At 72.6% G+C, this 56225-nt stretch carries 48 protein-coding genes and 3 pseudogenes (1 of these 51 running past the window's edge); 17 read left to right on the top strand and 34 right to left on the bottom strand.

From position 1 onward, the window contains the following. Positions 1-2, top strand: a 2-nt sliver of a protein-coding gene (locus QQM72_RS37015) for a type 1 glutamine amidotransferase domain-containing protein (protein WP_314225180.1). The gene continues 694 nt to the left of window position 1, outside the view; only 2 of the gene's 696 nt are visible here; its start codon lies off the left edge, out of view; the stop codon is cut by the window's left edge — 2 of its three bases fall inside, at positions 1-2. Positions 3-339: 337 nt separating this feature from the next. Here QQM72_RS37015 and QQM72_RS37010 read toward each other — a convergent pair whose 3' ends face one another. Beyond that, on the bottom strand, positions 340-1305 hold the full coding sequence (locus QQM72_RS37010; protein WP_314225179.1) for a MerR family transcriptional regulator: 966 nt from the start codon (positions 1303-1305) through the stop codon (positions 340-342). A 139-nt stretch (positions 1306-1444) separates the two neighbouring features. Between QQM72_RS37010 and QQM72_RS37005 the strand changes: the two genes are divergently transcribed. From QQM72_RS37005 to QQM72_RS36995, 3 genes are all read left to right on the top strand, one after another. Further along, positions 1445-2038, top strand: a complete 594-nt coding sequence (locus QQM72_RS37005) for a sigma-70 family RNA polymerase sigma factor (protein WP_314225178.1) — start codon at positions 1445-1447, stop codon at positions 2036-2038. A 171-nt stretch (positions 2039-2209) separates the two neighbouring features. Further along, positions 2210-2794 (top strand): sigma-70 family RNA polymerase sigma factor, encoded by a 585-nt coding sequence (locus QQM72_RS37000; protein WP_314225177.1) that lies wholly within the window; start codon positions 2210-2212, stop codon positions 2792-2794. Then, positions 2791-3543, top strand: coding sequence for an anti-sigma factor (locus tag QQM72_RS36995; RefSeq protein ID WP_314225176.1), 753 nt, complete (start codon positions 2791-2793; stop codon positions 3541-3543). The genes QQM72_RS37000 and QQM72_RS36995 overlap by 4 nt, the downstream gene beginning before the upstream one ends. 62 nt (positions 3544-3605) lie before the next feature. Here QQM72_RS36995 and QQM72_RS36990 read toward each other — a convergent pair whose 3' ends face one another. Genes QQM72_RS36990 through QQM72_RS36970 form a run of 5 tightly spaced genes read right to left on the bottom strand, consistent with a single transcriptional unit; the run spans position 3606 to position 9004 of the window. Next, positions 3606-4406: a DUF1295 domain-containing protein gene (locus QQM72_RS36990; RefSeq protein WP_314225175.1), complete on the bottom strand. Its 801-nt coding sequence runs from the start codon at positions 4404-4406 to the stop codon at positions 3606-3608. Then, entirely contained in the window at positions 4403-5722 is a 1320-nt protein-coding gene (locus QQM72_RS36985) for a cyclopropane-fatty-acyl-phospholipid synthase family protein (protein ID WP_314225174.1), read from the bottom strand. Before QQM72_RS36985 ends, QQM72_RS36990 begins: the two co-directional genes overlap by 4 nt. Further along, positions 5719-7005, bottom strand: a complete 1287-nt coding sequence (locus tag QQM72_RS36980; protein WP_314225173.1) for a cyclopropane-fatty-acyl-phospholipid synthase family protein — start codon at positions 7003-7005, stop codon at positions 5719-5721. The genes QQM72_RS36985 and QQM72_RS36980 overlap by 4 nt, the downstream gene beginning before the upstream one ends. After that, positions 7002-7769 (bottom strand): DUF1365 domain-containing protein, encoded by a 768-nt coding sequence (locus QQM72_RS36975; protein ID WP_314225172.1) that lies wholly within the window; start codon positions 7767-7769, stop codon positions 7002-7004. The genes QQM72_RS36980 and QQM72_RS36975 overlap by 4 nt, the downstream gene beginning before the upstream one ends. After that, on the bottom strand, positions 7763-9004 hold the full coding sequence (locus tag QQM72_RS36970) for an NAD(P)/FAD-dependent oxidoreductase (RefSeq protein ID WP_314225197.1): 1242 nt from the start codon (positions 9002-9004) through the stop codon (positions 7763-7765). Before QQM72_RS36970 ends, QQM72_RS36975 begins: the two co-directional genes overlap by 7 nt. A 318-nt stretch (positions 9005-9322) precedes the next feature. Here QQM72_RS36970 and QQM72_RS36965 point away from each other — a divergent pair, with 318 nt between their 5' ends. After that, complete coding sequence (locus QQM72_RS36965; RefSeq protein WP_314225171.1) at positions 9323-9769, top strand: SPW repeat protein; 447 nt, start codon at positions 9323-9325, stop codon at positions 9767-9769. A gap of 303 nt (positions 9770-10072) precedes the next feature. On the opposite strand, the gene QQM72_RS36960 is transcribed toward QQM72_RS36965, so the two are convergent. From QQM72_RS36960 to QQM72_RS36950, 3 genes are all read right to left on the bottom strand, one after another. Further along, positions 10073-11515, bottom strand: coding sequence for a hydrolase (locus tag QQM72_RS36960; RefSeq protein ID WP_314225170.1), 1443 nt, complete (start codon positions 11513-11515; stop codon positions 10073-10075). A 386-nt stretch (positions 11516-11901) separates the two neighbouring features. Further along, positions 11902-12693: a GNAT family N-acetyltransferase gene (locus QQM72_RS36955; RefSeq protein ID WP_314225169.1), complete on the bottom strand. Its 792-nt coding sequence runs from the start codon at positions 12691-12693 to the stop codon at positions 11902-11904. Between the two features lie 40 nt (positions 12694-12733). Beyond that, a complete protein-coding gene (locus QQM72_RS36950) occupies positions 12734-13132 on the bottom strand; it encodes a MerR family transcriptional regulator (protein WP_314225168.1) in 399 nt (132 codons plus the stop codon). Between the two features lie 104 nt (positions 13133-13236). Here QQM72_RS36950 and QQM72_RS36945 point away from each other — a divergent pair. Next, positions 13237-14525: pseudogene (locus QQM72_RS36945) on the top strand (MFS transporter). 133 nt (positions 14526-14658) lie between these two features. Here QQM72_RS36945 and QQM72_RS36940 read toward each other — a convergent pair. Continuing rightward, the gene (locus tag QQM72_RS36940; RefSeq protein WP_314225167.1) at positions 14659-15366 is read right to left on the bottom strand and encodes a chaplin; all 708 of its coding nucleotides are present in this window, start codon (positions 15364-15366) and stop codon (positions 14659-14661) included. Between the two features lie 328 nt (positions 15367-15694). Between QQM72_RS36940 and QQM72_RS36935 the strand changes: the two genes are divergently transcribed. Beyond that, complete coding sequence (locus tag QQM72_RS36935) at positions 15695-17314, top strand: alpha/beta hydrolase (protein WP_314225196.1); 1620 nt, start codon at positions 15695-15697, stop codon at positions 17312-17314. Next, positions 17315-18805, top strand: coding sequence for an FMN-binding glutamate synthase family protein (locus QQM72_RS36930; RefSeq protein WP_314225166.1), 1491 nt, complete (start codon positions 17315-17317; stop codon positions 18803-18805). Between the two features lie 45 nt (positions 18806-18850). Here QQM72_RS36930 and QQM72_RS36925 read toward each other — a convergent pair whose 3' ends face one another. Then, positions 18851-19633 carry an alpha/beta fold hydrolase gene (locus QQM72_RS36925; protein ID WP_314225165.1) on the bottom strand — a complete coding sequence of 261 codons (783 nt, stop codon included), beginning with the start codon at positions 19631-19633 and terminating at the stop codon, positions 18851-18853. A 361-nt stretch (positions 19634-19994) separates the two neighbouring features. On the opposite strand from QQM72_RS36925, the gene QQM72_RS36920 reads away from it, so the two are divergent. Both QQM72_RS36920 and QQM72_RS36915 read left to right on the top strand, forming a co-directional pair. Beyond that, entirely contained in the window at positions 19995-21089 is a 1095-nt protein-coding gene (locus tag QQM72_RS36920) for a baeRF3 domain-containing protein (RefSeq protein WP_314225164.1), read from the top strand. A gap of 118 nt (positions 21090-21207) precedes the next feature. Beyond that, positions 21208-22233, top strand: a complete 1026-nt coding sequence (locus QQM72_RS36915; protein WP_314225163.1) for a Gfo/Idh/MocA family protein — start codon at positions 21208-21210, stop codon at positions 22231-22233. 13 nt (positions 22234-22246) lie between these two features. On the opposite strand, the gene QQM72_RS36910 is transcribed toward QQM72_RS36915, so the two are convergent. Next, positions 22247-22660 carry an SsgA family sporulation/cell division regulator gene (locus QQM72_RS36910; protein WP_314225162.1) on the bottom strand — a complete coding sequence of 138 codons (414 nt, stop codon included), beginning with the start codon at positions 22658-22660 and terminating at the stop codon, positions 22247-22249. A 348-nt stretch (positions 22661-23008) separates the two neighbouring features. On the opposite strand from QQM72_RS36910, the gene QQM72_RS36905 reads away from it, so the two are divergent. Next, entirely contained in the window at positions 23009-24415 is a 1407-nt protein-coding gene (locus QQM72_RS36905; protein WP_314225161.1) for a PP2C family protein-serine/threonine phosphatase, read from the top strand. A 24-nt stretch (positions 24416-24439) separates the two neighbouring features. On the opposite strand, the gene QQM72_RS36900 is transcribed toward QQM72_RS36905, so the two are convergent. After that, a complete protein-coding gene (locus QQM72_RS36900; RefSeq protein ID WP_314225160.1) occupies positions 24440-25951 on the bottom strand; it encodes a DNA-binding protein NsdB in 1512 nt (503 codons plus the stop codon). A gap of 232 nt (positions 25952-26183) precedes the next feature. On the opposite strand from QQM72_RS36900, the gene QQM72_RS36895 reads away from it, so the two are divergent. Beyond that, positions 26184-27323 carry an aminoglycoside phosphotransferase family protein gene (locus QQM72_RS36895; RefSeq protein ID WP_314225159.1) on the top strand — a complete coding sequence of 380 codons (1140 nt, stop codon included), beginning with the start codon at positions 26184-26186 and terminating at the stop codon, positions 27321-27323. 245 nt (positions 27324-27568) lie between these two features. Further along, positions 27569-29488 carry an N-acetylmuramoyl-L-alanine amidase gene (locus QQM72_RS36890; RefSeq protein ID WP_314225158.1) on the top strand — a complete coding sequence of 640 codons (1920 nt, stop codon included), beginning with the start codon at positions 27569-27571 and terminating at the stop codon, positions 29486-29488. Positions 29489-29495: 7 nt separating this feature from the next. On the opposite strand, the gene QQM72_RS36885 is transcribed toward QQM72_RS36890, so the two are convergent. From QQM72_RS36885 to QQM72_RS36860, 6 genes are all read right to left on the bottom strand, one after another. Beyond that, entirely contained in the window at positions 29496-29993 is a 498-nt protein-coding gene (locus QQM72_RS36885) for a hypothetical protein (RefSeq protein WP_133913251.1), read from the bottom strand. 177 nt (positions 29994-30170) lie between these two features. After that, complete coding sequence (locus QQM72_RS36880; protein WP_020126126.1) at positions 30171-30413, bottom strand: DUF397 domain-containing protein; 243 nt, start codon at positions 30411-30413, stop codon at positions 30171-30173. A gap of 83 nt (positions 30414-30496) precedes the next feature. Beyond that, positions 30497-31663, bottom strand: coding sequence for a thiolase domain-containing protein (locus QQM72_RS36875; protein ID WP_314225157.1), 1167 nt, complete (start codon positions 31661-31663; stop codon positions 30497-30499). Then, positions 31660-32709 carry a thiolase domain-containing protein gene (locus QQM72_RS36870; RefSeq protein ID WP_314225156.1) on the bottom strand — a complete coding sequence of 350 codons (1050 nt, stop codon included), beginning with the start codon at positions 32707-32709 and terminating at the stop codon, positions 31660-31662. The genes QQM72_RS36875 and QQM72_RS36870 overlap by 4 nt, the downstream gene beginning before the upstream one ends. Beyond that, on the bottom strand, positions 32706-33656 hold the full coding sequence (locus QQM72_RS36865; protein WP_314225155.1) for a Zn-ribbon domain-containing OB-fold protein: 951 nt from the start codon (positions 33654-33656) through the stop codon (positions 32706-32708). Before QQM72_RS36865 ends, QQM72_RS36870 begins: the two co-directional genes overlap by 4 nt. 153 nt (positions 33657-33809) lie before the next feature. Continuing rightward, positions 33810-34610, bottom strand: a complete 801-nt coding sequence (locus tag QQM72_RS36860; RefSeq protein WP_314225154.1) for a crotonase/enoyl-CoA hydratase family protein — start codon at positions 34608-34610, stop codon at positions 33810-33812. 173 nt (positions 34611-34783) lie between these two features. Here QQM72_RS36860 and QQM72_RS36855 point away from each other — a divergent pair, with 173 nt between their 5' ends. After that, positions 34784-36388 carry an acyl-CoA synthetase gene (locus QQM72_RS36855; protein WP_314225153.1) on the top strand — a complete coding sequence of 535 codons (1605 nt, stop codon included), beginning with the start codon at positions 34784-34786 and terminating at the stop codon, positions 36386-36388. 27 nt (positions 36389-36415) lie between these two features. On the opposite strand, the gene QQM72_RS36850 is transcribed toward QQM72_RS36855, so the two are convergent. Both QQM72_RS36850 and QQM72_RS36845 read right to left on the bottom strand, forming a co-directional pair. Continuing rightward, positions 36416-37933 (bottom strand): esterase/lipase family protein, encoded by a 1518-nt coding sequence (locus QQM72_RS36850; RefSeq protein ID WP_314225152.1) that lies wholly within the window; start codon positions 37931-37933, stop codon positions 36416-36418. 45 nt (positions 37934-37978) lie between these two features. Next, positions 37979-38848 (bottom strand): alpha/beta fold hydrolase, encoded by an 870-nt coding sequence (locus tag QQM72_RS36845; protein WP_314225151.1) that lies wholly within the window; start codon positions 38846-38848, stop codon positions 37979-37981. A gap of 209 nt (positions 38849-39057) precedes the next feature. Between QQM72_RS36845 and paaK the strand changes: the two genes are divergently transcribed. Then, positions 39058-40353 carry a phenylacetate--CoA ligase PaaK gene (paaK, locus tag QQM72_RS36840; protein ID WP_314225150.1) on the top strand — a complete coding sequence of 432 codons (1296 nt, stop codon included), beginning with the start codon at positions 39058-39060 and terminating at the stop codon, positions 40351-40353. Here paaK and QQM72_RS36835 read toward each other — a convergent pair. The 4 genes and pseudogenes from QQM72_RS36835 to QQM72_RS36820 all read right to left on the bottom strand — a co-directional run. Further along, positions 40348-41844: an acyl-CoA synthetase gene (locus QQM72_RS36835; protein WP_314225149.1), complete on the bottom strand. Its 1497-nt coding sequence runs from the start codon at positions 41842-41844 to the stop codon at positions 40348-40350. The two genes, paaK and QQM72_RS36835, sit on opposite strands and share 6 nt — an antisense overlap. A gap of 132 nt (positions 41845-41976) precedes the next feature. Further along, positions 41977-43533, bottom strand: a complete 1557-nt coding sequence (locus tag QQM72_RS36830; protein ID WP_314225148.1) for an acyl-CoA synthetase — start codon at positions 43531-43533, stop codon at positions 41977-41979. Further along, complete coding sequence (locus tag QQM72_RS36825; RefSeq protein WP_314225147.1) at positions 43530-44639, bottom strand: NAD(P)H-dependent flavin oxidoreductase; 1110 nt, start codon at positions 44637-44639, stop codon at positions 43530-43532. Before QQM72_RS36825 ends, QQM72_RS36830 begins: the two co-directional genes overlap by 4 nt. 69 nt (positions 44640-44708) lie before the next feature. Continuing rightward, positions 44709-44959: pseudogene (locus tag QQM72_RS36820) on the bottom strand (MmyB family transcriptional regulator); the annotation flags it as partial. On the opposite strand from QQM72_RS36820, the pseudogene QQM72_RS36815 reads away from it, so the two are divergent. Further along, positions 44953-45303: pseudogene (locus QQM72_RS36815) on the top strand (SDR family oxidoreductase); the annotation flags it as partial. The pseudogenes QQM72_RS36820 and QQM72_RS36815 sit on opposite strands and share 7 nt — an antisense overlap. Here the strand turns inward: QQM72_RS36815 and QQM72_RS36810 are convergent. The 9 genes from QQM72_RS36810 to QQM72_RS36770 all read right to left on the bottom strand — a co-directional run bounded on the left by QQM72_RS36810 (position 45217) and on the right by QQM72_RS36770 (position 55564). Then, complete coding sequence (locus tag QQM72_RS36810) at positions 45217-46821, bottom strand: phytoene desaturase family protein (RefSeq protein WP_314225146.1); 1605 nt, start codon at positions 46819-46821, stop codon at positions 45217-45219. The pseudogene QQM72_RS36815 and the gene QQM72_RS36810 overlap by 87 nt on opposite strands. A gap of 151 nt (positions 46822-46972) precedes the next feature. Continuing rightward, entirely contained in the window at positions 46973-49204 is a 2232-nt protein-coding gene (locus QQM72_RS36805) for a serine/threonine-protein kinase (protein WP_314225145.1), read from the bottom strand. A 58-nt stretch (positions 49205-49262) separates the two neighbouring features. Next, positions 49263-50108, bottom strand: coding sequence for an oxygenase MpaB family protein (locus QQM72_RS36800; protein WP_314225144.1), 846 nt, complete (start codon positions 50106-50108; stop codon positions 49263-49265). Between the two features lie 146 nt (positions 50109-50254). Next, complete coding sequence (locus tag QQM72_RS36795; RefSeq protein WP_314225143.1) at positions 50255-50518, bottom strand: SHOCT domain-containing protein; 264 nt, start codon at positions 50516-50518, stop codon at positions 50255-50257. A 234-nt stretch (positions 50519-50752) separates the two neighbouring features. Next, positions 50753-52345, bottom strand: coding sequence for a hypothetical protein (locus tag QQM72_RS36790; RefSeq protein WP_314225142.1), 1593 nt, complete (start codon positions 52343-52345; stop codon positions 50753-50755). A 604-nt stretch (positions 52346-52949) separates the two neighbouring features. Then, positions 52950-53507 carry a DUF4396 domain-containing protein gene (locus QQM72_RS36785; protein ID WP_314225141.1) on the bottom strand — a complete coding sequence of 186 codons (558 nt, stop codon included), beginning with the start codon at positions 53505-53507 and terminating at the stop codon, positions 52950-52952. 221 nt (positions 53508-53728) lie between these two features. Beyond that, a complete protein-coding gene (locus tag QQM72_RS36780; protein ID WP_314225140.1) occupies positions 53729-53860 on the bottom strand; it encodes a hypothetical protein in 132 nt (43 codons plus the stop codon). Positions 53861-53866: 6 nt separating this feature from the next. Further along, a complete protein-coding gene (locus tag QQM72_RS36775; protein WP_314225139.1) occupies positions 53867-55045 on the bottom strand; it encodes an acyl-CoA dehydrogenase family protein in 1179 nt (392 codons plus the stop codon). Between the two features lie 126 nt (positions 55046-55171). Then, on the bottom strand, positions 55172-55564 hold the full coding sequence (locus QQM72_RS36770; RefSeq protein ID WP_314225138.1) for a ferredoxin: 393 nt from the start codon (positions 55562-55564) through the stop codon (positions 55172-55174). 197 nt (positions 55565-55761) lie between these two features. Here QQM72_RS36770 and QQM72_RS36765 point away from each other — a divergent pair, with 197 nt between their 5' ends. Continuing rightward, positions 55762-56127: a DUF6479 family protein gene (locus tag QQM72_RS36765; protein WP_314225137.1), complete on the top strand. Its 366-nt coding sequence runs from the start codon at positions 55762-55764 to the stop codon at positions 56125-56127. Positions 56128-56225 lie beyond the last annotated feature (98 nt).

Below are 56225 nucleotides of genomic sequence, written 5' to 3'. Positions count from 1 at the left end.
GAGTCACCGAACCGCCCTGCCGAGCCCGCCCGCCCCGCCGGGCCCACGCGGACCGGCGCCGGCGGGCGCAGCGGGTGCGTCCCGGTGCGGCACCGGGCCCGCGGGTCCGCCCGGGGGCGGGCGGGACCAGGTCCGTCGGCAGGTCCGGCGCGGCCCGGTGGGGGCGCGACCTGGCGCCGGTCGGCGGATCGGGACCCATGCGGATGGGCGCGGGTCGGCAGGCTCGGTGCGGGCGCGCTTCGGCCCGGTGCCGCCCGGGACGCACGCGAAGGACGCGTCGTCCGCTGCGGCCGGCGACTCCGGGTCACCGCACGCCCGCCGCGCGGCGGGCGTTGCCCGTCACGGGGCGCGGGTGCCGGCCAGTATGGTCAGGGCGTCGCTCAGGCCGGTGGGGCGGGGCAGGCCCGGTGCGGAGCGGCCTGCCCAGCCGGGGCCGGCGAGCACCACGGTCGGGGCGCGGCGGGCTCCGGTGACGCCCCAGCGGCTCTCGGCGATGTGCCGGGCGAGAGGCAGACTCGCGGTGGAGCGGGCCTGGGCCCACAGGACCACGGCGACCGGGCCCAGCCGCTGCACCGCCGCGGTCAGCGCCTCGACCGGTACGGCCGCCCCGAACATCCGAGTGGGGACGCCGAGTTGACCGAGCCCCGCGTTCAACGCCTCCAGCGGCAGGCTGTGTTGCTCGCCCGGCACACAGGCCAGCACCACCGGCCCCGGTCCGCCCGCCGCGTCCCCCGGCACGACGGGGCGGGTGGCGCGACGCAGGGCGGTGGAGACGTGCCAGGACAGCAGGTGCTCCACCTCGACGTACCGGTCGCCGGACGAGGCCCACTTGCGTCCCACGGCGTGCAGCGTGGGGACCATCACCTCCTGCCAGGCGACGGTGAGCCCGTGCCGTTCGACGGCCGTGGCCAGTTGCTCCGCGACGGCCGGCGCGTCGAGCCGCACGGCGGCGCGGGCCAGCCCCCGGCACTCCTGGCGGACGTCGCCGCCGAACGGCAGGGCGCCCGCCGCGGCCGGCCCTTCCTCGACCGCGCGCGCCGGTTCGGCAGGAGGCGGCAGCACCCCCTCCTTCGCCGCTCGGGCCGCGTCCGCGGGGGGCACACCGGAGGCGGTGAGCCGGCACATCGTCTCCAGCACGGCCACGTCCGCCGCCCGCCAGCGCCGGTGCCGCCCGTCGGCGCGGACGGCGGGCCCGATGCCGTACCGGCGGTCCCAGGATCGCAGGGTGGTGGGCGCCACGCCCAGTCGGCGGGCCAGCGCCCCGGTCGTCAGGGCGGCCTCGTCGGGGCTCGGGAATGCGCTCATGGGGCGACGATACGACGCAGAAACGATGCATGTTGAGGCGCCTGGTGTGCGGCTCGCACGATGTGGTGACCGGGGCCCGCCCCGGAGCACGTCCCGGACCGGCCTGAGCCCAGGCCGCCCGACGCGAGGAGCCGTCGCCATGAGCCCGCAGCCGACCGCCGTAACCTGTCCCGCCCCGACGCAGGAGTCGCTCACCGACGAGGAACTCGCCCGGGGCCTGGCGTCGGGGGACGAGGCGTCCCTGGCCGCCGTGTACCACCGCTGGCGCGCCCTGGTGCACTCGCTCGCCTGGCGGTCCCTGGGCGACGCCAGAGAGGCCGAGGACGTCACGCAGCAGGTGTTCCTGGGGGTGTGGAGCGGTCGCGCGGGCTACCGGCCCGAGCGGGGCGCGCTCGGCGGCTGGATCGTGGGCATCACCCGGCGCAAGATCGCCGATGCGCTGGCCGCCCGGACCCGCCGCCAGGAACTCGTCGCCTCGGCCGGCTCGTGGCTGACCCTGCGCGACCCCGGCCGCGGCCGTCCCGAGGAGGTCCTGGACCGCGTCCTGGTGCGCGGCGAGCTGGCCCGGCTCCCGGCACCCCAGCGGCAGGTGCTGCGGCTGACCTTCTACGAGGACCTGACGCAGACGCAGATCGCCGAGCGCACCGGCTGGCCGCTGGGCACGGTGAAGAGCCACGCCCGGCGCGGCATGCTGCGGCTGCGCGGCCGTCTGGAGTCCGGGCCCCAGGGCTGAGCCCCCGTACGGCCGAGGCCACCCTTGCGCACGCGCGTTCCCCGGTCGAACCGAAAATCGACGCACAAACGCTGCGTCGAAGTTCACCGAAGAACAGCGGGCGCGGACCAATCCCCCGCCCCTCGTGCACCGGATTACGTCCGGACCTGCCGCACTCCCGAAGGATCCCCAGTGAAAGAAGCCGTCCACATCGGCCGGAACCCGGCCTCCCAACCGGATGCCCAGGAACTGCTGGGCGCGGTGGCCCTGGGCGACCAGGAGGCCTTCGCCGGTCTCTACGACGTCGTCGCGGGGCCGGTGCTGGGTGTGGTGCGCGCGGTGCTGCGCGACCGGGCGCAGTCCGAGGAGGTGGCCCAGGAGGTGCTCGTGGAGGTGTGGCGCTCGGCTCCCCGGTACCGCCCCGAGCGCGGCTCGGCCGTCAACTGGGTGCTGACCATGGCGCACCAGCGGGCCGTCGACCGGGTCCGGTCGGTGCAGGCCGCGGCGGCGCGCGAGCACCGGGCCGCCCTGCTCGACCACGCGCCCGAGTACGACGAGGTCATCGAGCAGGTGGAGGCCCGGCTCGAGCGGGAGCAGGTCCGGCGCTGTCTGCGCACGCTGACCGAGCTCCAGCGGCAGGCGGTGGAGCTCGCCTACTACCGGGGGCTGACCTACCGGCAGGTCTCCGAGGCGCTGGCGGTGCCGCTCGGCACCGTGAAGACCCGCCTGCGCGACGGGCTGATCCGGTTGCGCGACTGCCTGGGGGTGAGCGTGTGATCACGTCGGATCTGCACACGTTGTCGGGCGCGTACGCCCTGCATGCCCTGGAGGACGACGAGCGCGCCGCCTTCGAACGCCATCTCGCCGGCTGCGAGGCCTGTGCCCGTGAGGTCGCGGAGTTCACCGCGACGGCCGCCCGGCTGGGGCTGGCGGTGTCGGTGCGGCCCGCGCCCGGCGACCGGGACCAGGTGCTGCGGCGGATCGCCGAGGTCCGGCAGGCCGCCCCGGCCCGGACTCCCTGGGACCGCTCCGGACGCAGGGCCCGAAGGACGTGGTGGGCGTCCCGCTGGATGCTGGCCGCCTGTCTGGCGGCGACGGCCGCGCTCGGCGGCACGACGGTGTGGCAGTACCAGCGCGCCGAGGACGCCCGGGCCGAGGCCGGCCGCTCCCAGCGCGCGTCCGCGGAACTGTCCGCGGTGCTCGCCGCGCCCGACGCCCGCTCGCGCACGGTCCGGCTGGCGGACGGGGCCGAGGGGACGGTGGTGGTGTCCGCGAGTCGCGACCGTGCGGTGTTCCTCGCCGCCGGGATGGCCGAGCCGCCCGGCGGCAAGGTCTATCAGCTGTGGTTCGACGAGCACGGCGCCATGCGCGACGCGGGCCTGATGGACCCGCGTCGCACGAGCCAGGCGGTGCTGCTGCGGGGGACGGTGGACGACGCCTCCGCGATGGGCATCACGGTCGAGCCGGCGGGCGGCTCGAAGGAGCCCACCTCGCAGCCCGTCGCGCTGCTGCCGTTCCCCACCTGACCGGGGCGGCCGCCCGGGGCGACGCCTGGTCGACGCCTGATCGCCGCCCGGTCAGCGCACGGTCAGCGCCCGGGCGGCCACGGGAAGAAGCCGCTCGTCCGCGAGACGTACTCGGCGTAACCGGGCCGCTCGGCCATGTGCCGTTCCAGAAGCGGTTTTCCGCTGCCCCTGATCAGCAGGAAGCTCATGATCAGCGGCGACACGAGGCCGACCAGGGCCGAGGCGGCGGAGTCGCACGCGATGAGGAACAGACCCCACCAGACACAGAAGTCCCCGAAGTAGTTGGGGTGCCGGGTGTAGCGCCACAGGCCGCGGTCCATGACCCGGCCGCGGTTGGCCGGATCCGCCTTGAACCGGGCCAGCTGGGCGTCGCCCACCGCCTCGAAGAACATCCCCACCGCCCACAGCGCGCCGCCGGCCCAGGCGAACGCGGTCATCTGCGCCGGCACGTAACTCGCGGCCTGGACGGGCAGCGACACCAGCCACACCAGGGCGCCCTGAAGCAGGTACACCATGCGCAGCGCGTACAGGTTCCGGCTGCCGGGCGCCTTCGCGAGCATCGCATCGTAGCGGGGGTCCTCTCCGTGGCCGCGGCCGCGGCGCGCGATGTGCGCGGCCAGCCGCAGCCCCCAGACGGCCGTCAGGACGGTCACCAGGACACGGCGCCCGATGTCGCCGTGCCCGGCGGAGGCCACGCAGGTCACGAGGGCGACGGCGGTGAAGGCGACTCCCCAGGCGACGTCCACGAGACGGTGCACGCCCTTGCGTACGGCCAGGGCGAAGGTGGCGAGCAGGACGACGAGGACGGCCGCGGCGGCCCAGGCGAGGTTGAGCGCGAACGCGCCCCAGGGAAACCCGCTCATGCCCCCTCCAGCCTCGTGTACCAGCGCTCGGGACGGACGGGCGTCCCGCTGTCCCCCAGCGAGGTCGGCCGTACGCAGAGGATCTGGTCGACGCCCATGCGGCCCTCCTCGAAGGCGAGCGCCCCGCCGACCAGATACAGCCGCCAGACCCGGGCCGTCTGCGCACCGACGAGCCGCACCACGTCGGCCCAGCGGTCCTCCAGCGTGCGGTGCCAGGCGGCGACTGTGCGCACGTAGTGCTCGCGCAGCGACTCGGCGGACCGCACCTCGAGACCGGCGCCCTCCAGGAGCGTGACGGTCTCGCCGAGCGGCCGCATGTGCATGTCGGGGGCGATGTAGGCCTCGATGAACGGACCGCCGCCGGGCGCGTTGCGCCCTCGCGACATCTGCTGCACGAGCACCCGGCCGCGCGGGCGGACCAGCCGGCGCAGCGCGGCGGCGAAGGCGGGGTATTCGGCGTCCCCGACGTGTTCGCCCATCTCGATGGTGGCGACGGCGTCGTAGGCCCCGCCGTCGATGTCCCGGTAGTCCTGGCAGACCACCTCGACCCGGTGCTCCAGGCCCCGTTCGCGCACCTTGCGCCGTACGTACGCGGCCTGTTCGTGCGCCAGGGTGACGGCGGTGACCTGGGCCTTGTGCCGCTCGGCGGCGTACAGGGTGAGCGAGCCCCAGCCGCACCCGATGTCGAGCAGCCGGGCGCCGGGGACGACGGCGAGCTTGCGGCAGACCAGTTCCAGCTTGGCGTACTGGGCCTCGGCGGGTGTGCGGTCCGGGTCCTCGTCGGCCCAGTAGCCGCACGAGTAGGCCATCGGCTCGCCGAGGAGGAGGCGGTAGAAGTCGTTGGACAGGTCGTAGTGGTGGCTGATCGCGGCCCGGTCCCGGGCCCGGCTGTGCAGGCCGCCGCGCAGCCGGGCCTGGGCGGCGGGCGGGGCCGGGCGGGGTCCCACGGCGCCGAGCCGCAGCGCCTCGGCCGCGGCGCGGGCGCGGTCGGCGAGGCCGGGCCGCGAGCCGTGCGGGCCGCGTTCCCGGGCGGCCGCCCAGAGGGTGCGCAGCGCGTGCCCGAGGTCGCCCTCGATGTCGAGCTCGCCGGTCACATAGGCCTGGGCGAGGCCGAGTTCGCCGGGTTCCCAGAGCAGGCGGCGCAGGGCGCGGCGCGAGCGTACGACCACGACGGGGCCCTCGGCCGGGCCCGCCTCGCTGCCGTCCCAGGCGCGCAGCCGGACGGGCAGCGCCGTGCCGAGCGTCTCCTCGACGAGAGCGGCGAGCCGGTGGGCGGCGCCGGGCCGCGCGGTGCGGGCGGAGCGCACGTCGGTCATCGGGTCGGGTCCTCCTTGGCGAACAGGTACTGCTGGACGTCGAGGTAGCCGGAGCGGAAGCCGGCCTCGGAGTAGGCGAGGTAGAGGGTCCACATCCGGCGGAAGGTGGCGTCGAAGCCGAGGGCGGCGACCTCGTCGGCGCGTTCGGTGAACCGTTCGCGCCACAGCCGCAGCGTCTCGGCGTAGTGCGCGCCGAAGCCGTCGCGGCGGGCGACGGTCAGCCGGGTGTGGTCGCGGACCGTGTGCTCGACGGCCTCGACGGAGGGCAGCAGGCCGCCGGGGAAGATGTACTTCTGGATCCAGGTGTGGGTGTCCCGGCTGGCCAGCATCCGCTCGTGGGGCATGGTGATGGCCTGCAGGGCGGCCCGTCCGCCGGGGACGAGCCGGTCGTCGAGGGTACGGAAGTAGACCGGCCAGAACTCCTCGCCGACGGCTTCGATCATCTCGACGCTGACGACGGCGTCGTAGCTGCCGCGGGCCTCGCGGTAGTCGCACAGCTCGACCTTGACCCGGTCGGCGAGGCCCGCGTCCCGGATCCGGGCGAGGGCCAGGTCGCGCTGTTCGCGGGAGAGGGTGAGCGAGGTGACGTGGGCACCGCGCGCCGCGGCCCGGAGCGCGAGTTCGCCCCAGCCGGTGCCGATCTCCAGCAGTCGGGTGCCGCGCTGGACGCGCGCGAGGTCGAGCAGCCGGTCGATCTTGCGGTGCTGGGCGGCGGCGAGCAGGTCCCAGCGGGCGGGGAAGCCGCGGAAGAGCGCCGAGGAGTAGGTGAGCGTCTCGTCCAGGAACAGCGTGAAGAGGTCGTTGGACAGGTCGTAGTGGCGGCTGATGTTGGCGCGGGCGTTGTCCGGGGTGTTGCGCCGGTGGTGCGGCTGCCGCTGGGCCCACCAGCCGCGCAGGCGCTGCAGCGGGGCCGGGATCAGGTCGGCCGCGTGGGCGGCGAGCACGGTGAGCGGGGCGACCAGGTCGGGCGCGTCCCACTCGCCGGCCATGTAGGACTCGCCGAAACCGATCAGGCCGTGGGTGCCGATCCGGGCGTGGAAGGCGCGCGGGTCCCTGATCTCCAGCAGCGGCCCGCCCCGGCCCACGGAGGTGCCGTCCGCGTAGCGGGCCTGCAGCGGCAGCCGGTCCAGCGCCCGGCGGACGACGGCGCCGGTCACGGCGGTCCGGACGCGGGCGGCGGACGGCGGGGCGGCCACGCCGGGCCGGTGTACGGCGTCCGAGTGCGGGACGGCGTGGCAGTCACCCCGCCGCACGGTGGCGGGGCGGGGCTCGACGTACGTCATGGGTTGTTCTCTCCGGTGCGGTGGTCGGGACGGGGTCGGACGGGCAGGCCGCGCAGGTAGAGGCGGATGCCGTGGAATCGGATGGCGGCGGAGACGGCGACGGTGGACCAGGGACGGCGCAGCGCCTGACGCAGCAGCCGCCCGTTGGTTGCTTCCCTCCGCGTGCCACGGACGGTTGCGGTGAAGGGGCGCCCGCCCGCGCGGTCGAGGTGCACGGTGAGGTCGAGCCGCTCGTCCGGCCTGGGCAGCCGCATGCGGTAGTGGCCGTCGACGGGGAAGAACGGCGAGACGTAGAACTCCTTGTCGGTCCCCGCCCTGCCGTCGGGGTCCGTGTCGAGCAGATAGCAGTGGCGTTCTCCGTAGGTGTTGTGGACCTCGGCGACCACGCAGCGCGGCTCGCCGTCGGGGCCGTGGCACCAGTAGACGGTGAGCGGGTTGAAGACGTGTCCGAACACGCGGGCCTGGGTGAGCATGAGCACCGGGCCGCCCGCCAGGTCGACGCCGTGCGCCGCCAGGAAGGCGTCCAGTCCCGCCCGGATGCCGGGCTCGTCGCCGGTGAAGTGGTCGCGCGCGTCGAAGCGGGTCAACGCCCGCAGCGGACGAGGGAGTTCGGGCGGGTGGTCGATGTCGACGAGCCACAGGTGGGTGCGGTGGCGCAGCACGTACCGCAGGGGTGCGGTGCGCACATGGGTGATCGTGCAGGGGTACAGGGCGGGCGTCAGGGTGACCATCCGCTCGGCCCGCGCGCTCCGGGGAGTCACCATCGCACCCCCAGTGCGGCCGCCGCCGATACGCCGGACCGGCAGCCGTCCTCGTGGAACCCCCAGCCGTGGTAGGCGCCCGCGAACGCGGTGACGGTGGTGTTCAGAGCGGGCAGGTCCCGCTGGGCGGCGACCGACTCCGGGGTGTAGACGGGGTGTTCGTAGGCCATGCGGGCGAGGATCCGGCCGGGGTCGACACGGTCCTCGCCGCCCAGGGTGACCACGTACGGCTCGGCCGCGTCGAGTCGCTGGAGCCGGTTCATGTCGTAGCTGACCCGGACGTGGTCGGCGCCCGCGGCGCAGGACGGCATCAGGTAGTTCCAGGAGGCCCGGGCGCGAGGGGCGCGCGGGAGGACCGAGGTGTCGGTGTGCAGCAGGGTGACGTTGCGTGAGTAGCGGAAAGCGCCGAGCACCTCCTTCTCCCGCGGGGTGGCGTCGGCGAGCATCCGCAGCGCCTGGTCGGGGTGGACGGCGATCACCACGGCGTCGTAGGCCTCGCTCACGCCGTCGGCGGTGGTGATCTCGGCGCCGTCCGGGGTGCGCCGCACGGCCCGTACGGGGGTCCCGGTGCGGACGGCGTCCAGGCGCTCGGCGACCCGGTCGACGTACTCGCGCGAGCCGCCGGTCACCGTGCGCCACACCGGGGAGCCGCCGATCGCGAGCATCCCGTGGTGCTCGAGGAACCGGAACAGATAGGCGGCCGGGTAGCGCTGGGCGGTGGCGGCGTCGCAGGACCAGACGGCCGCGACGACCGGCGTCATGAAGTGCGCGCGGAAATAGGCGGAGAAGCCCTCGCGGTCGAGGAAGTCCCCCAGCGTGAAGGTGTCCTCGGCCCCGTGCGCCAGCAGTCGGCGGGCCGCCCGGTGGAAGGCGGGGACCTCGGCGAGCATGCGCAGGTAGGGCAGGCGCACGGCGTTGCGCGGCCGGGCCAGGAGGCCGGCCGGGCCACGGGCGCCGGTGTACTCGAGCCCGCAGCCGTCGCATCGTACGGACATGCTCATCTCCGACTCCTGGGTGCGGACGCCGAGATCGTCGAAGAGCCGGAGCAGGTGGGGGTAGGTACGGCGGTTGTGCACGATGAAGCCGGAGTCGACGCGGTGGACCCGGCCGTCGGGTGCGCCGAGTTCGTGCGTGTGGGCGTGTCCGCCGAGCCGGTCGTCGGCCTCGTAGAGGGTGACCCGGCGGTTTCCGCGGCGCAGCACATGCGCCGCGGTCAGTCCGGCCACCCCGCTGCCCACGACCGCCGTCCGCCGTCGCCCGTCGGACCCGCCTCCGGGTCCCCCGCGCGGCTCGCCGCCGGCCGCCGCTGTCGTCCGCACCATCGTCCGCTCCTCCCGCCCGGCCCCGGGGCGGGGCCGTCGCCTGTAATCCGAGGCCACGGCCGGAGCGGATTGGCCCGAGGCCGGATTCTTTTTCGGAAGGATGAATGATCACATAACAGAACAATATTTTCTCGGTCTACACATAAAGAATAAATAAGAGCAGAATGGACAGGCGCGGCACCTACCGCACACCGCTCCGCAGCGGTCGGGCCTGATAGTCGAAGGAGACGCGTCATGGCCAACGTCTCACCCACCAGAGGTGACATGTCGAGGCACCCCGATGTTCCCGAGATGCAGGCGCGGTACGCCCGCATGCTCGGCGGTCGTGACGTGGCGCTCGTGGACGGACCGGTGTTCCTGCTCGGTCTGTACTGCGCCGTGTCCCCGTGGATCCTCCACTACACCGCCGGCCAGCCGGCGCTCATGACCCACAACCTGATCGTCGGGATCGCGATCGGTCTGCTGGCCCTCGGCTTCACCGCGGCTCCCGCGCGGATGTACGGCCTGAGCTGGGCCATGTGCGCGCTGGGCATCTGGATGATCATCGCGCCCTGGGTCGTCGGCGACAGCCCGGACGCCGGTGTCGCGGTCAACAACATCATCATCGGCGCCCTGGCCCTGATCCTGGGGCTGATGTGCACCGCCACGGCCGCGAGGAGCACCAGCACCCCGCAGCCGTAGAGACCCCGTCGCACCCCGGACGACGGCCGGGTCGGCCCGCGCGTGCGGACCGACCCGGCCGTCGTGCCGCGCGTCGCCCGGCGACCTCTCGCGGGCCCTCGGGCACCGGGCACGGTGTGCCGGAGCGGCGTGCGGCCCGGCTCCAGGAGCGACTCGAGGCGGGACGGGACCGCCGGCCGGCCGACGCGTCGGAGTGTTCGCCAGGCCAAGCGCCGCGAAGTCCTGCCGCGCACCCGGCCCCTCCGGCCGGCGGGCACCGACCCGGTCGGGCCGCCCGGGAGGAGCGGCCCGACCGGCCTGACGTCAGGTGACGTCGAGCGCGGTGTCGTCGATGACGAACGAGGTCTGCAGCTTGGAGCCCTCGGTGCTGGTGAACCTGAGCGTGACCGTCTGTCCGGCGTACCCGCTCATGCTGAAGCTGCGCTGGGTGTATCCCGAGGCCGCGTTGAGGTTGGAGTACGAGGCCAGGGTGCCCAGGGCCGTGCCGGAGCTGTTGAGGACCTGGACCTGAAGGGTGTCGTAGGCGGTGCTGGTGGTCGTCTCGGCGGTGTCGATGTGCAGGTGGAGACCGAGCGTGGCGGAGCAGCCGGACGGGATGGTCACCGACTGGGAGAGGGTCTCGGTCCCGGCGGTGCCGTTGCCGCCCAGCCATGCGTAGTAGGAGCCCGTACGGGCGGCCTCGCCGCTGGAGTTGGTGATGACGCCGCTGGTGGCGCTCCAGGTCGTGGCGCCGGACTCGAAGCTGGCGTTGCCGAGCAGCTGGGTGTCGGTGCAGTCGGTGCCGCCGTCGTCGCCGCCCCCGCTGCCGCTCGCGCCGGAGAGCCACTCGGTGGCGTTCAGGGCGAGGGCGGCGTTGGTGGCGCCGGTGTCGTTCCAGCCGTCGTAGAGGGTGTTGCCGGACTGGCCGGTGCCGTCGTCGATGGGTGAGCTGTCGCCCCAGAAGGCGACGCGGCCACTGCCGAAGGTGCTGGTGGCGAAGAAGGCGCCGGTGTTCCCGGAGTAGCCGCTGCGGTAGAGCAGGCCCTTGACGGAGGAGTTGTCGGCCGGTTTGAGCGTGGCGGTGGTGCCCGAGGCGATCAGGCTCTTGGTGACGGTGCCGAAGGAACCGTGCAGGACGGGGTCGGTGCCGTCGCTGATCGCGGCCGGGTAGCCGGAGCTGATGGAGAGGGAGTCGACGGAGAAGCCGAACGGGTCGGTGGAGTCGACACTGTTGGCGGTCATCAGATCGTTGAAGATCTCGACGGCGTCCTCGCCGTCGTTGTTGCGGTCGGCGCCCGTGTGGTCGGAGACCATGAACAGGCCTCCGCCGTTCTTCACGAAGTTCATGATCGCCGTCTTCTCGGCGGTGGTGAACAGCGTGTTGGGCTCCGGCAGGACCAGCGTGTCGAAGTTCGACAGGTCGATGGTGGCCGAGCCGCCGTAGGTGAGGGCGCTCGTGGCGGTCTTGAGGCTGTAGTCGCCGGTCTTCTGGAGGGCGACGCCCCACGACGACAGCGCGCCGGTCCAGTCCGTCTCCGAGGACGGGGAGGAGTCCTGGGAGAGCGGGTCGGGCTTGCTGGTCGAGATGATCCAGTCGGCGTTGCCGGCCTCCTCCGCGTGGCCGTCGTCGAACAGGATGCGGTGGGGGGTGGCCGCGTGGGCGGGTGTGGCGCTGGTGCTGACCTGAAGGGCCGCTCCGGTGACGAGCAGCCCGAGACCGGCCAGGACGGTGGTGACCTTGCGGCGGGATCTCTGTGATCCGAGCATCCGGCGAACCTCCGTGAGATGGGGGGACACGAGGCGGGTGCGGGCGCCAAATCTGCGCGCGTAGACACCGCATTCGAGGGTTCTACCCGCGTGGAACGATTGAAAGGTACATGGCATGACTGAGCGATGAACATCAAACGCGGGCAATATCGCGAGCGAAAACGTCGACACCCGGGCGGGACGGCTGCGGCGGGGCGGCTCGTCGTCCCGGCCCGCCGGCGCATCGCCGTACGCCGACGATCGCCGTCGGCGTCCTGGCCGCACCCGTCGGATCGTCGCTCGCCGCGACGCCCGGCGGGGACGACACCGAGGGCGTCGACCGTGGCGAGTGGCCGCCCGGCCGGATCGGGATCGGCCCGCCGCGAAGGACGCCGGCCCCTGCCGCCCTACCGCGTGCGACCCTGCCCCGTGTACACGTACGGCGTCGTCGTGCTCAGTGGCGCGAAGCCCAGCCGTTCGAGGATGGGGCGGCTCTGGTCGGAGGCGTCGACCTGGAGGTAGCGGTAGCCGCGGTCGGCGGCGATGCGGGCGCGGTGGGCGATCAGAGCGCGGTAGACACCTCGGCCGCGCCAGCCCTCTACGGTGCCGCCGCCCCACAGGCCCGCGAACCTCGTTCCAGGGATGAGCTCCATCCGCGCCGAGCTCACCGGCACGTCCCCGGCCATCGCGAGCAGCGCCACGATCGCGTCCGGGTCGGCGGCGAGCCGGGCGCGCAGAAGATCCCGCAGCCAGGAGCCGTCGTGCCCGAACGCCCGCTCGTTCGCCTCGACCATGAGCTCGATCCCCGCCCGGTCCGTGACGGGGACGATGCGGACCCCCTCGGGCGGTCCGGCGTCGACCAGCTGGTCACCGGTCTCGCCGATCATCAGGGTCTCCTCCGGGTCGGCGGTGAAACCGGCCGCCGTGAGCCGCTGCCCGAGGTCGGCCGGACGGTCGTGACCGTGCAGCTTCCACTCGAACTCGTGCCCGAGCCCGGTGAAGTAGGCGACCTGTTCCGCGATCACCGCGTCGGCGTCGGCGGAGTCCAGGTCGGACCAGAGCACCCCGCTCCAACCGCCCTCGCCGCCGACATGGCGAACCACGGAACCGGTCCGTTCGACGCGCGCGTCGGAGCTCTCGGGGCGCGCGCCCTCGCGCATGTCCCGGTCGTAGAGGGCGAGTACCGCGGCATGATCCATGCGCCCACTCCAGCACCCCCGCCCCGCCTCGACAACGGAATTACCGATGCGGGGACGTGCGGGGCGCCGCCGCGCCGTCCGGCCGCACCGCCGCCAGGTACGCGCTCAGCCGGTCGCGGTTGCGGGCCAGACAGTCGATCCGGGCCTGGATGCGGTCGATGTGCCCCTCGAGGAGGGCGGCGGTCTCCGGGGTGAGGTGCTCGGCGGGCAGGACGATCTCGTCGGGGCCGGACAGATACGGCAGGATCGCGCGGATCATCTCGGTGGTGAGGCCGGAGTCGAGCAGCCCGCGGATCTGCTGCACGTCCCGGACGGCCGCCTCCCCGTAGGAGCGGTAGCCGTTCTCCCCGCGGTCGGGGTGCAGCAGGTCCTGCTCCTCGTAGTAGCGCAGCAGCCGGGTGGGGACACCGGTGCGGGCGGAGAGGTCGCCGATCTTCATACCGCGCTCCGATCTTCGCTCACCGTCGGCCGCTCGGCGCCGCGGCCCCCCGCCGTCGCTCCGCGTGCGGCGCACAGGGCACGCTTGCCTTCACACTGATGTGAATGTTCGACCATGGTGGCATGTCCACCACCTCCATGGTCAAGGGCACCGCCGTGCCCGCGTCCCTGCCCTGGCCGGGGCTGCTCGCCCTGTCCACGGCCGCCTTCACCGCCGTGGTCACCGAGCTGCTGCCCGCCGGGCTGCTGCCGCGCATGGCGCCGGCCCTCGGCGTCCCCGAGGCCCGGGTGGGGTTCCTGGTCACCGGGTACGCGCTGGCGTCGTTCGTGGCGGCGATCCCGGTGACCGCGCTGCTGCGCGGCCTGCCGCGCCGGCCGGTCCTCGTCGGCGCCCTGCTGGGCTTCGCGCTGAGCAACGCGGTGGTCGCGCTGTCGTCGTCGTACGGCCTCACCTTCACCGCGCGCCTGGTCGCCGGTGTCATGGGCGGCACGCTGTGGGCGATGCTCGCCGGCTACGCGGCCCGGATGGTGCCGGCCGGGCGATCGCGGTCGTGCTCGCCGGCATCACGCTCGCGCTGTCGCTGGGGGTGCCCGCCGGGACGGCGCTGGCCGAGGTGGTGGGCTGGCGCGCGGCGTTCGGGCTGCTGTCCGCACTGGCGGTGCTCCTGGTGGGCTGGGTGCGCCGGCGGGTTCCCGACTTCCCGGGCGAGGCACGGGGCGAGCGGGTGCCGTTGGCCCGGGTCGCCCTGCTGCCGGGGCTCCCGGTGATCCTTTCCGTGACGCTGTTCCTGCTGCTGGGCCACCAGGTGCTCTACACGTACATCGCGCCCTTCACCGAGCACGCGGGGTTCGGACGTACGGACGTGGTGCTGCTGGTGTTCGGGGCGTCCACGGTCGCCGGGATCTGGGGGACGGGCCTGTTGGTGGACCGGCGCCCGCGGGCCACGCTGCTCGGCGCGCTCGCCCTGTGCGCGGCGGTCATGCTCGCCCTCGGCCGGTACGCCGACGCGCCCGCGGTGCTGCTGGTCTGCGTCGCCCTGTGGGGAGTGGCCTTCGGCGGGGCGCCGACCCTCATCCAGACGGCACTGGTGAACGCCTCGGGGTCCGCCGCCTCCGACGTGGCGACCTCGCTCCAGACGACGGTGTACAACGCGGGCATCGCGGGCGGCTCGCTGACCGGAGGTGTGATCCTCGGGGCACGGGGCCCTGGGGCCCTGCCGTGGACGGCGCTGCCGCTGATCGCGCTGGCCCTCACCGCGGTCGCGCTGGGCCGCCGGCACGCCTTTCCGGCCGCGCGGAGCCGAGCCGTCTCCCCGGGAGTGACGGTGGCGGGACCGCTTCCCGAGCTGGTCGAGGAGGTACCCGCCCCGCACCGGCGGTTCCACGGCGACTGAGGCGGACCCGTCCGGCCGGGCGCACCCAGCGCTTCGACGGCTCACCGTACGGCGCGCCGTACCGCCGCAGGCCCCCCGCCCCCGCCCGACATGGCCGAGGGGGCCTGCACACTCCCGCTCCGAGGAGGGCGGCTCAGCGCTCCGCGTGCGGGCGGAACCGCCGCTGGAGGGCCAGACCGCCGAGCAGCAGGGCCGCGCTGCCGGCGACGGCGGGCAGGGTGGCGTCGGCCCCCGTGTGGGCGAGCGAGGACATGGCCTCGGGCACCCCGCCCTGGGGCGCGACGGCCGGCGCCTGCGGAACGGCCCGCGGGCCGGGGTGCTGTGGCCGCGAGGGCGGGTCGTGCCGGGTCGGCGGCTGCGGCGCGGGCTCGACGGGCGGCGGGGGCTCCTCGTCGGACACGTTGACGGACGCGTTGCCGAGCGCCGGGTTCGCGATGCCGACGACGTTCACGCTGTTGCCGCTGACGTTCACCGGGAGATGGACCGGCAGCTGGACGCCGTTGCCGGAGACGACGCCCGGGGAGTCCTGCGTGACACCGTGTGCGGTGGCCCCACCGCCGGAGGACGCCCCGTGTGTGGCGCCCCCACCACCGTACGAAGCGCCGTGCTTCCCGGGAGCGGCCGTCGCGCCCTTGTTGGCACAGGTGTTGCCCGCGGCGGGGTTCAGCACGCCCACCACGTTCACCGTGTTCCCGCACAGGTTCACCGGGAGGTGCACCGGCAGCTGGACGCCGTTGCCGGAGATCAGTCCGGGCGAGCCGGCCGCTGAGCCGTCCGCCGCGGAGTCGGCGTGTGCGGGCAGTGTCACAGCCATCGCGCCGGAGACTGCGGCGACGGCCATCACACCGGTTCGGGTAACCCGTTTCATGGGTCCCTGCCTTCCAGACTTCAATCGCGGGCACTCGCCCGCACCCGGTAGAACGTCGGCGCACCGTCCGGGTTATGCCTGAACACCCTTTCACCCCGTCGGGTCACCTTCGCGATCCCTCTTCGGCCCCCTCGTCGAACCGCTGTCAGCCCCGTCGCACGGGCCTCGCGGGCCGTCCGGGGCGCACCCCGCGAAGGGGCGCGGGGTGCTCCCCTCCGCCCGGAGGCGGGTCGTCGGCAGGCCGCCTATCGTGAGCGAGGGCGCCGTTCCCGGACCGCTGCGGGCGTCCCTGGAGGCACTGATGCTGGCCAAGCTGCCGACGCGGCCCGGGCTGCGCCGCTGGGCGCTCGCCGCCACCGCCGCACTGACCCTGGTGGGCGCGGGCCTGCCGACGGCGACCGCGAGCCGGAACGCCGCCGAGGACGACCGTGCCGACCTCTCCCGGTTCTACGGCCAGAAGGTCACGTGGTCGGCGTGCGACGGCGACGGCAAACCCAAGGACCTCCAGTGCGCCGGCCTGACCGTCCCGCTCGACTACGACCGTCCCAAGGCCGGCACGCTCGACCTCGCGCTCGCCCGCTACCGGGCCACCGGCGACAAGCGCGGCTCGGTGGTGCTCAACTTCGGCGGTCCCGGCGGCCCCGGTGTTCCCGAACTCGCCTATGGAGGAAAGGAGTTCATGGAACTCACCGACGGCTACGACGTGGTCACCCTCGATCCCCGGGGAGTCGGCCGCTCCTCCCCCGTCAGCTGCGGGGACGGTACGGACAGCGGACTGGCCTCCCTGGACGACGACTCGGCCCTCGCCGATCCCCAGGCGCTCCTCACCCGGTTGAAGGGGGTCGCCGCCGACTGCGCCGAGCACTCGGGGCCGGTGCTGCCGCACATAGGCACCGTCGACGCGGCACAGGACCTGGACGTGCTGCGCGGGGCACTCGGTGACAAGAAGCTCAACTACCTCGGCTTCTCGTACGGCACCCGGCTCGGCGCGGTGTACGCCGCCCGGTTCCCCGACAAGGTGGGGCGGCTGGTCCTCGACGGCGTCGACACCCTGACCGAGCCGCTGACCGAGCAGGGCCTCGCGGGGGCCCGGGGGCAGCAGGTGGCGCTGGACGACTTCGTCGGCTGGTGCACGAAGGACATCGCCTGCCCGTTCGGGCAGGATCCGCGCGTGGCCCGTGAGGAGGTCGTCCGGCTCGTGCGCTCGCTGGACGAGGACCCGGTGCCGACCGACTTCGGCGACGACTTCTCCGGCCAGGACCTCGTCGGCGCGCTCGGGCAGGGGCTGTACAGCAAGGAGCTGTGGCCCCTGCTGGAACGGGCGCTGGCCCAGCTCATCGAGAGCGGGGACGCCGGCGGGGTCCTGAGCTTCGCGACCGGCGGCTTCGCCCTGCCGCTGCCGTTCCCGCTCCGGACCGCGGGCCGCGGCGAGCCCTCCCCCGGGGCGCTCGTCGACGAGGACGACGTCCCCCTCGACAACCTGCCCGCGGCGCTGATGGCGATCAACTGCGCCGACGATCCCGACCGCCCCACGGCAGCGCAGATCTCCGCGGACCTGAAGCGGCTGCGCGCCGCGTACGACAAGGCCTCTCCGGTCTTCGGGCGGTACCGCCTCACCGAGGTCCTGATGTGCTACGGCCGCCCCAGGGGAACCGACTTCGTCCGCGACGAGGTGAAGGACCTGAGCAGCCCGAAGATGCTGCTGGTCGGCACCCGAGGGGACCCGGCGACGCCGTACCGCTGGACCGTGGAGACGGCAAAGCGTCTCGGCGCCCCGGCCGTGGTGCTCGACAACAAGGGCGACGGCCACACCGGATACGGGTCGTCCACATGCGTGCACCGCAAGGTCGACGACTTCCTGCTCTACGGCTCCCTCCCGCCCAGCGGCAGCTCCTGCGGGCCCGACGAGGACGACGACTGAGTGCGCCGGTTCCTGCCGCTGCTGCTCGTCTGCCTCCTCGCGGCCGGGACGACGGTCGCGTCGTCCGCCCGGTCCGCCTGGTGGTGGCTCGCGGCCGGACCGCTGCTGGCGGCGGCCGGTCTGGGAGGCTGGGACCTGCTCCAGCGCCGCCGCTCCGAACTGCGCAACCACCCGCTGGTCGGACGGCTGCGGTATCCGAAGCAGGAGGTACGGACGCACGCCCGGAGCGCCGACGCGCGGGAGCCGTTCGGCGCCGACCGGGACGCGTACGAGTATCTGGTGCCGTCGCTGCGACCGGTCGAGCCGGCCGAGGAGCCGCCGGTGGTGCGGGTCGGCGGGCCGGACTGCTCCCAGCCCTACGACATGGCGCTGCTGAACGTGTCCGCGATGAGCTTCGGTGCGCTGTCGTCGCGCGCGGTCCTCGCCCTCAACAGGGGGGCGGCGCTGGGGCGTTTCGCACAGGACACCGGGGAGGGCGGGCTGTCGGAGCACCATCTGCGCGGCGGCGGCGACCTGGTGTGGGAGATCGGGACGGGGTACTTCGGCTGCCGCGACGCCGACGGCGGCTTCGACGCACGGGAGTTCGCGGACAAGGCGGCGCTGCCCGAGGTGAGGTGCGTGTCGTTGAAGCTGTCCCAGGGGTCGGCGCCGGGCAGCGGCGGGGTGCTGCCCGGGGTGAAGGTGAGCGCCGAGATCGCGCGGGAGCGGAAGGTCCCGGTGGGCGAGACGGTGGTGTCGCCGCCCTCGCACCGGGTCTTCTCGACGCCGCGTGAACTGGTGCTGTTCCTGGCCCGGCTGCGCGAACTGGCGGGCGGCAAACCGACCGGGTTGAAGCTGTGCGTGGGCTCGCGGCGGGAGTTCCTCGCGGTGTGCCGGGCGATGGTGGCGGAGGGTCTGACGCCCGACTTCGTGGTGGTGGACGGGTCGGAGGGCGGGACCGGCGCCGGGCCCGCGGGATTCGCCGGGCATCTCGGTATGCCGCTCACCCAGGGGCTGATCACCGTGCACAACGCCCTGGTCGGCGTCGGGCTCCGGGACCGGGTCCGGATCGGGGCGAGCGGCCGGGTGGCCACCGGCTCGGACATCGTCACCCGTCTCGCGCAGGGCGCCGACTACACCAACGCGGCCCGGGCGATGATGCGCGCCGTCGGCTGTGTCGGCGCGCTGCGGTGCCACACCGGGACCTGCCCGGCCGGCGTCGCGACCCAGGATCCGCTGCGGGCGCGCTCGTTGCACGTGGCCGACAAGGCCCGGCGGGTCCGGCGCTACCAGCGGGAGACGGTGCGTGACGCCGTCCGGATCATGGCGGCGATGGGCATCCGCGACCCGGCCGGGCTCACCCCCGGCCATCTGGTCCGGCGGACGCGGCCGGGCACGGTCCGCTCGTACGCGGAGCTGTACGAGTGGCTGGCGCCGGGAGAGCTCCTCGCCGGACCACCGCCGTCCTGGGAGACGGACTGGAAGGCCGCGGATCCGGACAGCTTCGGCTAGCACCGCCGCGGCCGACGGCCACGAGGCCTGCGGCGGCTGCCACGGCTACGAGGGCTTGACGGTGACGAAGGCGTCGATCGCCGCCGTCAGCTCGGCCGGCCTCTCGACCGGGAGTTCGTGGCCCGCGTCGAGGATGCGGACGGTGGCGTCCGGATAGGCCTTGGCCATGCGCAGCATCTGCTGCACCGGGAGCTGGATGTCGTGGTACCCGTGGATCATCAGGGTGGGGGCCTGGATCTCCCCGACCCGGTCCAGCACGTCGAAGGCGCGCATGGCGCCGTACAGCGTCATGACCACCTCGCGCGGGGTGTCCGCGGAGGACTTGACGTACGCGCGGATCTCGTCGCGGGGATAGCCGGGGGCGAAGGCCCGCTGGATGTTGGTGGCGACGAACAGCTTGAAGGGGACGAGGGTGGAGACGCCCATCAGCAGGCCCCTGCCCCGGCTGTAGGTCATCCGGCCGATGGAGTTCACCAGCACCATGCGTTCCACCCGTTCGGGGTGGGAGAGGGCGACGGTCTGCGAGATCATCCCGCCCATCGAGTGGCCGACCAGCACGAACCGTCCGACCTCCAGGTGGTCGAGGAGAGCCAGGAGGTCCGTCGCCAGCTCCGCGACCGTCCTCACGCCCGCACCACTGCTCTCGCCGTGCCCGCGCAGGTCGAGCCGGATCACCCGGCGGCGCTCGGCGAAGTGCGCCACCTGGTGGTCCCAGCGGTGCCGGTTCGCCGTCCAGCCGTGCACGAACACCAGGGGCACCCCGTCGCCGTCGCGCGGGCCCTCGTCGTCGTACGTCAGTGCTGCGCCGTCGACTTCGAGCTGCGGCATGGGTGCCTCCTGCGGTGCGGTCCCGGTTACTGACGCGTACGGTAACCGGCCCAGGGGGTCGCCGTCACCGTCGGGCTCCTACGAGATCGCGCTCGGAGCTCCACGGGATCGCGCACCAGGGGGCAGGTCGTGCGGTGACCGCGTCCGCGGCCGAGCTCGGCGCCCACGACGGCGGGATGAGCGAGGGCCGGCCGGGAGGTGCGTTCGCTCGTGTCCATCAGCACGACGCTCGCCCCGGCGGCCGGAAACGTCCGCCGGCCACCGCTGCGACCGTAACCGTGACCGCTGGAACGCAGGCGGCCGGAGATGCACGGCCATTGCCCCAAATGCCTGAACGGCAATTGGGACCTATCGTGCTGATATGGAGCACGCACTCAGCCCATCGACCCTCTCCGAACTGCGCCGCCCGCGCCCCTATCCCGCGGTGTCCGTGCTGACGCCGACGCACCGGCGGGAACCCGAGAACACCCAGGACCCGGTCCGGCTGCGCAATGTCGTGGCCGAGGCGAAGAAACAGCTGGAGACCGACCCGGCGGTCAGCCGCGAGCGCCGTGCCGACGTCGCCGACCAGCTCGACCGGGCCCTGGCCGAGGTCGACCTGGCGCACGCCGAGGACGGCCTGGTCATCTACGCCGCCCCCGGCGAGCACCAGGTGTGGTCGCTGGCCCGTGCCGTCCCCGAACGCGTCGTACTCTCCGACACCTTCCTGACCCGCAACCTCGTCTCGGCCCAGGCCGCCGAACGCCCGTTCTGGGTCCTGTCGGTCTCCGCCGACCGCGTCACGTTGTGGAACGGCGGCGCCGACCGGATCACCGAGGAACACGCCGGCGGCTTCCCGCTGGTCAGGAGCCAGCCGAACTTCGACGCCGAACGCATGGAGCGGATCGGCGACCTGCCCAGCACGTTCCGCGACGAGGACACCCGGCACTTCCTGCGCGAGGCCGACACCACCCTGGGCAGACTGCTGCGCGAGGACCCGCGACCGCTGTACGTCACCGGCGAGCAGGCGGCGCTGTCGCTCCTCGACGAACTGGGCGGAGTCACCCGGGGCGCGGTGCACGTCGCGCACGGCGGGCTCTCCCACGGCACACCCGACGCCGTGTGGCAGGCGGTGCGCCCGCTGCACGACGCGCAGGCCCGCCGCAACACCGCCGCCGTCGCCAGGGAGCTCGACTCGGCCCGTGGGCACAAGACGTTCGCGGCCGGCGTCGACGAGCTCTGGCAGAACGCCCGGGAGGGCCGGATCCGGCTGCTGGCCGTGGAGGAGAACTACCGCGTCACGGTCCGCGACGGCGGCGATCATCTCGTCCCCGCCGTGAGCGGCGATCTCGACGCTCGCGAGGACATCGTGGACGAGATCGTCGAGCAGTGTCTGGAGACGGGCGCCGAGGTGCGCTTCGTACCCGACGGCGCGCTGGGCGACGCGGACGGGATGGCAGGCGTACTGCGCTACTGACCCGCCGCTCGGCGGCGGCCCGGCCGGTTGCGCCGGCGTCGCACCGGCCGGGGCCGGCAGCGGCTCTCACCGGCGGCGTACGCTACGGCGTGATCGTCCGCCGGGAGGGTGAGTACGTGTGAGTGACCTGCTGGGCGTGGCCGTGCTGGGTGCCGGACACATGGGGGCCGACCATATACGCCGCCTCGATCGCGTGGTCAGCGGTGCCAGGGTCGCCGCCGTGGCCGATCCCGATGCCACGCGCGCGAAGGAGGCCGTGGCCGGCATCGCGGGGGTGACGGTCCACACCGAGGTCGAGGCCGCGCTGGACGCGCCCGGCGTCGGGGCCGTGCTGATCGCCTCGCCCGGCCCCGCGCACCAGGAAGCGCTGCTGGCGGCCTTCGCCCGCGGGCTCCCGGTGTTGTGCGAGAAGCCCATGGTGCCGGACCCGGCCGGGGCGCTGCGCGTGCTGGAGGCGGAGGCCCGGCTGGGGCGGCGCCTCACGCAGATCGGGTTCATGCGGCGCTACGACGCCGGGTACCGCGGACTCAAGGCACTGCTGGACGACGGGCGGCTCGGTCGGCCGCTGATGCTGCACTGCGTGCACCGCAACGTCTCCTCGCCGCCGGGCTTCACCAGCGCGATGCTGATCGACAGCTCGGTGTCGCACGAGATCGACGCGGCCCGCTGGCTGCTCGGCCAGGAGCTGACCGCGGTCACCGTGCGGCGCCCGCGTCCCTCCGCCGGCGCCCCGCAGGGCCTGCTCGACCCGCAGTTCGTGCTCTTCGAGACCGACGGGGGCGCCCTGGTCGACGTGGAGGTCTTCGTCAACTGCGGCTTCGGGTACCAGGTGCGCTGCGAGGCCGTGTGCGAGGCGGGCAGCGCGCGTGTCGGCGACGACCAGGGGATGCTCGTCACCACAGGGGGCGCCGCCGCCGCGGACGTGCCCCAGGACTACCTCGTGCGGTTCGTGGACGCCTACGACCGCGAGGTGCAGGCCTGGGTCGACGCCACCCGGCGCGGTCTGGTCACCGGCCCGACCGCCTGGGACGGCTACGCGGCCTCCGTCGTCGCCGAGGCCGGGATCCGGGCCCTGGAGAGCGACACCCGCGTCGCGGTCGAACTCGCCCCGCGCCCCGGCCTGTACACCGCGGGCGGTCACTGACGCCCGACGGGGCTCAGGCACTGCCGAGCAGGGCCTCCAGCCCCTGGTCGACGGCGGCGCCGACATCCTCCCGGCCCGCCGCGACCACGGCGTAGCTGCGCAGCAGGAACCGGCGCAGGGCGCCCGTCTCGAACTGGAGCAGGGCCAGGCCCAGCGGAGAGTGGAACTCCACCACCGTACGGACCGGCCCACAGGGCCAGATGTGCACGTCTCCGCTCCCGGCCGGACCGCCCACGCCCTGCTCCAGCAGGGCCCGGCCGAAGGTCCAGGTGACGGCCTCGCCCGCGAGGGAGACCTCCGCCGGGAAGTCGACGTGCACGGCGAACGGGTCGGTGGAGTCGTAGCGGAGCGTGGCGGGCACGGGCAGCTCCTGGTCCTCCGCGGTGATCAAGCGGGCGCGGACGGGTTGTTCAAGAGTGATGTCCATGCATGTACGACCTCGCGGGAGCCTCTTGCATTACGCGAAAGCGGTGTCCAATTCATGTGACCTACGTCACAACGGCCGTTGCCTGGAACATCAGCCCGACGAACATGCGACCGATGGCCACCTCGACCCCCTCAGGAGTCCCCCAAGTCACGTACGCCACCTACGACTTGCCCTCCCTCCGGCGCTTGCCGACCACCCCCCGCCACCCCTCCCCGAAGACACTGGCATATGCCAGAAGCACCACCGAATCGTGTGTTGCCATATCCCTTACACGCCGTCGCAGGCTGTGCAACAGTCGTAACGGCCCTCGTGTCAGCCTTCGCCGTACCGTCCCGCATCGGAGTCGTCATGCCGCCCCATGTCTCCGCGGACCGCTCAGCCGCCCAGCCGCCGGGCCGCGGCTCGGTCGACGCGCTGATCACGCAGACACGACGGCTCAAGGGCGACATGGACGCCGTGCGGCAGGACACCCGGAGCGACGCGGCGGACCCGCAGGGGCGCTGGCAGCGCGCGCTCTGCGACCTGGCGCTGCATCAACTCGACGACCTCGACACCCACTTGGCTCAGTTGCGGGACGGCCCGCCGCCCGTGCCGGCCGCCGAGCCCACGCCCGCCGCGCCCACCGCACCGGTGGCTTCCCGGCGCGAGTCGCTGCTGAGCCGCGTCGGCAGCGCGGAGTGGAACCTGCTGACGGACGAGGCCGTCTGGTCCGAGGAGCTCTACGGGATCGTCGGCCGCGACCCCGCCGCTCCCCCGCTCACCCTGGACGAACTGCCCGCGCTCGTCCTCGACGAGGACCGGCCGAAGCTGACGGCGATGGTCACGGACTGCCTGATCGACGCCCGTCCCATCGACGGCGAGTTCCGCGTCGTGCGACCGGACGGCGAGCACCGCACGGTGCACATGATGGGCGAGCCCGTGCTCGACGCCGAGGGCGGCACCACCTCGATGTGGGCCGTGCTGCGGGACGTCAGCGAACTGCGCCGCAGCCAGCGGGCGGTACGCGAGAGCCGTGACTCGCTCCAGCGGCAGCGGCACCGCGCCCAGACCGAACACCGGCTCGCGGTGGAGTTCCAGGAGGCCGTGCTGCCGCCGTGGCGCGGCTCCCCGCGCCTGCCGCACCAGGGCCCGCGCTCCCTCGACCTCGCCGCCCACTATCTGCCCGCCGCGGCGATCTCGCGCATCGGCGGCGACTGGTACGACGCGCTCGAACTCTCCGACGGGCAGACGCTGCTGAGCGTCGGTGATCTCACCGGCCACGGCCCTACCGTCACCTCGACCACGGCGATGCTGCTGGGTGCCCTGCGCGGAATGGCCATGGCGGGCACCCGGCCGGCCCAACTGATGTCCTGGCTGAACCAGTTACTGGACGCCACGGTCCAACCGGCCCTGGGCAGCGCGGTCTGCTGCCGCTACCGGCCGGACACCCGCACCCTGCTGTGGGCGCAGGCCGGACACCCCGCCCCCTTGCTGTTCCGCGACGGGACGGGACGCCGGCTGGACGCACCCCAGGGCGTGCTCCTCGGAGCCACCGCACGCGCCGCCTACGGGCAGGCCGAGGAGACCCTCGAAGAAGGCGACCTCCTTCTGCTGCACACCGACGGGCTGGCACCCGCCGACCGCCTCCTCGGCCTGGCCCCCCGTCTGGACAGGGCGCGCACCGCACAGGAGTGCGTGCGGATGGTCGTGGAGGAGTGCGGCGAGAGCGAACGCGCCGACGACGCCTGCGTGCTGGTCGCCCGGGTCACCCGGTGAGCTGAACGACCGACGACAACCCGCTCACACCCGGGTGCCGTCGCCCCCCGTGGCGCCCCTGCCGCCCTTCTGCTTCGGCAGCGCCAGCCTGATCTCCTCCCGCAGTTCACTGATCCTCGGGTAGCCCGCGTACTGCGCGGTGAGCCGGTACATCTGGCTCAGCCGGTCCCAGGTGCGCCGGGACGAGTTCGACCCCATCGACATCAGGGCCAGCCGCGCGAACCGGTCCGCCTGCTCGGGGTCGTCGGCGATGAAGCAGGCGGACGCCATGGACAGATGGTCGAAGATCTTCGACCGTTCCCGCCCGTCGACGCGCAACGCCAGCGCCTGCTCCGCGTAGTACTGGGCATGCGCGGCCGCCTGTGGCTCGAACTCGGCCAGCGTGCGGTAGGCCAGCGCCTGCATGCCGTACAGATCCTCGTCCTTGAAGGTCTGCATCCAGGACGGCGGTGTGATGTCGCCCTTGTCGGAGACGAAGAGGTCCTCCGCCCGGCCGAGGGTACGGCGCATGGCCTGGCCCTTGCCCATCGACGCCTGCGCCCAGGCCTCGATGGTGTGGAACATCGCCCGGGTGCGCGCGGTCACGTTGTCGCCGGATCCGGACTGGGCGAGTTTCATCAGGTCGAGGGCCTCGTCGGGCCGCCCGAGGTGGACCATCTGACGGGCCGCCCGGGAGAGCGCCTCGCCGGCCCGTGGGCGGTCACCGCCCTCTCGTGCGGCATGGGCGGCGATGACGAAGTACTTCTGGGCCGTGGGCTCCAGACCGACGTCGTGCGACATCCAGCCCGCGAGGACGGCGAGGTTGGCCGCGACGCCCCACAGGCGCCGCTGGAGATGGGAGGGGTGGCGGTAGGCGAGGATCCCGCCCACCTCGTTGAGCTGTCCCACCACGGCCTTGCGTTGCAGCCCGCCTCCGCGGGCCGCGTCCCAGGCCCGGAACACCTCCACCGAGCGTTCGAGTTCGTCCACCTCCTCCGTTCCGATGGGGGCGGCCTCGTAGCGGTCGAACCCGGCGGGGTCGGCATGGTGGAGGAGGGGGTGGTCGATGACAGGAGCGTCGGAGGAGAGGGTGGGGTCGGTGTGCAGCCACTCGTACATGGCACTGCTGAGAGCTGATCCCGCGGCGAGCGCGGCACCCGCGCCCACCAAGCCGCGTCGGTTGAGCATGAGGTCCATTCCCGTGAATTCGGTGAGGACCGCAGCAGTCCGTTCGGGCGCCCACGGCACATCGTCGGGATGTTCCACACTCCCGCCGCCGGGCCGATTCCCTGTACGCCCGTGCCGGACCAGACCGAGGTCCTCGATGGTCACGACACGGCCGAGACGCTCGGTGAACAGGGCCGCCAGCACCCGCGGTACCGGATCACGCGGGATCTCTCCCATGTCGATCCACCGCCGCACCCGGGAGGTGTCGGTCGACAGCTGGGGGTGGCCCATGGCCGCCGCCTGCCGGTTGACCAGCCTCGCGAGTTCCCCCTTGGACCAGCCGGCCAGGCCGAACAGGTCCGAGAGGCGGGTGTTGGGTTGTCCGCTCACGTCAAGCCCCCAGGTTCTCGGCTGAGTTGACAGTAGCCCGGTGAAAGTTGCCGGGCGACTATTCGCCAGGGTTCGCCAGGGTTCGCCAGATGGTGTGCCACTGGGCGACGGGTGTCAGGTAGGAAAGCGCCACCCCGACCCGGTCGCCGAGGGACACTCCCCAGGGTGTACCCGAAAGGACCGGTCGGGGCAGCGTTCTGACGTCCGGCACACGAAGGGATCTGTTTCTCCCATGTACGCAGCATCGTCCTCCGTGTCCGCCCCGCCCCGGTCGCTGCACACCCGCCCGGGCGGCGGCGGCCCCTACCTCGACCCCGCCGCGCGGTCCGCGGGTCCCGTACTCGGCGCCGGTCCTGCCCGGCGCCCCGCGGGGCTCGGCACCCAGCCCCTCAGCGGGAGACTCGACCTGTCCGGCCCCCAGGGCGCCCAGCTGCGCACGGCGATCGCGTCCGTGCACCGGATCTGCCCGGAGTTCGCGCCGGTCCAGGTGCTGCGCCGCAGCGGACGCTCGGTGCTGCTGGTCGGCACGACCGGCCGCAGCACGGCGGTCGCCAAGTGTTTACTCGACCACTCCCCCGTATGGGCCGAACAATTCCGGCACGAAATAGCCGCGTACCGCACGTTCGTCCGGCACCGCCCTCCGGTGCGGGCGCCGAGACTGATCGCGGCGGACCCGGACAACTGCACACTGGTGATCGAGCGGATGCCCGGCCGGGTGGCGGCACTCCAGCGGCACCCCACCGAGGCCCCGCCGCGGGCCGACGTCCGGGCGGCACTCGGCGCGGTCTGCCGGCTCAACGCCTGGCGGCCGCCGGCGGGGACGTTCGACGCCCCGCTGGACTACGCCGCCCGGATCTCCCGCTACCACGAGCTGGGTCTGCTCACCGACCGGGACCTCGGCGACCTCCAGAAGCTGCTGCACGGCATCGCGGCCACCGCGGGCCGGCAGGGCATGGGCCAGTTCTGTCACGGCGACGCCCTCCTGTCGAACATCCTTCTCTCACCGGCCGGTCCAGTGCTGGTGGACTGGGAGCACGCGGGTTGGTATCTGCCGGGCTACGACCTGGCGACCCTGTGGTCGGCGCTGGGCGACGCGCCGGTGGCGCGCCGTCAGATCAGCCAGATCGCCCAGTCGGCGGGCCCGGCCTCCCGGGACGCCTTCCTGGTGAACCTGATGCTGGTGCTGACCCGCGAGATCCGTACCTACGAGACGGCCGTGCAGCGTTCGATGCACGACGTCACCCCGCCGGCTCCGGGGGGCCATCCGGGGGGCACGCCGTCCGGCGAGGAACAGCGCCTGCTGCTGCGACGGCTGCACGACGACTGCCAGCTGGCCCGCCGGGCCGTACGCGCGGCGGTCGGCACCCGCTGAGGGGACGGGGGGTCCGAGGTTGCGCCTGAACGGCGGCGCGCCGCGGGCCCCCGGGGTGCGTCAGCGGTGTCTTGGCACGGGAAATCTCGTGTCTGTGGGCATGATTGACGGGTTGTCGGCAAGCCGCTGGCAGATGGCTCATGTCCGGCCCCGCACGCCCCGCCCGCTCGTCCCAGGAGGCCGCATTGCGAAAACCCGTCACTCACCCCGGACCTGGCAGACCCACCCGTAGAGCCGCAGGCGCCATGGCGTCGGCGGCTCTCCTGCTCCCGCTGCTCGGCGCGGCCTCCCCGGCCGAGGCCACCGGTCCCTCGGCCTCCCTGGCTGCCGGGGCGACCAGCCTCCAGCGGGCCTTCGCCGTCGCGGCCGCCGAGTACCACGTGCCGCGGAGCCTGCTGCTGGGCGTCTCCTATCTCCAGTCCCGCTGGGACACGCACGGCGGAGCGCCGAGCGTGACCGGCGGCTACGGACCGATGCACCTCACCGACGCGCGTACCGCGCTCGCCGCGGCACCGCACCACAGCCAGGGCGCGGAGGACGCCCGTGGCGACAGCGCCCGCCCGGCCCGTGTCCCGCAGACGAGTCTCCCGGCGGGCGAGGAGCTCCCGGCCCGGCTGCGCACCCTGCCGAGGGCGGCGGAGCTGACCGGCCTGAGCGCCGAGGAGCTGCGCACGGACCCCGCGGCCAACATCGCGGGCGGCGCCGCGCTCCTGGCCGCCGCGCAGCGCGGCCTGGGCGAGCCGCTGAGCGGTGACCCGGCGGACTGGTACGGCGCGGTGGCGCGCTTCTCTGGCGCGGACGACCGCGCGACGGCCGCCGGTTACGCCGACGACGTCTTCGACGTGCTCCGCACCGGCGCGGAGCGCAACACCGACGCCGGTGGGCCGGTCGCCCTGGCCGCCGTGCCGGACCTGGCCCCGCGGACCGCCCAGCTGCGGAAGACCGGCCTGCGCACGGCCTCCACGGCCGGCACCGAGTGCCCGACGACGGTGTCCTGCGAGTGGATCCCGGCGCCGTACGAGCAGTTCGGCGACAACGACTACGGCAACCACGACCTCGGCGACCGGCCCGCAGCGCCGAGCATCAAGTACATCGTCGTGCACGACACCGAGGGCGGCTGGGAGGGGGTGCTGAACATGGTCCAGGACCCCACCTATGTGTCCTGGAGCTACACCCTGCGCTCCACCGACGGGCATGTCGCCCAGCATGTGAAGGCCAAGGACGTGGCCTGGCACGCGGGCAACTGGTACGTCAACGCCAAGTCGATCGGCCTGGAGCACGAGGGCTTCCTCGCCCAGCCGGACTCCTGGTACACGGAGGCGATGTACCGGTCGTCGGCGCGTCTGGTGAAGTACCTGGCCACGCGGTACGGCATCCCGCTGGACCGGCAGCACATCCTGGGTCACGACAACGTGCCCGGGCCGACCACCGCGGCCGTCTCCGGGATGCACACCGACCCGGGCCCCTACTGGGACTGGCGGCACTACTTCGAGCTGCTGGACCGGCCCTTCGCGGCGACGGCGCGCAGGAGCGGCGCTCTGGTGACGATCCGGCCGGACTACCTCGCCAACCAGCCGGTGTACACGGACTGTGTCACCAAGGGTGAGCCGTGCGCGGCGCACGGTTCGGGCGCGGTGCGGCTGTACTCCGACCACGACGAGAAGTCGGCCCTGATCAAGGACATCGGTCAGGGCTCGGCCCCGACCACCGGCGTGAACGACACCTCCTCGCGGGTGTCCACCGGCCAGCAGTACGCGGTCGCCGACCGGTGGGGTGACTGGACGGCGATCTGGTACCTGGGTCAGAAGGCGTGGTTCCACAACCCGAAGGACCGGCCGACGGCGGTACCCGCGGCGGGCCAGGTGATCACCCCGAAGGACGGCCGCGACAGCGTTCCGGTCTACGGCCGCGCCTACCCCGAGGCGTCGGCCTACCCGGCGGGCGTCCCGGCCCAGGCGGTGTCACCGCTTCCATACGCCCTGCCGAAGGGCCAGAAGTACGTGGTCGGTGACAAGGTGCCGGGCGAGTACTACTACGCGGTCACCTTCGCCACCGGCTCGCACCGGGTGGTGACAGGTGAGGACCAGTACTACGAGATCCAGTACGGCCACCGGGTGGCGTTCGTGCGGGCCGCGGACGTGAAGCTGATGTCCTCCACGTCGTAGCGGCGCCTCAGCCCTGCTGGAACAGCTCCGCCGGGAGCGGTTTCAGCAGGGCGTACAGGTCGTCGGTGATGGGGCGGTCCCAGGCGGCGATGGTCACCAGGACGTTGTCGCTGCGGTCGAACTGCACGCAGGAGATCCGGCCCTCGGAGAGCTTGAGACGGCGTACGATCAAGAGGTTGTCGCCCTGCATCACCGGCATGTCCTCGGTGCCGACGACGGTCACCTCCTCGTCGTTCTCCAGCGCGAGCAGCAGCTGGGCGACCTCGAAGGGGACCTCGCCCTCCGCCACCTCGCGGGCCGGGGATCCCTCGGGCAGATTGCCGATGATCATCGCGGGGCCTCGGCCGCCGAAGAGGTCGTAGCGCAGGAAGACGCCCTGGCAGCTGCCGTCGGGGGCGGGCAGCAGCCCGGCACCCAGATTGCCGGGCCAGTCGCCCGGATCCATGGCCAGGACGTCGAAGTCGGGCCCGGCGGGAGTGGCGCTGCGGCGGCGGAGGAACGACATGCCGCCATGGTACGTGGACAGCGCCGTCCGGCGACCGCCGGGAGGGACGCGGTCCGTCGTCCCGGAGGTGCCGTCACTCCCCGGGTGGTGGCGGCCGACGCCTGTCCGCCCCGTTCCCGCGTCGGGTCGTCCGGTCCGGGCAGGCTCCGTGTGCCGGCCGTGCGGCCGACACACGTCTCAGGTCAGGTCGAACTCCCCCTCCCGCGCCCCCGACACGAACGCGCCCCACTCGGCGGGCGTGAAGATCAGCGAAGGGCTCTGGGGGCTGCCGCTGTTGCGCATCGCGATGAATCCCTCGACGAAGGCGATCTGGACATCCCCCCGCCCCCGGCTGCTGGACTGCCACTCGGCGTTGCTGAGGTCCAGCTCCGGCTTGTCCCAGCCCGTGAGCGGCTGCTGCTGGATGGTGCTCTCGGCCACGTCCGTGCTCCTCCCGGTTCGTCGTCCGCGAGTCAGCCTAGCGATCGGTCCCGGACGCCGACAGAGCACGTGAGGGGGACCTTTCAGGACTGAGGCGGCCGCGCTCCCACGAGCCACATGGAGAAGAACTGCGAGCCGCCGCCGTAGGCGTGCCCCAGGACCTTCCCGGCACGCTCCACCTGGTGTTCCCCGGCCTGACCGCGCACCTGGAGAGCCGCCTCCGCGAAGCGGATCATGCCGGAGGCTCCGATGGGGTTGGTGGACAGGACGCCGCCCGACATGTTGACGGGCAGGTCGCCGTCGAGCTCCGTCACCCCGGCCTCGGTCAGTTTCCAGCCCTCGCCCTCGTCGGCGAAGCCGAGGTTCTCCAGCCACATGGGCTCGTACCAGGAGAACGGCACGTACATCTCGACGGCGTCGATGTCGCGGCGCGGGTCGGTGACGCCGGCCTGCCGGTAGACGTCGGCGGCGCAGTCCCGGCCCGCCTGCGGGGACACGGCGTCCTTGCCCGCGAACAGGGTCGGTTCGCTGCGCATCGCGCCGCCGAGCATCCAGGCGGGCGGCCGGGGCGCGCGGGCGGCGCCGGCCCGGTCGGTGAGGATCATCGCGCAGGCGCCGTCGGAGGAGGGGCAGGTCTCCGAGTAGCGGATCGGGTCCCAGAGCATGGGCGAGGCCTGGACCTTCTCCAGCGTGATGTCGTGCTCGTGCAGGTGGGCGTAGGGGTTCTTCAGCGCGTTGCGCCGGTCCTTGTACGCCACCAGCGAGCCGACGGTGTCCGGGGCGCCGCTGCGCCGCATGTACGCCCGCACGTGCGGCGCGAAGAATCCGCCCGCCCCGGCGAGCAGCGGCTGCTGGAAGGGGATCGGCAGGGACAGTCCCCACATGGCGTTGGACTCGGACTGTTTCTCGAAGGCGAGGGTCAGCACGGTGCCGTGGACGCGGGCCGCGACGAGGCCCGCGGCGACGAGCGCGGTGGACCCGCCGACCGAGCCTGCCGTGTGCACCCGCAGCATCGGCTTGCCGACCGCGCCGAGCGCGTCGGCGAGGTAGAGCTCGGGCATCATGACGCCCTCGAAGAAGTCGGGGGCCTTGCCGATGACGACGGCGTCGATGTCGGCCCACGTCAGCTCGGCGTCGTCGAGGGCGCGGCGGGCGGCCTCGCGGACCAGCCCCGCGATCGACACGTCCCGGCGGGCCGCGACGTGCTTGGTCTGGCCGATCCCGACGACGGCCACGGGCTCCTTGCTCATCGCGGTTCCCCTTCGAGTACGGCGACCAGGTTCTGCTGGAGACACGGTCCTGAGGTGGCGTGGGCGAGGGCGCGGTCGGACTCGCCCCGGTGGACACGGGCGGCGGCCTCGCCGACGCGGATGAGGCCGGCGGCCATCATCGGGTTGGCGGCGAGGGCCCCGCCGGACAGGTTCACCCGCACGCTGTCGTCGAGCCGCAGCGCCTTGCGCAGGACGACTTCCTGGGCGCTGAACGGAGCGTGCAGCTCGGCGGTGTCGACGGGCCGTTCGAAGACGCCGGCCCGTTCCGCGGCCAGGCGGGTGGAGGGCGAGTCGGTCAGGTCGCGCACGCCGAGCGAGTGGGCCTCGATCCGGTGGTCGATGCCCCTGATCCAGGCGGGCCGGGAGCACAGTTCGCGGGCCCGCTCCCCGGCCGCGAGGATCACGGCGGCGGCGCCGTCGCCGACGGGCGGGCAGTCGCCGGTGCGCAGCGGCCGTACGACGTAGTCCCCCTGGGGGACCGCACCACGCAGCTGTGCACGGGAGTTGAGGGTCGCGACCCGGCGGCTGCGGGTACCGATCGCGGCGAGTTCACGCTCGTCGGTGTCGCCGGCGTCGATCAGGGCCTGCGCCTGGAGGGCCGCGAGGGCGACGGAGTCGGGCCACAGCGGGGCGACGTAGTACGGGTCGAGCTGGCGGGTGAGCACGTCGCGCAGGGAGCCGGGTGAGGACTTGCCGTAGGAGTAGACGAGCGCGGTGTCGGCGTCGCCGGTGAGCAGCTTGGTCCATGCCTCGTACAGGGCCCAGGCGCCGTCCATCTCGACATGGGACTCGGAGATGGGCGGCCAGGCGCCGACGCCGTCGAGGGCGAGGGTGAAGGAGAAGGCCCGGCCGGCGAGGTAGTCGCTGGAGCCGGAGCAGGTGAAGCCGATGTCGGCGGTCTTCAGGCCGGTCCGGTCCAGGACGCTGTGCAGGACCGGCATGAGCATCTCGACCTCGGAGAGCTCGTCGGTGGTGCGCAGGACGTCGGTCTGCGCGAAGGCCACCACCGCGATGTCCCGGGTCATAGCAGCTCCTTGTAGGCGTCGTAGTCCGCGTCGGGTTCGCCGGTCGGGCGGTAGTGGTCGGGGTAGCGGGCGCCGTCCGTCCACACGGGCTCTACGCGCAGGCCCATGCGTACCTGGTCGTAGGGGATGCCGCCGATGCGGGCGTGCAGGGCGAGGTCGGCGCCGTCGAGGGCGATGTGGGCGTAGACGTAGGGCACCTCGATGCCGAGATTCGCCGTATGCGCGGCCTTGATGTTGACGATGCAGAAGGTGGTGACGGTCCCGCGCGGTCCGACCTCGACCTGCTCGGCGGTCGGGACGCCGCAGGTGGGACAGGCCCCGCGCGGCGGCACGTACACCTTGCGGCAGGACGGGCAGCGCTCGCCGACGGTCCTGCGGTCGGCGAGGGAGTTGATGTAGGCGCTCTGGGCGCGGCCGGGCGAGTAGGTGTAGTCGAGCCGGGCGGCGGCGACGATGCCGCCGACCGGGTCCGCGAACTCGCCGGTGCTGCCCGTGAGTTCGGCCGGCTCGCCGTCGTAACGCTCGAAGCAGGCGATGTCGGTGATGGCGCCGGTGCGTTCCTCGGCCCAGCGGATCCGGACGCGCATTCCGGTGTGCACGGCGTCGGGGCCGGGGGCGTCGAGGGCGTGCAGGAGGGCGGTGTCGGCGCCGTCGAGCCGGACCAGGACCCAGGCGAAGGGGGTGGTAAGGGGCTGTCCGCGGCGGGGGGCGTGGTTCCAGGCCCAGGTGGTGACCGTGCCGGTGGGGGCGACCTCGACCAGGTCACGCAGTTCGTCGGCGGTGACCGGGTCGTATTCGACGGGCGGGACGAGGGTGCGGCCGTCGGTGGCCGTCACCCCGAGCACGACCCGCTCGCGCAGACCGGTGAGAAAGGCGCTCTGGACGGGGCCGAGGGACCGGGTGAAGGGGAACTCGACGACAAGCGGCGCTTTGAGAACTTCGGGCATCGGGGCTGCCTCCTCGGGAAGCCGACGTCAGCGGGAGCGCCCCGAAAGGGGCGCGGGGCGGTACCGCGTGCGGCTCCGCCGCGTGGGCGCGACCAGCCACGACGGACCCGCAGCAGGGCGAACGGCGCTTGCCACCACTCACCCGGCGGAGCATCACGCACGCCGGTAGACCGCCGGCCTCTTCTCGGCGAAGGCGCGGGCGCCTTCCTTCGCGTCGTCGGTGTCGAACACCGGCCAGCCCCGGGCGAGTTCGGCGGCGAGCCCGTCGGTCTCGGTCAGATCGGCGGCCTCGTACACGGACGCCTTGACGGCCTCCACGGCGAGTGGCGCGCAGGCGTTGACGCGTTCGGCGATCTCCAGGGCCTTGTCCAGGGCGGTGCCGTCGGGCACGACATGCCCGATCAGCCCGATGCCGGCGGCCTCGCGGGCGGTGTAGGGCCGGGCGGTGAGCAGCATCTCCAGGGCGTGGGTGCGCGGGATCTGGCGCGGCAGCCGGACCGTCGAGCCGCCGATCGGGAAGAGGCCGCGTTTCACCTCGAAGAGCCCGAAGGTGGCGGACTCGCCCGCGACGCGGATGTCGGTTCCCTGGAGCATCTCGGTGCCGCCCGCCACGCAGTACCCCTCGACGGCGGCGATCACCGGCTTGCGGGGGCGGTGGTGGCGGAGCATCGCCTTCCAGTGCAGGTCGGGGTCGGCCTTGAGCCGGTCGCGGTGCTGTTCGCCTTCCATGCCGCGGCCGGCCAGGGCCTTGAGGTCCATGCCGGCGCAGAAGGAGCCGCCCGCGCCGGTGAAGACGATCGAACGGACGGAGTCGTCCGCGTCGGCCTCGAGCCAGCCGTCGTACAGACCGACGAGCATGGCGATCGAGAGCGCGTTCCTGGCCTCCGGTCTGTTGAGCGTGAGCACGAGTGTGGCGCCCTCGCGGCGCACGGTGAGGTGTTCGGTGCCGCCCATCGCAGGTCTCCCCTCGGAAAGAACGAAAACAGGTTGCAGGAGGCGTGATGGCAGTTCAAGGGTTTTCTGACAGTCAGTCAGATTTATTGGCGCGAGCCCTTCCCACTTGCCGCCCCCTTTGCTCAGATGACCGACGAACCGTCGGAGAAGCAGGCCCCCGGTCAGGAGGAGCGGTGGAGTACAACCTTGCCGACCTGTTCGAGTCGGTCGTCGACGTGGCGGCGGACCGTGAGGCCCTCGTGTACGTCGACCACCCCGGCACGGGCGCGGAACGCCGTCTGACGTACGCGGAGCTGGACGCCGCGGCCAACCGCGTCGCCCACCACCTCCTCGACAGCGGGATCCGCCCTGGCGAGCACCTCGGCCTGCATCTGTACAACGGCGTCGAGTACCTCCAGACGGTGCTCGGCTGCCTCAAGGCGCGGATCGTGCCGGTCAACGTCAACTACCGTTACGTGGAGGAGGAGCTGGTCTACCTCTACCGGGACGCGGACCTCGTGGCGCTCGTCTTCGACGCGGAGTTCACGGACCGGGTGGCGGCGGCGCTGCCGCAGACTCCGGGGCTGCGGCACCTGATACGGGTGGGGCCGTCGGGTGACGGCATCACCTCCTTCGCGGACGCCGAGGCGGGCGGCTCTCCCGAGCGCGGCTTCCCGGCCCGTTCCGGCGACGACCAGTTCATCATCTACACCGGCGGCACAACGGGGCTGCCCAAGGGGGTGATGTGGCGTCAGGAGGACCTGTTCTTCTCGGGTCTGGGCGGCGGCTCACCCACCGGGGAGCCGGTGAAGAAGCCGGAGGAGATCGCCGAGCGGGTCGCGGCCGGCGGCACGGGGATCACCTTCTTCCCCACCCCGCCGCTGATGCACGGCACCTCCACCCTCACCGCCTTCATCGGCTTCAACTTCGGCCAACGCGTGGTGATCCACCGCAAGTTCGTGCCCGAGGAAGTGCTGAGGACGATCGAGCGGGAGAAGGTCACCAGCATCTCCCTGGTGGGCGACGCGATGCTGCGGCCGTTGATCGACGCGCTCGAAGGCCCCCTGAGGGGCACGGACTGCTCGTCGGTGTTCAGCGTGTCCTCGTCGGGCGCGATCATGTCGGACACGGTCCGCCGCCAGTTCCGGGCGCTGATGCCGAACGCGATGCTGCTGAACAACTTCGGCTCCTCCGAGTCCGGGTTCAACGGCACGGCGACGGAGGACTCGGGGCCCGAGCGCGGCTTCCGGGTGCGCGTCAACTCCCGTACCCGGGTCGTTGATCCGGCCACCCACGAGCCGGTCGCCGCAGGCGAGGTCGGGCGGGTCGCCCAGTGCGGCCACGTGCCGCTCGGCTACTACAACGACCCCGCGAAGACGGCCGAGACCTTCTTCCGCAAGGACGGCGAACGCTGGGTGCTGCTCGGCGACATGGCGACCGTCGACGAGGAGGGCGTGGTCGTGGTCCTCGGGCGCGGCTCGCAGTGCATCAACACCGGGGGCGAGAAGGTGTACCCCGAGGAGGTCGAGCAGGCGCTGAAGTCCCATCCGGACGTGTACGACGCGTTGGTGGCCGGGGTGCCGGACCCGACGTGGGGCAACCATGTGGCGGCTGTCGTGCAGGTGCGCGACGGCGCCGCGCGGCCCTCGCTGGAGGACATCCAGCGTCACTGCCGCTCCCGGCTCGCCGGCTACAAGATCCCGCGTCAGCTGGTGGTCGCGGAGGCCATCCGCCGTTCGCCGAGCGGGAAGGCGGACTACCGGTGGGCGCGCGAGGTGGCGGTCGCCGAGGACCGCTGACCCGGCCGGGCGGTCGGCCGCGTGGTGTCAGCCCCAGGGCGTGACCGTCAGCCGGATGCTCGCCCCCTCCCCCAGGATCGGCGCCGCCGTCGCGGGGAGGGGGACGTGGGCCAGCCAGACGCCACCGCGGGGGTCTTCGTCGCCGCACGGCGTACCGGTGGGCCGGTGTTCCCAGATGGCGCCGGGCAGGTCCGAGTTCCAGACGGCCCAGACACCCGGGCCCGGCTCGGCGGAGCCGACGTCGACCACGAGGATGTCGGCGAAGTCCGCGGTCTGTTCGAGGTGGTCGGTGAAGCGCAGGATCCCGTCCCGCTCCCGCAGCGACAGGATCCGCAGGTGCAGCGCGTAACGCAGCGTGGGGCTCTCCGGGGGCCGGGGCGCCTTGCTGTTGAGGAAGGTCGTCGCCAGGGGGACGGGCTCGGCGGCCGTGCCGTCGCCGTGCGGTTCCGGCAGCTGGATCGGGCACCAGTGGGCGGCCAGCTGTTCGTGCATCACGCTGGGCAGCCCGCGCACGGCCAGCCGCACCTCGGCCTGCCAGCTGGTGCCGCGACTCTCCCGGCTCTCCCGGGGCAGCCGGACGCCGACCAGGTCGGCCTGGACCCGCAGGTCGCCGAAGAGGAAGCGCTGGAGGTTCTGGTAGCCCTCCTCGGAGTTGACGAGTCCGTAGCGTCCGCTGTGACTGCGGTGGACGAACGCCCGGTGCGCGTGGGGCACCTGGGCGTTGTCGATCTGCACCAGCCCGTCGCTGCGCGCGCCGACGGCACGCGCGGACAGGCCGTGGGCGACGTCGTAGTCGGTGGGATCCGTGCCCACCAGGCAGAAGACCCGGTGCGGCGGGAATCCGCCCTCGGGGATCTCCCGCGGGTCCCAGTTCTTCGGCGGACCACCGTCCTCCCGCAGCGAGTCGGGCGTGAGGTACTCGTACATGCGCCGGGGGGCGAAGACGTCGGCGCCGCTGATGCCGGTGGCGGCCATCAGCCGCTCGACGAGACCGAACCCGACGTCGAAGGCGATGCCCCCGTGCGGTGTGCCGTAGGTGAAGAACCTGTCCACGTGGTCCGCCGGATCCTCGCCCAGCTCGGGGAGGATCTTCTGGATCAGACAGCGGCAGACGAGGCCGCCCATGGAGTGGGCCACGAGGTGGACCCGCGGCGCGCCGCTCTTCTCCTTGAGTTTCCTCACGAGGCGGAGCAGGTCCTCGGCCGCGTCCTTGAGGCGGAACTTCCTGGGACTCGTGCCCCAGGTGCTCGCCGAGACGTCGTAGAAGCGGTGGATCCAGATGCTGTCGGAAGGGATCTGGTCGTGCGTGTCCAGGTAGGTCTCCTGGCCGCCCTGCACCAGGATCCGATACCCCTCGTCGAGATGCAGCCGCAGCAACGGGCTCTCGAACTGGTGGAACGCGGGTTTGTCGTCCGGTCCGACGCGCACGTGCGTCGATCCCTCGTTGAAGCCGTAGAAGGGGTCCTGGACGGCACTGTTGATTCCCGAGGTGTCGCCCGCGAGTCCCCTCACGTACACGATGGGGAGCTTCGGCTGGTCGGGCATGGCCCACTCCGCGGCTCGAGTTCGCTGGTGGAGGCACCCTCAAGTCTAGGCGGGCGGGCCCGAACCGGCGACCGGTGCGGCGGCGAGGAAGGCACCGACGCGTCCGGCGAAGCACTGCGGGTCGTCCAGCCACGGATAGTGGCCGGCACCGGGCTGTACGGCGAACTCGGCGTTCGGGAAGGCGTCGGCGAGGAGCCGGGCGAGTGCGGGCCGGGGACCGCCGTCCACCTCGCCGGCGAGCACCAGGACCGGGACGGCCACGGCCGCGAGGGCGGCCCGCAGGGCGGGCGGGTCGAAGGCCTCCGGGTCCAGGAACGCCTTCTCCGCCTCGGAGTTGGTCTGCCCGTCCGCGGCGGCGTCGTGAGCGCGGGCGGCGGCGTCCCACCGGCCGTGGAAGAAGGCTCCGACGACCTCCCAGTCGGGATCGCCCCCGCCCGCGAGCCACGCCTCGAACGCCGGGTACGCCGTGCCGAACCAGGGTTCGTCCGTGCGCAGCCGAGCCGCCGTCAGCCGGTCCTCGGCCGTGGCCGGCCGGCCCAGGGCCCACGGCGTGGCGGTGATCAGCGCGAGCCGCGACACCCGGTGCGGATACCGGGCCGCGTACAGCAGCGCGAGACTGCCGCCCGCCGAGTGGGCGAGCACGTCGATCCGCTCCTGTCCCAGCCGCAGGCGCAGCGCCTCGACGTCGTCGACCTGCCGGTCGCAGCGGTAGGTCGCCGGGTCGGCCGGGACGGCGGAGTCGCCGGTGCCCCGCAGGTCGAGGAGGACGAGGCGGCGGTGGGCGGCGAGACCGCCGAGGTCGCCGAGGTAGGCGGAGGCGCGCATGGGTCCGCCGGGCAGGACGACGAGGGGCTCGCCCTCGCCCCGTACGTGGTAGGCGAGCTCGGTCCCGTCCGGGGCGGTGAAGGTCGGCATGCCCCGATCCTCGACGGGGACCGGACCGGTCCGCAACGGAGTTCACCCGGACGAAAGTCACCGCCGCCCTCTTGCCTGCGGCCGGCCGGCCTGGATTACTGATCCCGAGGAAGATCGACCGAATGATCGGTCGTCCGTATTGGCATGGTTCGATGGCCGTGTCGGCGTGGTCCGACGAGGGTGACCAGGGTGATGAGGGAGAAAGCCCCATGACGGATGCGAGGAACCTGCTGGACGAGGGCGAGCGCCTCGACGAGGACGCCCTGCGCGCCCTGCAGTTGGAGCGGCTGCGGGCCTCACTGCGCCACGCGTACGCCCATGTGCCCTTCTACCGCGAGTCCTTCGACAAGGCGGGCGTCCACCCCGACGACTGCCGCGCCCTCGGCGACCTGTCCCGCTTCCCGTTCACCACCAAGGCCGACCTGCGCGAGCACTACCCGTACGCGATGTTCGCCGTGCCCCGGGACCGCATCCGCCGCATCCACGCCTCCAGCGGCACCACCGGCCGCCCCACGATCGTCGGCTACACGGACGCCGACCTGGCCATGTGGGCCGACATGGTGGCCCGTTCACTCCGCGCGGCCGGCGGCCGGCCCGGCGACACGGTCCATGTGGCCTACGGCTACGGCCTGTTCACCGGCGGCCTCGGCGCCCACTACGGTGCCGAACGCCTCGGCTGTACGGTGATCCCCGCGTCCGGCGGCATGACGTCCCGTCAGGTGCAGTTGATCCTGGATCTCGAGCCCCGGATCATCATGGTGACCCCCTCCTACATGCTCACGTTGCTCGACGAGTTCGAACGCCAGGGCGTCGATCCGCGCTCCACCTCGCTGCGGGTGGGTGTCTTCGGCGCCGAGCCGTGGACGGAACGGATGCGCCAGGAGATCGAGGACCGGTTCGCGATCGACGCCGTCGACATATACGGGCTGTCGGAGGTGATCGGTCCCGGGGTCGCGCAGGAGTGCGTGGAGACGAAGGACGGCCTGCACATCTGGGAGGACCACTTCTATCCCGAGGTCGTCGACCCGATCACCGGCGAGGTGCTCCCGGAGGGCGAGGAGGGCGAACTGGTCTTCACCTCGCTGACCAAGGAGGCGATGCCGGTCGTCCGCTACCGCACCCGTGACCTGACCCGGCTGCTGCCGGGCACGGCCCGGGTCTTCCGGCGGATGCGGAAGGTGACCGGACGCAGCGACGACATGGTCATCCTGCGCGGGGTGAACCTCTTCCCCACCCAGATCGAGGAGATCGTGCTGCGCACGCCGGGCGTGGCGCCCCACTTCCAGCTCCGCCTGACCCGCGAGGGCCGCCTCGACGCCCTCACGGTCCGCGCGGAGGCACGCCCCGACGCGACCCCCGAGGACCGTGACACGGCCGCGCGCACCATCGCGGCGGCCGTGAAGGACGGGATCGGTGTGTCGGTCGGCGTCGAGATCGTCGATCCGGAGTCGCTGGAGCGGTCGGTGGGCAAGCTCAGGCGGATCGCGGACCTGCGGAAGTCATGACGCGAACCGTTCGCGCAGCTCCCGCTTGAGGATCTTGCCGCTGGCGTTGCGTGGCAGCTCCGCCACGAACAGCACCCGCTTCGGTGCCTTGAAGTGAGGAAGGTTCTCGCGGGCGTGGGCGACGAGTTCCTCCTCGGTGACCTCGCCGCGCGCCACGACCACGGCCGTGATCACCTCGATCCACTTCTCGTCGGGCAGGCCGATCACGGCGGCCTCGGCGACGGCGTCGTGGGTGTACAGCGCGTCCTCGACCTGGCGGGAGGCGACCAGCACCCCACCGGAGTTGATGACGTCCTTCACCCGGTCGACGATCGTGAAATAGCCGTGGGCGTCGCGCACGGCGAGGTCGCCGGAGTGGAACCAGCCGTCGCGGAAGGCGGCCTCGGTCTCCTCGGGCTTGTCCCAGTAGCCCTCGCACAGCTGCGGGGACCGGTAGACGATCTCACCGGCCGTGCCGTCGGGCACGTCCTTGCCGTTCTCGTCGACGACACGGGCGTCCACGAACAGGACCTGGCGCCCGCAGGAGTCCAGCCGGCCCTTGTGCTCGTCGGGGGCGAGGACGGTGGCGAGCGGACCGATCTCGCTCTGCCCGAAGCAGTTGTAGAAACCCAGCTTCGGCAGGCGTTCACGCAGCCGCTCCAGTACGGGCACCGGCATGATCGACGCCCCGTAGTACGCCTTGCGCAGCCCGCTCAGGTCACGGGTCGCGAAGTCGGGGCGGTTGGCCAGGCCGATCCACACGGTCGGCGGCGCGAAGAGGCTGTCGACGCGGTCCGCCTCGATCAGGTCGAAGAGACGGTCGCCGTCGGGCCCGTCCAGCACGATGTTCGTCGCGCCCACCGCGAGGTACGGCAGCAGGAACACGTGCAGCTGCGCCGAGTGGTACAGCGGGAGGGAGTGCGCGGGGCGGTCGCCGGCGCTCAGGTCGAGGGCGGTGATCGCGCTCAGGTACTCGTGCACCAGGGCGCGGTGGGTCATCATCGCGCCCTTGGGCAGAGCCGTCGTGCCCGAGGTGTAGAGCAGCTGCACCAGGTCCTCGGAGCGCGGCTCGGGACCGTCGTAGGCGGGAGTCGCGGGCAGCCGGGCGAGGAGCGAGTCGTCCGCGTCGCGCAGCGCGAGCGTCCGGGTGCCGGCCGGGAGCCGGCCGGCCAGGTCCGGGTCGGTGAGGACCAGCGCGCTGCCCGACTGGCGGACGATGTACGCCAGGTCCTCGCCGGTCAGGTTCTGGTTGACGGGGACGTGCACCAGTCCCGCGCGGGCGCAGGCGAGGAAGGCGATGAGGTAGGCGTCGGAGTTGTGCCCGTAGGCGCCGACCCGGTCGCCGGCGGCGAGACCCTCGCCGAGCAGGACGCTCGCCGCGCGCGAGACGGCCTCGTCGAGTTCCTCGTAGGTCCAGGTGCGGTCGCGGTACTCCACCGCGACGCGTGCCGGGGTGCGGCGGGCGCTGCGCCGCAGCACCCCGTCGACCGTGCTGCCATGTCCGGGCGTCATGACTCATGATCCTCGGGTGGCGGCCGGGGCGGGTCAAGTCGTCGGCGGGCCTGGATGCCGGCCGGGCCGTCGCGGTGGCGCCCGCTCCGGGGGGACGGGCGCCCCACGCGTCACACGTCTCCCGGGCCCCGCTCAGACGGGCCGGGTCCGTCCCTCCCAGTACGGCTCCCGCAGCCGCCGCTTGTAGAGCTTGCCGTTGGGGTCGCGGGGCATCTCGGTGATGAAGTCGATGCTCCTGGGCCGCTTGTAGCCGGCCAGCCGTTCGGCGCAGTGGCCGAGGAGCGCGGCGGCGAGGTCGGGTCCGGGCGCGTGGCCGGGGGCCGGTTCGACCACGGCCTTCACCTGCTCGCCCCAGTCGTCGTGCGGGATGCCGAAGGCGGCGGCGTCGGCGACGGCGGGGTGGGCGAGCAGCGCGGACTCGATCTCGGCGGGGTAGATGTTGACGCCGCCCGAGATGATCAGGTCGATCTTGCGGTCGCGCAGGAAGAGGTAGCCCTCCTCGTCGAGCACGCCGAGGTCGCCGACGGTGAAGAAGTCGCCGATGCGGTTCTTCCGCGTCTTGTCGGCGTCCTTGTGGTAGGCGAAGCCGCCGGTGGTCATCTTCATGTAGACCGTGCCGAGTTCGCCGGGCGGCAGGCGGTTGCCGTCGTCGTCGAAGACCGCCAGTTCGCTGATGGGCCAGGCCCTGCCGACCGTGCCGGGCTTCTTGAGCCAGTCCTCGGCCGTGGCGAAGGCACCGCCGCCCTCGCTGGCCGCGTAGTACTCCTCCACGCAGGTGCCCCACCAGTCGATCATCGCCCGCTTCACATGGTCGGGGCAGGGCGCGGCACCGTGGATGGCGTGCCGCATGGACGACACGTCGTAGCGGGCCCGGACGTCCGCCGGGAGGGCCAGCAGACGGTGGAACTGGGTCGGGACCATATGGGTGTGGGTGCACCGGTGGGTGTCGATGAGACGGAGCATCTCCTCGGGCGTCCACTTGTCCATCAGGACCAGGGGGTGGCCGATGTGCAGGGACGCGGCCGCGAACTGGAGCACCGCCGTGTGGTAGAGCGGCGAGCACACGAGATGCACGTTGTCGTCGAACGGCCGGACGCCGAAGATGCCGAGGAATCCGCCGAGGTAGGCCTCCTCGGGCAGCTTGCCGGGCAGCGGGCGCCGGATGCCGCGCGGGCGGCCCGTCGTGCCCGAGGTGTAGTTCATGACCCAGCCGAGGGTGCGGTCGGCGGGCGGCGACTGCGGTTGTCCGTCGAGGAGTTCGGCGTACGGCCGGAAGCCCTCGACCGCGCCGACGGAGTACCGGTGCGTGGCGGGGAGACCGGCCTCGTCGGCGGCCCGGCGTGCCTGGTCGGCGAACCGCTCGTGGGCGAGGAGGACCTTGACTCCGGAGTCGGAGACGATCCAGGCGATCTCGGGGCCCACCAGGTGGTGGTTGACGGGAACGAGGTAGAAGCCGGCCTGGGTGGCGGCGAGGTGGGCGGTGAAGAACTCGGCCGAGTTGGGCAGGACCACGGCGAAGGCGTCGCCGCGCTCCAGACCGGCGGCGCGCAGTCCGTGCACGAGCCGGTTGGCGGCGGCGTGCAGACGTCCGGCGCTCCACTTCTCTCCGTCCGGCGCGATCAGGACCGTGCGGTCGGGGTCCTGGGCCGCCTGGGCCCAGAAGCCCGCGGGGGGTGTGCTGGTGGTCATGTGCCGCTCCTTCCGGCGATGCGGTTGACGCGGTCCACGGCCCGTTCGAAGCCGCGGGTGAGGTCGTCGAAGACGGCCTGGACGCTGCGGACGTCGTTCATCCGGCCGACGATCTGACCGACGGGCGTGCCGAGCAGGGGGTCGACCTCGTACTTCTGGATGCGTGAGACGGCCTCGGCGACGAGCAGGCCCTGGAGCGGCATGGGAAGGGTCCCGGGCCCGTCGTCGGCGTCCCAGGCGTCGGTCCACTCGGTACGCAGCTGGCGGGCGGGTTTCCCGGTGAGGGCGCGGGAGCGGACCGTGTCGCCGGAGCCGGCCGCGAGGAGCTTGCGGGTGAGGGCGGATGAGTGCAGATCGGCCTCGGCGGTGGTCAGCCAGACCGATCCGAGCCAGACGCCCTGGGCGCCCAGCGCGAGGGCGGCGGCGACCTGCTGTCCGCTGCCGATGCCGCCGGCGGCGAGGACCGGCAGCGGGTCGACGGCCTCGACGACCTCGGGGGTGAGCACCATGGAGGCGATCTCGCCGGTGTGGCCGCCCGCCTCGTACCCCTGGGCGACGACGATGTCGATGCCGCCCTCCTGGTGCTTGCGGGCGTGCCGGGCGCTGCCGGCGAGGGCGGCGACCAGCACGCCCCGTTCGTGGGCGCGGGCGACGACGTCGGCGGGCGGGGAGCCGAGGGCGTTGGCCAGCAGCCGGATCGGGTAGTCGAAGGCGACGTCGAGCTGGCCGCGGGCGACCTGTTCCATCCAGCCGGTGATCCGCCATCCGGACGCCTCGCCCTCGGCCAGCTCGGGCACCCCGTACTTGGCGAGGGTCTCCTGCACGAACTGCCGGTGCGCTGCGGGGATCATCGCCTCGACGTCCGCCTCCGTGACGCCTTCGACCTTCTTCGCGGGCATGACGACGTCGAGGCCGTACGGCCTGCCGTCGACATGCGCCTCGATCCAGTCGAGGTCGCGTCTGAGGTCGTCGGGCGCGGTGTAGCGGACCGCGCCGAGCACGCCGAAGCCGCCGGCGCGGCTGATGGCCGCGGCGACGGCGGGGAACGGCGTGAAGCCGAAGACGGCGTGCTCGACTCCCAGTTGCTTGCTCAGCTCCGTCTGCATGGGCGCAGGATGCCGCAGCCGGTGCGACGACGGAAGCCTCTTTCTGATACTCCGTCAGATTTGCTGTCCTCAGCCGGGCACGTGCATCCGCTGGGTGCCCACGACCGACAGCAGCCGCAGCGCCTGCTCGGACGGCGAGCTCCCGGGGCGGCCGTGTAGATGACCACCCGCTGGTCCCGGTCGGTGATGTCCAGGACATCGCAGTTCACGGTGACGAGACCGACGAGGGGGTGGTCGAAGGTCTTGCACAGGGTGGGCCGCGCCGCCACCTCGTGGGCCGCCCACAACTCGGCGAACTCCGCGCTGCCGGTGAGCAGTTCGTCTCAAGGGCGCCTGGCTGGCCATGTCCGCCGAGATCGCCGCGATCCGGGCGACGGCGGGCACCGGCGCGATCGTGAACACGTCCAGCGTCGGCAGTCTCATGGGCAACCCCTGGCTGCCCGCGTACGGCGCGGCCAAGCGGGCGCTGAACAGCCTCACCGCGTCGGCCGCCGTCACCTACGGCCCGGAGGGCATCCGGGTGAACGCCATCGCGCCCGGCACCACCCTCACCGAGACCGGCGGGCGGGGTGAGCCGTCACGCCGTGGGCGCCTCCAGCACCGCCATCGCCGCGTTGTGTCCCGGCACCCCGCTGACCCCTCCCCCGCGCACCGCGCCCGCGCCGCACAGCAGCACGTTGGCGTGCCGGGTCTCCACGCCCCAGCGGCCGGCGCCCTCCTGGGCGTACGGCCAGGCCAGGTCGCGGTGGAAGATGTTGCCGCCGGGCAACCCGAGGTCGCGTTCCAGGTCCAGCGGGGTCCGCGCCTCGACGCAGGGGCGGCCGTCGGCGTCGGTGGCCAGGCAGTCGGCGAGGGGCTCGGCGAGATGGGCGTCGAGCTGGGCGAGGGTCGCCCTCAGGAGTTCCTCGCGCACGGCGTCGTTGTCCCGCTCGAAGAGCCGGGCGGGAGTGTGCAGACCGAACAGGGTCAGCGTCTGGTAGCCCCGCGCCACGAGGTCCGGGCCGAGGATGGTGGGGTCGGTCAGGGAGTGGCAGTAGATCTCCGAGGGCGGGGCGGCGGGCAGTTCACCGGCGGCCGCCTGGGCGTGGGCGGTGGCGAGCTGCTCGTAGCCCTCGGCGATGTGGAACGTGCCGGCGAACGCCTCGCGCGGGTCGACGGAGCCGTCCCGCAGCCTGGGCAGGCGCTTGAGCAGCATGTTCACCTTGAGCTGGGCGCCCTCGGCGGGGGTGGGCGGCGCGTCGCCGGTGAGGGCCGCGAGCGCCTGCGGGGAGGCGTTCACCAGGACGTGCCGGGCGGTGGCGACGCCCTCGCCGTCGGCGGTGCGGTAGGTGACCTCCGCCGAGCGGCCGTCCGTGTCGATGCGTACGGCCTCGTGCCCGGTGGCCAGGACGGCGCCCGCCTCCCGGGCGGCGGCGGCGAGGGCGTCGGTCAGGGCGCCCATCCCGCCCACGGGTACGTCCCAGGCGCCGGTGCCGCCGCCGATCACGTGGTAGAGGAAGCAGCGGTTCTGCTTCAGGGAGGGGTCGTGGGCGTCGGCGAAGGTACCGATGAGGGCGTCGGTCAGGACCACACCCCGCACCAGGTCGTCCGTGAAGCGCTCCTCGACGGCGACGCCGACGGGCTCCTCGAACAGGGTCCGCCAGGCCTCCTCGTCGTCCACGCGGCGGCGCAGTTCGTCCCGGGTGGGCAGCGGTTCGGTGAGGGTGGGGAAGACCCGCCGGGCGAGGCGCCCGGTCATGCCGTAGAAGCGCTCCCAGGCCGCGTACTCGCGCTCGCCGCCGGTCAGCCGTGCGAACGCCTCCCGGGTGCGTTGCGCGCCGCCGCCGACGAGCAGTCCGGTGGGCCGCCCGCCGCGCTCCACGGGGGTGTACGAGGAGATGGTGCGGCCCTGGACGCGGAAGTCCAGCCCGAGGTCGGCCACGATCTTCTGCGGCAGCAGGCTGACCAGGTACGAGTAGCGGGACAGCCGGGCGTCCACGCCGGTGAACGGGCGGGTGGAGACAGCGGCGCCGCCGGTGTGGTCGAGCCGTTCCAGCACCAGCACGGACCGGCCGGCCCGGGCCAGATAGGCGGCGGCGACCAGGCCGTTGTGGCCGCCGCCGACGATCACGGCGTCATAGGCGCGGTGTCCCCGGTGATCCGCGTGTCCGTCGTGTTCCTCGTGTCCCTCGTGTGCAGGCATGGTTCTTCGTAACACGAGCCGATCAAGGTCGGCCAGAGGTGGTCACGGCCGGCGCAGCCGACCGCCAGGGAGGTCGGCAGGAGCCGAGGGCGGGGTACGCGCGGCGATGCGCGCCCGGCGGCGGTACACGGAGCCGGGCTTGGCCCGAGACCTACGCCCCGCCCGCCGCGCGGTGCTGTTGCAGCACCGCCACCCGCCGGTACAGCTCGACCGCCTCCTGGCCCCGGCCGAGCCGTTCCAGGCAGTGGGCCTCGTCGTTGCGGCCGGCGAGGGTGTCGGGGTGGTCGGCGCCCAGCAGGTGCTCACGGGCCGCGGCCACCCGCCGGTACTCGGTCAGGGCGTCGGTCCAGCGGCCCAGCCAGCCCAGGCCGACGGCCACCTCGCGGCGGCTGACCAGCGTGTCGGGGTGGTCGGCGCCGAGCACGCGCTCCCGGATGGCGCACACGTCCCGGGACTCGGCGAGAGCCTCCTCCCAGCGGCCCAGCCGGCCGAGGTTGACGCCGAGACCGTGACGGGCCCGCAGGGTCTCGGGGTGCGCCGGGCCGTGGATGCGGGTGCGGTCGTCCACGAGGTCGCGGTAGAGCTGGAGCGCCTCCGCGCTGCGGCCGAGACGGCCCAGGCTGATGCCGGTCTCGTAGCGGGCGGCGAGGGTGTCGGGGTGGTCGGGGCCGAGGGCCTGCGCGCGGGCCGCGGCGACCTCGCGGTAGGTCTGGAGCGCTTCCGGCCAGCGGCCCAACTGACCGAGGGCGTAGGCGACTTCGTAGCGGGTGACCAGGGTGTCCGGATGGACGGGGCCCAGGACGCGACCGCGGGCGACGGCCACCTCGCTCGCCATCCGGTAGGACTCCTCCAGCCGGCCGAGCCTGCTGAGGTTGAAGGCGAGGTTGTGGCGGCAGCGCAGGGTGTCGGGGTGGTCGGGGCCCGCCGTGCGCACCCGGGCGGCGAGGACCGAGGCGTACACCTGGTGGGCGTCGAAATGGCGGCCCAGCCGGCCGAGCACGTAGGCCATCTCCTGCCGGGTGGCGAGCGTGTCGGCATGGTCGGCGCCGAGCACCCGGGTACGGGCGGCGGCCACGTGCTGGTACTCGCGCAGCGCGTCGGCCGCGCGGCCGGTGCGACTCAGGGTGAAGGCGACCTCGTAGCGGCTGGCGAGCGTCTCGGGGTGGTCCGCGCCCAGCAGGTGCGCGCGTTCGGCGGCGACCGCGCGGTGCACCTCCCCGGCCTCCGCCCACCGGCCGAGCCGCCCCAGGCCGAGGCCGGCGCCGTGCCGTCCGGCGAGCGCGCTGAGCGCCTGCGGGGACGGCGTGTCCGGGGCCGGCGGGGCGGGGACCGCGCCGAGCGCCGGCCGGGGGATCCACTCGCCGGTCAGGGCCGCCCCCGCGTCCGGCGGCATGACCCGCAGCGCGGCGCCGGTGGCCTTGTGACCGGTCGTCATGCCCTGCGTCCAGGACGGCAGCCGCGGCTCGCGACCGGCGGGCCCGGTCGGCCGCGGCTCGGGCCGGGGCGTCACCAGGGTCGGTATGTACGCCGGTGCGGTGCGGCCCGCGGCGATGCGCCGGACGATCTCGCGGGCGTCCTGGGGGCGCTGGTCCGGCCCCTTCGCCAGCAGGTCCAGGATGATCCGGTCGAGATGGCCGGGCAGGTCGGGGCGGAGTTCGCGCGGGGGCCGGGGCGGGGTGTCCCGGTGGCCGACGAGGATCGCCCAGGGGTCGTCCAGGTCGAACGGCGGGGCCCCGGTGGCGATCTCGTACAGCACGCAGCCCAGCGAGTAGAGGTCACTGCGCTGGTCGACCTCCTCCCCGCCGATCTGCTCCGGCGACATGTAGTGCGGGGTTCCCATGGCGATGCCGGTGCCGGTGAGACGGGAGGTGAAGCCGATGTCGTGGCCGAGGCGGGCGATGCCGAAGTCGCAGATCTTCACCGTGCCGTCGGCGAGCCGCACGATGTTCGCGGGTTTCAGGTCGCGGTGCACCACGCCCTGCCGGTGCGTGTAGGCGAGGGCCGCGGCGACCTGGTCGGCGACCTCCACGACGTCGGCGACGGGCAGCGGCCGGCGCTCGTTGTCGTCCAGCAACTGGCACAGGTTGCTGCCGTCGAGCAGCTCCATGACCAGGAAGAGGACACCGTCGCTGTCGCCGAAGTCGTGGACGACCGTCACCCCGCGGTGCTGGAGCGCGGCCGCGACGCGGCCCTCACGCCGGAACCGCTCCCGCAGGACGCGCCCGGAGGCCGGGTCGTGGTGCGGGGCGATCGGTTTCAGGCACTTCACGGCCACCTGCCGGCCGAGGGACTCGTCACGGGCCCGCCACACCTCGCCCATGCCACCGCGCCCGATCCGGTCCAGCAGCCGGTACCGGCCCTGGATCACCCTGCTCTCCGCCATAGTGCGCCGCCGCCCCCGTTGCTTTCCGGCCCTCCCCTGGCCGGTCCAGTATGGCGGCCTATCGCCCGACTTTGAACGGGGCAGGGCGAGCTTCGGGGCCGAGCCTCGCCATGGCCCGCAGGACGTGTTGGGGCGGGAGTTGCCACCGCACACGTGCGGGAACGCAGCGCAGCAGGGTGCCCATGGCACGCAACTCCCTGGTGACGGTGGCGGGTTTCGGGGCCCGTCTGCCGTACAGCTGGTGGGCGTACGGCGGCAGGGAGGCGTACGCCAGGTGCGCCACCCGCCGCCACAGCAGGGCGCGCGCCGGGACGAGCAGCGGGTGGACCGGCGGCCGCAGCAGGAAGTCGTCCACCTCGTGCGCCTCCGCCCCGGCGGCGAGTTCGGGGCGCAGCTTCTCGAAGTACGCGTCCATGTCGGTCCGGCCGGCGGGTACCGCGTCGGGGTCGAGCCCCACCAGGCGGGCGCTGACGCGGTGTTCGGCGAGGTAGCGGTCGGCTGCGGCGTCGGAGAGGGGGTAGCCGGAGCGGCGCAGGACGTGCAGGTAGGAGTCGATCTCGGCGCAGTGCACCCACAGCAGCAGCGCGGGTTCGTCGACGCCGTACCGCTCCCCCGTGTCCGGATCGGTCGCGGACAGCAGGCGATGGATCCTGCGGACGCGGGCGCCGGCCTTCTCGGCGGCCTCGGTGGTGCCGTACGTCGTGGTCCCGACGAAGTCGGCGGTGCGCATCAGCCGGCCCCAGGCGTCGCGCCGGAAGTCGGAGTTCTGCATGACCCCGCGCACGGCACGCGGGTGGAGTGCCTGGAGGTAGAGCGCGCGGACCCCGGCGACCCACATCATCGGGTCGCCGTGCAGCTGCCAGGTCACACTCGACGGGCCGAACAGCCCGGGGTCAGCGTTCATACCGGCAGTGTGGCCAGGATCGCCGGTTGGCGCCAGGGAACGTTCGTGACCTGCAACGCGAACAGGCAGTGGGCGTCGTCGGCAGCGGGGCCGATCAGCCTCCTTCGGCGCAGGGCATCGGCCGCAACCGATACGGTCAGCCCGCTTCAGGGTTTGGTGAGAGGTCCGGCGTGCAGTGCGTTCAGGCGGCGCCGGTAGTCGTCCTCGTCGATCTCCCCGCGGGCCAGCCGCTCGCGGAGGATGTCCTCGGCGGAGGGCGTGGCCGGGGCGTGGGTGTGCTCGTGGGGCTGATTGAGGGTGCGGAAGAGCAGCACGGCGACTGTGATGATCAGCACCCAGAAGAGGATCATGCCGGCCGACATCGCGAACCAGCCCCAGCCGCCGACATCGTGGTCGTACCAGAACATCATCGCCACTCACCTGCTTCGGCCTTGTTCCGTGGCCGGATACGGAGGGCACCCAGCGACTTCTTGCCTTCACCTGCATTGTTCCGCTGCCGGGCGTGGCGGTCTGGGGCCGAATGGTCCAGGGCCGACGGGCCATAGCGCCCCTGTCAGGCAGGGGTGGCCGGGCTGATGGACGCCCGGTGGCCAGGCGCACCAACGTCTGGAGTTCCTCAGGGCGTACCACGGCCAACGCGGGGCTCACTGTCGAAAGATCTTGCCCGTGAACTGGACGCTGCGCGCTGCCATCGTTGCGGACGCCGCAACCACTGCCGTCGTCTCGGGCTTGAAGATCAGGTCGTAGACCCGCTGCATGACGGCGACGACGTCGTGTCCGGGGTGGCCCTGTCCTCCGTGTTCGTGATCCCCGACGTGGCCACCTGGTCCATCGTGCCCAGCGGTCGCCGGGCCCACCCAGGGGGCCTCGACGCTGACCCATGGCCCTTCGGCGAACCACGAAACGGCTCCCACGGTCTTGCGGGTGACCTGCCCCGGATGCGCGGCGGTGTGCGCGGCGTACCAATCCTCGATGCGGTCGTCGACCCAGCCGTGCAGGCGCCAGAAGATGGGATGCACGTGTGACGAGAACGTGTCGTTGAGATCGTCGTGGTAAAACGGCTTGCCGCTGCGCGTCGCCTTGATCCACTTGTCGGACGTATCGGTAAGCGGCCGACCGCCCGGCAGCGGCGTGAGCGGATCTTCGGGCTCCGTCGGAAGCGAGCACCACCGGATGTGCATCAGATTGTGGATCAACCATTCGATCTTCGCGCCGAGCTGGTCGAGGGACAGTGTCGCAAGGTATTCCGGATTCTTGAATTTTCGCTCAAGGAACGTCATCCGTGATTGCCAGTACTCATCGCTCTTGATGGTCGCCAGCCCCTTGAAGGCGGCGTCTCCCTGCCCCTGATCCCAGGCCTGGGGCACGGAAAATCCGTCGCGATTCCGTGACTGCCGGTTCGGGGCGGGAATGGACGACCATGACTGGATCATGGGCAGACCGTGTCCACTCAGCAGCTCGCGGACCTCCTGGAGCATCTGGCGATGCATGTAGAGGAAATCCTCACCGGCGCCGTTGTCCGGCTCGCGCTGGTCAACGGTTCCACGCGTGGGGAATTGGTTCGGGTGCGGCGGGGCCCAACCGAGATTGGTGATCTCCACCTTGTCGCTGTCCGAAATATCGCCGTCGCTCGGTGTGGCCCAATTGTCCCGCAGCCCGTGCCAGATCGCGTGGTGCAGGCGATGGTGCCGCGAGCCCACCATTTCGAGCATCTCGGGAGGAAGCCGAATCGCCTCGCGCGCCTCGACGAATGCGGGGCGCACCATGACGAACGAGGCGACGCTGCCGGCTCGGGCCGCGCGGTCGAGCGTCTGGTTCGGCGCGAGGTCGTCGTGCGGCTGGCTGCGCACGACCGAGCCGACGATCGCGTCGACCTGTCGGCGGCCGTTCGGCCATTTGGTGGTGTAGTGCCCCTCATACTCGTACAACCAGCCGTCGCTCGGCGTTTCGGGCAGGCCATGGGCGTTCCACCTGATCCAGGTGACTCCGTCGCTGTCCTCGATCCTGCCGTTCAGGTGCATATCGAGCGGACTTTCATCGGTGCCCATCTCGAACAGCCCTGTGAGCGCGCCCGTGACCGTTGGATGAAACGTCATCACTCCCTGGCCAAAGAGGTAACGGGACCACTTGTCGACGTCGTCCTTCACGATGTTCTCGGGGTCGAGGTCGGGCAGGAGGTCGCCTCGATTGATGAAGCTGCGATAGGTCCAACTGCCGGCGAGCAGGTCATAGATCATGGTCGTTCGACCCCATCTCGTTCGACGCCGCGATCGCTTGGACTCCGATCGGCGGCATGCTTTATAGAGGATCCGTGAAAGAAAGCCCTATTTACCTGGCCGGCCGAGACCTGCTTCCGGCCCAAGGACGGTGACGTCCACCGATGCGGAGTTGCCTCCTGCAAATGGGTCATTCCAACCCATCGAGAAGAAGAATCCTCTACGCCATCGTTGCCGTGCCGTCTAATTCCATCATCACGAATGACGTTGACTGCCGGCGATTTCCAATGCGTTGCCGATCACGTCCACGGTTGGCGCAAGAGGACCGGGCATGTCGAGCCTCACCGCACGTCGGCCACGACGCGGAAACTCCAGTGGTCGTGGCCGAGTTGAGACTGCGCCTCAATCAGTGTCCGCTATGCGCGCTGCATTCGCATCCGAACAATCTTGAGCGCGGATTCCGCGACATGAAGTCCGAGCCGCCGCTACGACCGGTCTTCCACCGGTCCCCGCGGGGCCGGGGCGGCCGCCGTCGATGCCCCAGGTACCTGCAGCCAACGCCCCCCGACGCGACCGCGCCCGGCCACACCGTGAGGTGCGGCCGGGCGCGGTGCACAGCGGCTGGTCAGTGGTAGGCGTGGACGACGGCGTGGCCCTTGCCGCGGCCGATCATCCACTTGTTGACGGGCGTCGTGAGCAGGAAGGCGATGACGAACCCGCCCAGCAGTGAGGTCCAGAACAGGGTGTCCGCGAGGTGGGCGTCCATCGCACCGGGGACCAGGGCGATGATGCCGTTGTCGACGAGCTCCATCACCGCGATCGAGACGGTGTCGGCGGCAAGCGCCACCTTCAGGGCGGTCCTGAAGTCCAGACCGGCCTTGCGGACCGCGAACAGCGTGAACGAGTAGCCGAACACGAACGCCAGCACGATCGCCAGGACCGTGGTGCCCACGTTGCCCCACATCAGGGCGGTGCCGATGACCATGCCGAGGATCTCACCGATCGCACACCCGGTCAGGCAGTGCAACGTCGCCTTCGCGGCGGCCCCCCAGGTCACCGAGCCCACCTGGTGCCCGGCGTGACCCGCGTGCGCCTGGTGCGCCTGGTGCGCCTGGTGCGCCTGGTGCGCCTGGTGCGCAGCATGGTCGTGAGCGGTGCTGGTGTGCTGAGTGCTGTGGTTCATGACCGTCTCCCCAATCCGTCCAGTGTGTGCTCCCGCGGACCCACAGCACAACCGTATACCCCCCTGGGGTATTCCGCGGGGTCGCTGAGCCCAGCAGAGGATGCGGGGTAGGCCGAGCCCGCCACGTACGGGCGCCAGGCGGAAGTCCACGACGAGGGAGCGGGCTCCGGCGGCCCTGGGCGATCCGGCCGACGGCCTTGCGGTCCGAGTGAAGCGAGCGGTCATGCGGCGCGGTGGCGGGGCGCCAGGGTGGCGTGGATCCGGTCGCGGATGCCGGCGAGGCCGCCGGTGGCGGTGACCACGACGCCGGGCATGGAGTCGAAGTTCTCCGCCGCATACAAATGCCTGGTCACAGCAGGCTAACGCCGCACCCGCGGCATCCCCAGGCCTATCCACGAGATGATCTCCCGCTGGATCTCGTTGTTGCCGCCGCCGAAGGTGAAGATCACGGCGGACCGGTAGCCGCGTTCGAGTTCGCCGTGCAGCACGGCGCCCGCCGAGCCCTCCTGGAGTGCGCCCGGGGCGGCGACGACCTCCATCAGCCAGGCGTAGGCGTCCCGGCGGGCCTCCGAGCCGTAGACCTTGACGGCGGAGGCGTCCTGTGGAGTGAGGGTGCCGCTCTGGAGGGCGCCGACCATCTGCCAGTTGAGGAGCTTGAGCGCGTCGAGCTTCACATGGGTCCGGGCGAGCAGGCGCCGCACCCAGGGCAGGTCGACCACCCGGCGGCCGTCGGCGAGCTTCGTCCCGGTCGCCCAGCGCTGCACGTCGTGCAGGGCGCGGATCGCCATCGTGCCGTGCGCGGCGAGGGTCACCCGCTCGTGGTTGAGCTGGTTGGTGATCAGTCGCCAGCCCTGGTTCTCGGCGCCGACGCGCCGCGAGACGGGGACGCGCACGTTCTCGTAGTAGCTGGCGGTGGTGTCGTGCGAGGCGAGGGTGCGGATCACCGTGCAGGAGTATCCCGGGTCGCCGGTCGGCACGAGGAGCATGGTGATGCCCTTGTGCGGCGGGGCCTCGGGGTCGGTGCGCACCGCGAGCCACACCCAGTCGGCGGTGTCGCCGTTGGTCGTCCAGATCTTCTGCCCGTCGACGACGTAGGTGTCGCCGTCGCGCACCGCGCGCGTCTTGAGCGCGGCGAGGTCGGTGCCCGCGTCGGGTTCGCTGTAGCCGATCGCGAAGTCGATCTCACCGGCGAGGATCTTCGGCAGGAAGTACGCCTTCTGCTCGTCGGTGCCGTACCGCATGATCGTCGGCCCGACCGTGTTCAGCGCCATCAGCGGCAGCGGCACGCCTGCCTGGGCGGCCTCGTCGAAGAAGACGAACTGCTCGATCGGGGTGAGGCCGCGGCCGCCGTACTCCTCGGGCCAGCCGACGCCGAGCCAGCCGTCCGCGCCGAGCCGTCGGATCGTCTTGCGGTAGAAGCTCTTGGCGGCGACCGGGTCGATGTGCCGGGCGTAGGCGTTGTGCGGCACCAGTTCGGCGAAGTAGGCGCGCAGTTCGCTGCGCAGTCGCAGTTGCTCGGGCGTGTGGTCGAGGTGCACGGCGCCTCCTGGCTCCCCAAGGCCGGTCCTGACGGCGCACACGGTAGAACGTGTTTCAGAAATTGGGAATGGCGGGGACTCCCTTCCTTGCGGGGCCCTCTTCCTCGAGGTCCCGGGCGCCGGGCCTCAGGCCAGCGTGGCCATGAATTCCGTGCAGGCCTCCGCACAGGCGCGGCAGGCGGCGGCGCCCTCCTCGGCTCCCGGGTGCCTGTCGAAGACGTGGGCGGTCTCCAGGCACACGGTCCGGCACCACTCCAGTTGGGCGCGGATGCCGGCCTCGTCCAGGCGGTTGTCCTCGGACAGCACGCGACAGGTCGCGTCGCACACCTCCGCGCACATGATGCCCTTGCGGCGCAGCAGCGCCTGATCGTCGGTCCCGTCCGGATCCACGAGGCTCGCGCGCAGCGCACTTTCCCGCGCACACTCGGTGCACGCCTGGGCGCAGGCGAAGCGGTCCTCGAGGAACCGGAAGAGCTCCTGTTGCGATGTCTGGTACGTCTGAGATGTCGTCGGGGTCACCCATGACGGGTAGCCGGGCGCGACGGCACGAAACCCGCGGGCCTGCCCGCGAAGCAGCGCCGACCGCCCCGCGCCGCCGCGCGCGAGATGCCGTCCACGAAGGGTCGTGGGTGCGGAACGGCGGGCCGTGAGTCCGGAACGGCGGGTTCCTGCGCTGATGGCGGATTCATGCCCTATTTGTTGGGTATTCGCCCTATATGACTACCGCAAGCGTTCAGCTGGCCGCCTCGAGCGGCCTGCTCAGTCTCGTGCTGTTCGCGGTCGCGATGGCCGTCCTCGCCGTCCTGGGGGGCAGCTTCTGGCTGGGCACGCGTGAGAAGTCGCGCGAGTCGGCCCGGCCGCGCCCCGAGGAACAGCCGCACCTCCCGCCGGAGGGCGCGGTGCACGAGATACGCGAGAACCGGGAACCCGACGAGGTGCCGCGGACGCCGAAGGGCGGCCGTCCCCTCACGCCGTACGAGCTGACCAACATGCAGACCCGGTCGAGCGGGGACAAGACACGGCCGCGCTGGAGCCGCGGCAGCAGTGGCTCGTTCGGCGGGGGCGGCATCGGATCCCACTGACCCGGACCGGCCGGCCGAGCCGAGCCGAAGGGCGACCGGAACCGGTCGCACCAGGCCACACGGGAGGAGTCGAGCGGGGCGGGCCGTCACGGTCGTGA

The sequence above is a fragment of the Streptomyces zaehneri genome, assembly GCF_032248645.1.
GTDB classification, from domain to species: Bacteria; Actinomycetota; Actinomycetes; order Streptomycetales; family Streptomycetaceae; genus Streptomyces; species Streptomyces coriariae.
Note: the sequence above shows the minus strand (reverse complement) of the source record. Positions and strands in the feature narration are given on the sequence as shown.

What these genes read in the sequence shown, in the direction of transcription:
- QQM72_RS37010 (WP_314225179.1), bottom strand. Translation starts at nt 1,305, where the DNA reads ATGAGCGCATTCCCGAGCCCCGACGAGGCCGCCCTGACGACCGGGGCG.
- QQM72_RS37005 (WP_314225178.1), top strand. Translation starts at nt 1,445, where the DNA reads ATGAGCCCGCAGCCGACCGCCGTAACCTGTCCCGCCCCGACGCAGGAG.
- QQM72_RS36990 (WP_314225175.1), bottom strand. Translation starts at nt 4,406, where the DNA reads ATGAGCGGGTTTCCCTGGGGCGCGTTCGCGCTCAACCTCGCCTGGGCC.
- QQM72_RS36985 (WP_314225174.1), bottom strand. Translation starts at nt 5,722, where the DNA reads ATGACCGACGTGCGCTCCGCCCGCACCGCGCGGCCCGGCGCCGCCCAC.
- QQM72_RS36980 (WP_314225173.1), bottom strand. Translation starts at nt 7,005, where the DNA reads ATGACGTACGTCGAGCCCCGCCCCGCCACCGTGCGGCGGGGTGACTGC.
- QQM72_RS36975 (WP_314225172.1), bottom strand. Translation starts at nt 7,769, where the DNA reads ATGGTGACTCCCCGGAGCGCGCGGGCCGAGCGGATGGTCACCCTGACG.
- QQM72_RS36965 (WP_314225171.1), top strand. Translation starts at nt 9,323, where the DNA reads ATGGCCAACGTCTCACCCACCAGAGGTGACATGTCGAGGCACCCCGAT.
- QQM72_RS36960 (WP_314225170.1), bottom strand. Translation starts at nt 11,515, where the DNA reads ATGCTCGGATCACAGAGATCCCGCCGCAAGGTCACCACCGTCCTGGCC.
- QQM72_RS36955 (WP_314225169.1), bottom strand. Translation starts at nt 12,693, where the DNA reads ATGGATCATGCCGCGGTACTCGCCCTCTACGACCGGGACATGCGCGAG.
- QQM72_RS36950 (WP_314225168.1), bottom strand. Translation starts at nt 13,132, where the DNA reads ATGAAGATCGGCGACCTCTCCGCCCGCACCGGTGTCCCCACCCGGCTG.
- QQM72_RS36940 (WP_314225167.1), bottom strand. Translation starts at nt 15,366, where the DNA reads ATGGCCGTCGCCGCAGTCTCCGGCGCGATGGCTGTGACACTGCCCGCA.
- QQM72_RS36935 (WP_314225196.1), top strand. Translation starts at nt 15,695, where the DNA reads ATGCTGGCCAAGCTGCCGACGCGGCCCGGGCTGCGCCGCTGGGCGCTC.
- QQM72_RS36925 (WP_314225165.1), bottom strand. Translation starts at nt 19,633, where the DNA reads ATGCCGCAGCTCGAAGTCGACGGCGCAGCACTGACGTACGACGACGAG.
- QQM72_RS36920 (WP_314225164.1), top strand. Translation starts at nt 19,995, where the DNA reads ATGGAGCACGCACTCAGCCCATCGACCCTCTCCGAACTGCGCCGCCCG.
- QQM72_RS36910 (WP_314225162.1), bottom strand. Translation starts at nt 22,660, where the DNA reads ATGGACATCACTCTTGAACAACCCGTCCGCGCCCGCTTGATCACCGCG.
- QQM72_RS36905 (WP_314225161.1), top strand. Translation starts at nt 23,009, where the DNA reads ATGCCGCCCCATGTCTCCGCGGACCGCTCAGCCGCCCAGCCGCCGGGC.
- QQM72_RS36895 (WP_314225159.1), top strand. Translation starts at nt 26,184, where the DNA reads ATGTACGCAGCATCGTCCTCCGTGTCCGCCCCGCCCCGGTCGCTGCAC.
- QQM72_RS36890 (WP_314225158.1), top strand. Translation starts at nt 27,569, where the DNA reads ATGGCGTCGGCGGCTCTCCTGCTCCCGCTGCTCGGCGCGGCCTCCCCG.
- QQM72_RS36885 (WP_133913251.1), bottom strand. Translation starts at nt 29,993, where the DNA reads ATGTCGTTCCTCCGCCGCCGCAGCGCCACTCCCGCCGGGCCCGACTTC.
- QQM72_RS36875 (WP_314225157.1), bottom strand. Translation starts at nt 31,663, where the DNA reads ATGAGCAAGGAGCCCGTGGCCGTCGTCGGGATCGGCCAGACCAAGCAC.
- QQM72_RS36870 (WP_314225156.1), bottom strand. Translation starts at nt 32,709, where the DNA reads ATGACCCGGGACATCGCGGTGGTGGCCTTCGCGCAGACCGACGTCCTG.
- QQM72_RS36865 (WP_314225155.1), bottom strand. Translation starts at nt 33,656, where the DNA reads ATGCCCGAAGTTCTCAAAGCGCCGCTTGTCGTCGAGTTCCCCTTCACC.
- QQM72_RS36860 (WP_314225154.1), bottom strand. Translation starts at nt 34,610, where the DNA reads ATGGGCGGCACCGAACACCTCACCGTGCGCCGCGAGGGCGCCACACTC.
- QQM72_RS36850 (WP_314225152.1), bottom strand. Translation starts at nt 37,933, where the DNA reads ATGCCCGACCAGCCGAAGCTCCCCATCGTGTACGTGAGGGGACTCGCG.
- QQM72_RS36845 (WP_314225151.1), bottom strand. Translation starts at nt 38,848, where the DNA reads ATGCCGACCTTCACCGCCCCGGACGGGACCGAGCTCGCCTACCACGTA.
- paaK (WP_314225150.1), top strand. Translation starts at nt 39,058, where the DNA reads ATGACGGATGCGAGGAACCTGCTGGACGAGGGCGAGCGCCTCGACGAG.
- QQM72_RS36835 (WP_314225149.1), bottom strand. Translation starts at nt 41,844, where the DNA reads ATGACGCCCGGACATGGCAGCACGGTCGACGGGGTGCTGCGGCGCAGC.
- QQM72_RS36830 (WP_314225148.1), bottom strand. Translation starts at nt 43,533, where the DNA reads ATGACCACCAGCACACCCCCCGCGGGCTTCTGGGCCCAGGCGGCCCAG.
- QQM72_RS36825 (WP_314225147.1), bottom strand. Translation starts at nt 44,639, where the DNA reads ATGCAGACGGAGCTGAGCAAGCAACTGGGAGTCGAGCACGCCGTCTTC.
- QQM72_RS36810 (WP_314225146.1), bottom strand. Translation starts at nt 46,821, where the DNA reads ATGCCTGCACACGAGGGACACGAGGAACACGACGGACACGCGGATCAC.
- QQM72_RS36805 (WP_314225145.1), bottom strand. Translation starts at nt 49,204, where the DNA reads ATGGCGGAGAGCAGGGTGATCCAGGGCCGGTACCGGCTGCTGGACCGG.
- QQM72_RS36800 (WP_314225144.1), bottom strand. Translation starts at nt 50,108, where the DNA reads ATGAACGCTGACCCCGGGCTGTTCGGCCCGTCGAGTGTGACCTGGCAG.
- QQM72_RS36795 (WP_314225143.1), bottom strand. Translation starts at nt 50,518, where the DNA reads ATGATGTTCTGGTACGACCACGATGTCGGCGGCTGGGGCTGGTTCGCG.
- QQM72_RS36790 (WP_314225142.1), bottom strand. Translation starts at nt 52,345, where the DNA reads ATGATCTATGACCTGCTCGCCGGCAGTTGGACCTATCGCAGCTTCATC.
- QQM72_RS36785 (WP_314225141.1), bottom strand. Translation starts at nt 53,507, where the DNA reads ATGAACCACAGCACTCAGCACACCAGCACCGCTCACGACCATGCTGCG.
- QQM72_RS36765 (WP_314225137.1), top strand. Translation starts at nt 55,762, where the DNA reads ATGACTACCGCAAGCGTTCAGCTGGCCGCCTCGAGCGGCCTGCTCAGT.